The organism is Anaeromyxobacter soli (genome assembly GCF_022808855.1).
GTDB classification, from domain to species: Bacteria; Myxococcota; Myxococcia; order Myxococcales; family Anaeromyxobacteraceae; genus Anaeromyxobacter; species Anaeromyxobacter soli.
The window spans coordinates 113,251-168,869 of sequence record NZ_JAKZLF010000007.1 but is presented as its reverse complement, the minus strand read 5'-3'; the positions used below and the strand labels follow the sequence as shown (position 1 = coordinate 168,869).

Sequence of the window (55,619 nt, the reverse complement as noted above, 5' to 3'; positions counted from 1 at the left end):
CGCGATGCCCGGCATGCGCGGCGCGGAGGTCGTCACCGCGCTGCGTCGCTCGCCGGACCTCCGCCTCGCCTCCCTCCCGGTGGTGGGCATCTCCGGACGCCCGGCGGCGCGCGTCGAGCTGTTCGCGGCCGGCGCCGACGTCTTCGTGCCGAAGCCGATCGAGGAGGGTGCGCTGCTCGCCGGGATCCGGGCCGCGCTCCACGCGCCGCGCCCCGGCGGCGCCGCGCCACCCGGCCAGCCTTCGGCGTGACGGCGTGCTCCGCCCGCCGTCCTCGATGATGAGCCCGGCGCGCGGGCGGCGCCGTCACTCCTCCAGCAGCACCGGGTCGTCACGCAGCCGGCAGCCCTCGTCGTCGCCCTCCGCGCAGGCGCGCTCGAACAGCGCCCGGGCGCGCGCCTCGTCGTGGGGCACGCCCGCGCCGAAGCGGAGGAGCACGCCGAGGCGGCTGCACCCCGCGGCGAGCCCGAGCTCGCAGGCGCGGGCGTAGCGCTCCGCGGCGCGCGCGCCGTCCGCCGGCGCCGCCCGCCCCTCCTGCAGCACCTTCCCCGCCTCGAGGCACGACTCCCCGTCGCCGTCCGCGCAGCGCGCCTCGCCGGCGGGCAGCGCCATCGCCGCGCAGGCCGCGTCCGCGCCGAGGCGACAGGCCCGCCACAGGAGCTCTCCCCGTCGCTCGCCGTCGGCCTCGCGGGCGAGCGCGAGGCACCCCTCGGCGGCGCCGAGATCGCAGGCCCGCTCGGCGAGGCGGTCGGCGCGGCCGGGCGGGGCGTCCGCCGCGAGCCACGCGCACGCGCGGGCCGAGCCCATCGCGCACCCCTCCTCGCGGAAAGCGCGGGCCCCCTCCCGATCGCCCCGCGCCGCGCGCAGCTCGGCCGCGCCCGCGCACGCGTCGGCGACGCCGGCGGCGCAGGCGCGAGCGAAGAGCGCGAGCGCGCGCTCGGGATCAGGCCTGCCTGCCGTCCCCGCCTCGAGCACGCGCGCGAGCCCGTGGCACGCGAGGCGCCGGCCGGAGTCGCACGCCTCCTTCAGCGCGTCGGCGCAGCCGGGCTCGCCGCCGGGAGGCTGCGGCGCGCTCGGGAAGAGGGCGCGGTGCAGCGCGCAGGCGGAGGGCGGGAGGCCGGGGGCCTGAGCGAGCGCGAGCGCGACGAGGAGGGCGAGCACGGAGGTGGGGAGGATAGCGCGGAGCCCGGTGGAGCGGGTCGCGTCACGAGGCGCGCGATGGGGTCGCTACCGCTCGCAGGCGGCGAGCGCGCGCGCGAAGAGCCCGCTCCCGGCGGTCCCCTCGCGCCGGGCCTGCGCGCGGATGGCGGCGCAGGACGAGGCGGGGGAGCGGCGAGAGAGCACCTCGGCGGCGCCGGCGCGGACGCCGCGATCCGGATCGCGCTCGAGGAGCGGGCGCAGCGTGGCGTCGAGCTTCTCCCGGGGGACGAGCCGGCCGAGGCCGCGGATCGCGGCGCGGCGGACGGCGCGCGGCTCGTGGGTGTCGGCCGCGAGCGAGCGGTGCAGCTTCTCGGCGCGCGCGCCGCCTATGGCGGCGAGCCCCTCGAGCGCGAGGGCGCGGCGGGTGGGGAGCGCGTCGGAGGCCGCGACCTCGGCGAGCACCGGCTCGGCGTCCGGCCCGAGCGCGCGCCAGGTCTCCGGCCGGATCGGACGATCGATCGCGCCGAGGAGCTCGAGCGTCCTCGCGCGCACGGCGGGATCGCACGGGCGGGCCCCGGCCTCCGGCGCGCTCGCGCCGGGGGGCGTGCACGCGGGCGCGCGGGCGGCACCGGTGGAGGAGACGAGGGCGAGCGCGAGGGCGGCGAGGGCAGCGGTCATGGAGGCTCCGTCAGCGGACCGCAGGGTTGAGGCGCATGACCTCGGACTGCTGCGGCGTGACCGACCCGTTCGAGCGGGTGTCGTCGAGCAGCCAGAACATGAGGTTCGAGGCGCCGGCGCAGGTGGTGCCTGCGCCGGAGCAGTCGGCGCCGGTCACGTCGAAGGGCGTCTGCGAGGGGTCGGTGAGCTTGTCCTCGCAGGTCGCCCGATCGGCGACCGGCGCGCAGGTCGCGCAGGCGCAGGTGGGCGTGTCGGAGAGCGGGTCGAACATCGTGCCGGACCGCTCGGTCGTGTGGTACAGGCCGAGCCAGTGGGACGCCTCGTGCGCCACGATGAAGGCCATGCGGTCCGTGCCGCAATGCGCGATGTCGACCGTCCCGCCGCAGCTCCCCATGCCCAGGTCCGCGAGCGTCACCACCGCCCCCCCGTTCACGGTGCCGGGGACGCCGGACGGGCCGGGGATCGAGCCGTCGATGCCGACGATCGCGAACGGGTCGTTCGGGTCGTTCGCGGTGACGGTGAGCTCGTCCACGAGGAAGAGGTGGATCGACGGGCGCTGCGCCTCGGCGAGCGTGAAGAGCTGCGAGAGCGGATCGCACGGGCCGGTGGAGTCGATGTTCACGTTCGCGTACCTCGACTGCGCCCACGCCGGCAGGTCGTGGAGCACCACGCTGCCGAGGCAGAGGCCCGCGTGTCCGAGCACCGCCGCCACGCTCTGGAACAGGCGCGCGAGCTGCGGATCGTGCGCGAGCCCCGCCGCGGTCGCGCTCGCCGACGCGACGTAGACGTCGACGTCGAGCGTGCCGGTGGAGGTGATGGGGCCCGCGCGCGTGAGGACCTGCACGTCGTAACGGCTCGAGCTGCTCCCCCCGGTGCACCCCGACATCGCGGCGCACTCGTAGGCGTAGTCGTTGACCGTGAGCGTCCAGGTGCCGGGCGGCAGCCCGCCCGCGCTGCGCGCGGCGTCCAGGCCGGGGGAGGTGTTGGGGAGCGTGAGCGCGCCGGAGACGGGCGTGAACCCGCCGTAGTAGCCGAGGAGGCCGGTGTAGTCGGGATAGCCGTTCGCGTCCTGGGGGATCTTGGCGAGCTCGTCGTAGAAGACCCGGGAGTCGGGTGCGGTGACGCCGGTGGGGACCACCGAGTTCGGGATCCCGAACGCGCACTGTCCGCTCACGCACTGCACCCCGACCCCGCAGTCCGCCGTCACGCCGCACGCCTGCCCGGTCTCGAGGTAGACGAAGTCGGGCGCCGAGCCGGCGACCTCCTGGGAGACCACCGTCACGCTCCAGGTCCCCGGCGGCACCTGGAACTGCGCCTGGGCGCCGACCGGGAGCTCCCCGAGCGATTGGGCCCCCGGGTACACCGGCGCGCGGATGGGGGTCTGGCAGGCGGTGCCGGGATCGGGCGCCGTCATGGGATCGCCGAGGACGGCCGTGGGGTGGGAAGGCGGCGAGCAGGCCGCGGAGACGGGCGCCGCCGCCGCACACTTTCCGGCGATGCAGACGAGGACGCCGCCGCAGTCGATCGCGGCCTTGCACGTCTTTTCGGTCCCGCTGCTCTTCGACCCGCCGCCACAGGCAAGCGCGCAGGCGAAGGCGAGGACCGCGGCGGGGGCGAGTCGTCTGCGCACCGTCCGACATCCTAAGCTCCACCGCGGGGCCCGGCGACCCGCGAGGACGGGGCGCCTCAACGCGGGAGCTCCCCGTGGAACGCGCGGTCGAGCAGATCCGCGAGCACGCGGGCGGTGAGCCCCCACACGACGCGCGCCGGATCGGCGTGGAACGACCACACCCGCCACTGGCCGGTCGCTGCGTCCACCTCCTCGAACGGCACCCGCACCGAGAGGAGCGCCGCGGCGGCCTCGGCCGGAAGCCGCGCCGGATCCCACAGCGAGGCGCGCCGGTTCCCCGGGTCGAGCAGCCGGGCGAGCGGCAGCTCGAACGGCTCGGAGACCTCGGCCTCGGCGCGCACGAAGGCGGGGGGCGGGGCGGGCACCGCCGCGACCACGGGGGTGACGACGTAGCGCGCGATGCTCGGGACGTCGTCGAGCGCGCCGAGCAGCTCCACGCCGCCGGGCGCGAGCCCGACCTCCTCGTCGGCCTCGCGCAGCGCCGCGGCGAAGGCGCTCTCGCGCGGCGCGCAGCCGCCACCGGGGAACGAGATCTCGCCCTTGTGGTGCGGGAGCGTCTCGGTGCGGCGGGTGAAGAGCAGCGTGGGGCCCTCGGGCCGCGCCAGGATCGGGACGAGCACGCCCGCGCGCCGGAAGCCGGGCACCTCGAGCGCGCGCGCCGGCCGCTCGGCGAGCGCGGCGCGAACGCGGGCGATCGCCTCCTCGAAGCTCGGAGCGGGCGCGGCCATCGCCCGTGCTCATAACCGGACGGCGCCCTCGCCGCGAGCGGGCGGGCGGGCGGTCAAGCCGCGCGGGTTGACAACCCGGTGGCCGAATGGGGACAACCGGAACGTGCGCAGCGACATGATCAAGAAGGGGTTCGAGCGGGCCCCCCACCGCAGCCTGCTCCGCGCGACCGGCCTCACCGACGCCGACTTCGACAAGCCGTTCGTCGGGATCGCGAACAGCCACGTGGACATCATCCCGGGCCACTTCTTCCTCCAGGAGTACGGCCGGATCGCGAAGGACGAGATCCGCAAGGCGGGCGGCGTCCCCTTCGAGTTCAACACCATCGGCGTGGACGACGGGATCGCCATGGGGCACGCGGGCATGCTCTACAGCCTGCCTTCGCGCGAGCTCATCGCCGACTCGATCGAGACGATGATGAACGCGCACTGCCTCGACGCGCTCGTCTGCATCCCGAACTGCGACAAGATCGTCCCCGGCATGGTGATGGGCGCGCTCCGGGTGGACGTGCCGACGGTGTTCGTCTCCGGCGGGCCGATGAAGGCGGGCCACAAGGCGGACGGCACGCCCATCGACCTCACCACGATGTTCGAGGCGGTCGGCAAGCGCGCCCGCGGGGAGATGGGCGACGCCGAGCTGCACGACATCGAGTGCCGCGCCTGCCCCTCCGGCGGCTCGTGCTCCGGGATGTTCACCGCGAACTCGATGAACGTCCTTTGCGAGGCGATGGGCATCGCGCTCCCCGGCAACGGGACCATCCTGGCGCTCACCCCGGAGCGCGAGGCGCTCCTGCGCCGCGCGGCGCGCCGGGCGGTGGAGATCGCCGGCGACGAGCGCTTCCGGCTGCGGCGCATCGTCACGAAGGACGCCATCCACAACGCGATGGTGGTCGACATGGCGATGGGCGGCTCGTCGAACACCGTGCTGCACATGCTCGCCATCGCGCGCGAGGCGGGCGTCGCCCTCGACCTGAAGGACATCGAAGCGATCGCGGGGAAGGTCGCGCACATCGCGAAGATCGCGCCGTCGCTGTCCACCGTGCACATGGAAGACATCCACCGCGCGGGCGGCGTCCCGACGGTGCTGCACGAGGTGGCGCGGCGCGGGGGGCTCGTCCGCGAGGACGCGCTCACCGTGAGCGGCGAGACGGTCGGCGAGCGCATCCGCGAGGCGGAGATCAAGGATCGCACCGTGATCCATCCGCTCGAGGAGGCCTACTCGCCCGTGGGCGGCCTCGCGGTGCTGTTCGGCAACCTCGCGCCGGAGGGCGCGGTGGTGAAGACCGCCGGCATCGAGCCCTCGATGCGGAGGTTCACCGGCCGCGCGATCTGCTTCGACTCGCAGGACGAGGCGACCGCCGGGATCATGGCCGGCAAGGTGAAGCCCGGGCACTTCGTGGTCATCCGCTACGAGGGGCCGAGGGGCGGGCCGGGCATGCAGGAGATGCTCTCGCCCACGGCGCTCATCCAGGGCATGGGCCTCGGCGAGCAGGTCGCGCTCGTCACGGACGGCCGCTTCTCCGGCGCGACGCGCGGCGCCTGCGTCGGGCACGTGTCGCCGGAGGCCGCCGAGGGCGGGCCCCTCGGCCTCGTGCAGGACGGCGATCCCATCACCATCGACGTGGCGGCGCGCGCGCTCACCGTGGACGTCCCCGACACGGAGCTCGCCCGGCGGCGCGAGGGCTTCCGCCCGAAGCGCAAGGAGGTCCGCTCCTCCTGGCTCAGGCGCTACGCGCTGCTCGTGTCGAACGCGTCCGCGGGCGCGGTCATGAAGACGGAGCTGTAGGGCATGTTCGAACGGGGGCTGCGCCCCCGCCCCGCCGACGGCTGGCCGCCGTCGTCGGGGACCCACCCCTGCTCGCCGGGTCCCGTGCGCCGCCGCGAGCGGCTTCGCCGCTTCCGCGGCGTCGCCCCGGCGGGCTCGCTTCGCTCGCCTGTTTCGCGAATCATTGATCGGCCGCTCACCCCCTGCGCTCCCAGACGGCCGCGAAGAACCCGTCCGTCCCGTGCCGGTGCGGCCAGGTCCGCACGAACCGCTCTCCCGTGATCACCGCCGGGTCCGCGGCGGGCGCCACGCGCACGTACTCCGGGTGCCCCGCCTCGAAGGCGAGCGCCACCTCCTCGTCCTCCTGCCGCCGGAACGTGCAGGTCGCGTAGACGAGCCGGCCGCCGGGCCGGACGTGGCGCGCGGCGCGCGCGAGGATCCCGAGCTGCAGCGCGGGGAGCGCCGCGAAGCCCGCCGGATCGATCCGCCAGCGCTGGTCCGGCCCACGGCGCAGCGCGCCCAGCTCGGAGCAGGGCGCGTCCACCAGCACGCGATCCGCGCGGAGCGCCTCCGGCGCCGCGGCGCCCTGGATCACCACGGAGGGTCCAGCGCCCGCGCGCGCCGCCCGCACGCGCAGCCGCTCGAGCCGCGCGGCGTCGGGATCGACGGCGAACACGCGCCCCGCCGCGCCGACGTCCGACGCGAGCAGGAGCGTCTTCCCGCCCGCGCCCGCGCAGGCGTCGAGGATCGTCTCCCCCGGTCGCGCTCCGACGAGCGCGCCGAGGAGCTGGCTCCCCTCGTCCTGCACCTCGACGATCCCGGCGCGGTGGGCCTCGAGGCCGAAGACGTTGGGCCGCGCCGAGGTGACCACGAGGCAGGCGGGGGCGAGGCGCCCGGCCCGGCTCGCGACGCCTTCCGCGGCGAGCCGCGCGGCCGCCGCCTCGCGCGTGGCGCGGAGCAGGTTCACGCGCAGGCAGATCGGCCCGGGGAGGTCGAGCGCGTCGGCGAGCGCGTCCGCCTCGTCCCCGGCCGCCGCGACGAGCTCTGCCGCGAGCCAGTCGGGGAGCGAGGCGCGGTCGGCGAGGGCGGTGGGCGCCGGCCGCGGCGGGGGCAGCGCGCCCGGCGCGAGCGCCGCGAGCATCTCCGCGTCGGGGCGGAGGGCGAGGTCGCGCAGCAGCGCGCCGAGGAGCAGGCGCGGCGGCGCGTCCGGATCGCCGAGCTGGGCCCGCAGGCGGCGCCGCCACAGCGCCACGCCGAAGAGCGCCTCCGCGAACGCCCGTCGCGCCTCGCCCGGAAGCGCGCGCTCGCCGCGCAGGACGCGATCGACCACCCGCTCCGCTGCCGCGCCGCCGAGGATCTCCGCGAGCGGCGCGTCGAGCGCGGCTGCCCGTCCGGCGAGCGCGTGCCAGGGGATCTCGCGCAGCCGCTCCTCGGGTCTCGGTCGCACGGGCGCATCCTCCGCGCGAGCCGGGCCTCGGTGCAAGCCGCCCGCCGGGCGGGTGACGGCGCGCATCAGGTGAGCACGTAGAGGATGGGGACCTCGACCGACTGCTCCTCCGACGGGCGAGGAAACGGGGCCGAGGCGCGGACGTCCTCGAGGGCGCACTCGTCGAGGACCTGCCTTCCGCTCGACTTCACGACCCGAAGGTCGGCGACGCTCCCGTCCGTCCGGATCGTGAAGGCGACTCGCACGAGGCCCGTCCAGCCCATGGCCGCGGCGACGATGGGGTAGGGCCGCGTGGAGGCGCGCTCCTGGATGCGCCGAACGATCTCGCGCTGGTGCAGGACGAGCCACTCCGACGCCTCGACGCCCCCCGGCGCGATCCCGCCGCCGGCGCCTCCTCCGCCGCGCGGGAGCCGGCTGTACGGATCGCCGCCCTTGCCGGAGAAGGCGACCTCCCCGCCGGTGAGCGCCGGCAGCTCCCCCGGGTCCACCGCCTCGAGCGGCGGTGCGCTGGCGGAGACGGGCACGTTGGGAGGGACGAGGCGGCGGGGATCCGGGCGACGGGCGGGCCCGGGGGCGGGGCTCAGCGGCCCCGGAGCCCGGCGCTCGGGGGCGGGGGCCGGCGAGGGCAGCAGGAGCCGCTCGCGCAGCGCGCCCGGAGGGACGAGCAGGACGTCGAGCGGGACGGCCGGCCGCGGCGGCGGCGGCGGTGACCGGGTCGCGACCCAGACCACGAGCGCGTGCGCGACCACGGCCCCGCCGGTGAACCCGAGCCGCCGCGCCCCCACCGGCTCGCGCGAGATCACCCTGAACCCCCGATCCGCCGCCACCTTGCCTCTTCTCCACCGCGGGTCACTACGACGCGGCGTTCCGGGAGCCTAGATAGCATCGATCCGGGCGCTCGCCTCCGTCCCCCGCTACACTGTGATGGGGTAGCGGTGCCCTCCTCGAGCTGCCGGCCGGCGCGGGCTCGCGTGCCCGGCCCTTCGAGAGAGAGCGGTGCGCCGCGCGTGAAGGAAGGCATGCGATACGGATCGGGAACGGCGCGCCGGCTCGCGCTCGGCTTCGGGGCGCTGGTGCTCCTCTTCGCCGCGGCGTCTGCGGTCGCCATCGCGGGCTCGATGCGGATCCACCGCGGGCTCACCGAGATGAAGTCGCGCGAGGAGGGGGTCCGCCTCTCGCTCGAGCTCGCGAGCGCGGTGCGCGACCAGTACGCGCACCAGGCGCACACCATCATCATCGGCGACACCTCGCACCTCGGCTTCTACGCTACCTCGCGCGAGACCGTGCTCCGGCTCACGCGCGCGCTCCGTCAGGCGGCGGAGGAGCCGGAGGAGCGCGCGCTCGTGGACCGGATCGAGGCGGAGAGCGGCCGGCTCGATGGCATCTTCCGCGAGCGGATCGTGCCGGCCGTGCTCTCGGGCGAGCACGCGAGCGTGAAGCTCGAGCACGGCCGCGCCCAGCTCGTCGTGACGCGGATCCAGGACCTCACCCAGGCCCTCGTCGAGCGCTTCGAGACCAAGATCCGCGCCTTCCGCCAGGAGGCCGAGGCCGTCCAGCGCCGGACGCTCGGGTTCCTCGTCGGGCTCCTCGTCGCGGCGCCGGGGGTGGCGGTGATCGTCTCGGTGGTGATCGGCCGGTCGATCGCGACGCCGGTCGCGCAGCTCCAGGCGGGCGCGGCGCGCATCGCGGCAGGGGAGCTCGACGCGCGCATCGAGGTGCACGGGGCCCCCGAGCTCGAGGCGCTCGCGCGGCAGTGGAACGCCACCACCGCCGCCCTGCGCGAGCACCAGGACCGCCTGGTGGAGTCGGAGAAGCTGGCCGGGATCGGCCGCCTCGCCGCCGGGGTCGCCCACGAGATCAACAACCCGCTCGGCGTCATCCTCGGCTACGCGAAGCTCCTCCGGAAGAAGGCCGACCCTGCGGTGGCCGAGGACCTCGCGGTCATCGAGGAGGAGACCCTGCGCGCGAAGGAGATCGTGGACGGGCTGCTCGACCTCTCCCGGCCGCTGCCGGCCGCGGCGCAGCCGGTCGATCTGCGGGCCCTCACCGACGACGTCGTCTCCCGGCTGCGGGACGCGCGGCTGCTCGAGGGCGTGGTGGTGTCGGTCGCCGGCGGCGCCGTCGCGCCGGGCCACCCCGAGAAGCTCCGGCAGGTCCTCGTGAACCTCGTGCGGAACGCCGCCGAGGCGGCCGGTCCGGGCGGGAGGGTGGCGGTCCGCCTCGCGGCGCAGGACGGCACCGCGGAGGTGTCGGTGGAGGACTCCGGACCCGGCATCGACACCGCCGACCGCGGGAAGCTGTTCGAGCCCTTCTTCACCACGAAGCCCCGCGGGACCGGCCTCGGGCTCGCCGTGTCGCGCGCCATCGCGCGGGCGCACGGCGGAGATCTGGCGGCCGACGCGGGCGACGGCGGGGGCGCGCGCTTCGCGCTCAGGCTCCCGGCCCGCGCGGGCCGGGCGGAGGCGTAGATGGAGCCGGTGCGGATCCTCGTCGCGGACGACAAGGAGAACATGCGCAAGCTGCTCGCGAAGATCCTCGCGGACGGCTTCGAGGTCGAGACCGCGCAGGACGGCGCGAGCGCGCTCGCGCTCGTGGCGACCCGCGCCTACGACGTCGTGATGACCGACATCCGCATGCCCGGCGCGGACGGCTTCGAGCTCCTCGCGGCGGTGAAGGCGCGCGCGCCGACCACCGAGGTGGTCATGATGACGGGCTACGCGACCGTCGCCGACGCCGTGCGCGCGATGAAGCAGGGCGCGTTCGACTACCTCGAGAAGCCGTTCGACCCGGACGCCGCGCTCGCGGTCGTGGCGCGCGCCGCCGAGCACAAGCGGCTCGTGGACGCTGCCCGCCGCACCGCCGCACCCGGCGACGAGGACGCCTTCCACAACCTCATCGGCCGCAGCGCCCGGATGCGCGAGGTGTACGCGCTGCTCGAGAAGGCCGCGCAGGTGGACGCGACCGTGCTCGTGCTCGGCGAGACCGGCACCGGCAAGGAGCTCGCCGCGCGCGCCGTCCACTACCACTCCGCGCGGCGCGAGCGCCGCTTCGTCGCGGTGAACTGCGGCGCGCTGCCGGGCGAGCTCGTGGAGAGCGAGCTGTTCGGCCACGCGCGCGGCGCGTTCACCGGCGCCGCCGCCGCGAAGCGGGGCCTGTTCGAGGAGGCGGAGGGCGGCACGCTCTTCCTCGACGAGGTCGGCGAGCTGCCCCTGCCCGCGCAGGTGAAGCTCAACCGCGCCCTCCAGGAGAAGGAGATCCGGCGGGTGGGCGAGAGCACGCCGGTGAAGGTCGACGTCCGCATCATCGCCGCGACCCACCGGGACCTCCGCGACGAGGTTCGGGCCGGCCGGTTCAGGGAGGACCTCTTCTACCGGCTCAACGTGATCGCGGTGACGCTCCCGCCCCTGCGCGAGCGCGCCGAGGACACGCCGCTCCTCGCCGCGCACTTCCTCGAGAAGCACGCGCGCGCGCTGCGCCGGAACATCACCGCCATCGAGCCGGAGGCCCTCGTGCGGCTCGCGAGCCACGAATGGCCGGGCAACGTGCGCGAGCTCGAGAACACCATCGAGCGCGCCGTGGCGGTGGCGGGCGGGGACCGCATCACGCTCGCGGACCTCCCTCCCGAGATCGCCTCCACGCCCGCCGTGGCGACGCCCGCGGGGGCGCTCGCCGCCCTGCCCTACCGGGACGCGGTCGCGGGCGCGCGGGAGCGGGTCACGCGCGAGTACCTGGTCGCGCTCCTGAGGGAGTTCGAGGGGAACGTCACGCGCGCGGCGGAGCGGGCGGGGCTCGAGCGGGAGAGCCTCCACCGCCTGCTCCGCAAGCACGGGCTCCGCTCCGAGGACTTCAAGGCGCCGTGAGCCCCGGTCGAGCGCCCCTTCGCGCTCGGCGCTCTCCGGGGGAGCGAGCGGGCGCCATCCCGCGGCGCGACAGAAATCGGGGCGCCCGGAGAATTCGTGCCCGGGCCGCGCCGTTTGTATTCACGAGTGCGAGACCCAGCCACCGCAGCAGCGCTCCCCCGTGCGCGAGACCCCCGGCCCTTCCCGCGTCCCGACGGACTCGACGTCGTCCGGGCCGGGCGCTTCGGCGTGCAGTACGAGCCCATCGTCGAGGTCGCCACGGGCCGGCTCCACGCCTACGAGGCCCTCGCGCGCTTCCACCGGCGCGACGGCGTGGCGGTCCCGCCCGCGGTGGTCTTCGAGCGGCTGCGGGCCGCGCCGGAGCTGCTCGTCCGCACCGAGCTCGCCCTGAAGCGCCTGCAGGTGAAGGAGGCGCCGGGGCCGCGCGTGTTCCTGAACGTCAGCCCGGAGATCTGGTCCCTCGCCGCCGCGAGCTTCCAGGAGGTGTTCGCCTCCTCGCGCGTGGCGGTGGTGGTCGAGGCCGTGGAGTGCGTGCACGCGAACGCCGTCGGGCGCGGCGCGACGATGCTCCGCGATCTCGCGGAGGCGGGCATCCCGGCGGCGCTCGACGACCTCGGCGGCGCGAACGTGTTCGTGAGCGTGGAGGAGCTCCACCTCGCCCGCGTCCTCAAGCTCGACCGCTCCGTGCTCCGCAGCGTGGGCGACCCGTCGCGGCGCGCGATGCTCGACTCGCTCCTCGCGTTCGCCGGACGGACCGGGAAGCGCGTCGTCGCGGAGGGGGTCGAGACCGCGGCGGACTTCGCCCTCGTGCGCGGGCTCGGCATCGGCTTCGCGCAGGGGGACCTGTTCCGCGAAGGCTACCGGCGGGTGCTCCCGCGTCACCAGCACTGATGGGCGGCGTGGGCCGCCTCGGGGGCCTCGACAGCGCGGGCCGGGCGCGGCAGAACCCGCTCAGGTGACCGTCCTCCTCTACGTGCTCGGCGCGGCGGCGATCGTCGCGGGCATCGCCGGCCTGGTCCTCCCGATCCTGCCCGGCTCGCTGCTCCTCGTCGCGGGCGTCGTGCTCGTCGCGTGGGCGGAGGACTTCACCCGCGTCGGCTGGGGCACGGTCGCCTTCGCGGCCGTGGTCGGCGCGCTCATGTGGCTCGTGGACCTCGCCGCGGCCGCGCTCGGGGCGAGGGCGTTCGGCGCGTCGCGGCGATCGATCCTCGGCGCGAGCGTGGGGCTCCTCGTGGGCCTGTTCCTCGGTCCCGCCGGCGTCGTCCTCGGCCCCATCGTCGGTGCCGTGCTGTTCGAGCTCACCCGCAACCCCGACCTGCGCGCGGCGGGGCGCGCCGGGGCGGGCGCGTTCGTCGGCTTCGTGCTCGGCAATGCGGTGAAGGTCGCGCTCGCCTTCGTGCTGGTCGGCGTCCTCGTGCTCGCGCTCGTGGTTTGAGGGTGCGAGGGGAGCGCGCCGGGAAGGAGCCCGACGGCCGCGAGCGAATCGAGCCGAAGCGGGTCGTCCGCCCCCGCTGGATCACTCCACGTCGACGCGCGAGAGCGTGCCCCGCGCGGACTCCTCGCGCGGGGAGGCGCAGGCCTCGAACGAGTGAGGCGACTCGCGTCCCTCCGCGTCGATCGCGGAGACCCGGTAGCAGCGCCGCTCGGCGGACCGGGCCGTCGCGCTGAACACCGTCTTGCCCGTGGAGCCGATCCGGCCGCCCTTGTCCCAGTACACCGCGTAGACGACGCCGCTGTCGGACGAGGGCTCCCAGAACAGCGCGATCGAGCTGGCCGACTCCGGCTCGGCACGCAGCGCCGCGGGGGCCCCCGGGACGCCCGGCGCGGCGGTCGTCGCGCAGGCGGGCCCGCGCGGCGGGGAGCGGTTGCCGGCGGCGTCGAGCGCCACGACGGCGTAGCAGGCCTCGCTCGACGGCGAGAGGCCCGCGTCGACGTGGTGCCTGAGGCGCGCGTCCACCCGCGCGACGACGGTGCCGCCGCGCTGGATCTCGTAGCTCGTGACCGCCACGTCGTCCGCCGCGGCGCCCCAGACGAGCGCCATCCGCGTGGGCGAGTTCGGCAGCACGGCGATGCGGCTCGGAGCCGACGGGGGCGTGAGATCCGGGGTGGTCGCGCAGGCGCGCTTCGAGGGGGCGGAGACGTTGCCGGAGGCGTCGTGCGCGCGGACGACGTAGCAGTACTCGCGCGCCGGCCGGAGGCCCGCCTCGCTCGCGCTCGTGGCCTCCGTCGCGGCGACGACCTTGTCGTCGCGGAGGACCTCGTAGCCCTGCACGCCGAGCTCGTCCGTGGACGCGGTCCAGCGGAGCTCGACGCGCGTGTCCGACTTGGCGGTCGCGACGACGCCGGATGGCACGCTCGGGGCGGTGAGATCCGGGGGCGTCGCGCAGGCGGGCCCGCCCTCCGCGGAGCGGTTCCCGGCGGCGTCGAGCGCACGCACCGTGTAGCAGTAGCGCTGCGTCGGGCGCAGTCCCTTCTCGAGGGCGGCGAGGTCACTCGCCGTCGCGACCACGCTTCCGTCGCGCAGGAGCTCGTAGGCGGTGACGCCCACGTCGTCGGCCGATGGCGCCCAGTGCACGCGGACCGCGCGCTCTCCCTGCGCGTCGGCGACGACCGGGTCCGGCCGCGTGGGCGGCGTGAGGTCGGGGGTGGTCGCGCAGGCGGGCCCGGCGGCGGGCGAGACGTTCCCCGCGGCGTCGTGCGCACGCACCGTGTAGCAGTAGGTCTGGGCGGGCGCGAGGCCGGACTCGGTCACCGCCGTCCCCGGCACCCTCGCGACGATCGCCTCGGCGCGCAGCACCTCGTACCCCGCGACGCCGACGTCGTCGCTCGCGGCGTCCCAGCTCACGACGACCTGCCGCTCTCCGCGCGCCTCGGCCCTGAGCGCGGTCGGCGCGGTCGGGGGGCTCTGGTCCGGAGTCTCCGCGCAGGCGGGCCGGGTCGGGCCGGAGCGGTGCCCCGCGGCGTCCAGGGCCACGACCGTGTAGCAGTGGCGGATGCGCGGCCTGAGGCCGTCGTCGGTGAAGCCCGCGTGCGCGACGATGCCCGCGGCGCTTCCGTCGCGGAAGACCTGGTATCCCGTCACGTCCCCGGCCTGCTCCGCCGGCTCCCACGCGAGCACGATGCGCGAGGGCGAGAGCGCCGCCGCCGTGAGCAGGCGCGGCGGGGCAGGTCTCGGCGCGGCCGGAGCAGCCGGGGCGGCGGCGGGCGCGGGCGCGCTTCCACCGTCCGCCTGCGCCTCCGTGCTCGGCTCCACGGCAGCTGGGGCGGGCGAGGGCGCCGCTGCCTCGACGCGCTGCGGAGCGGCGGCCGGAGGCGGGGTCACGGTTGGTGAATGTGGAGCCTCGTGCGCTCGCTCGCAGGAGACCGAGGTCACGGCGAGCCAGAGGGCGGCGAGGGTGGCGGAGCGAGAGCGCGTCGGCATGCGGTTGTCCCCTCGCGTGAGCTCCAGGAGGAGAGGTGCGGACGTTGTCCGGAAACCAACGCCTCGGAGACCAGGCTAGCACACACAGGCCCGCATCTCTCCCCCCTTCAGGGCGCCGCGTGGCTTGACCCAGAGCAAGGGCTGGTGGGGAGCTTGTCCGCACCCAGGGGGCGGACTAACTCGGACCCAGTGCAGGACCTGCCGCTTACCAAGAAGCTCGGAGCGGGCGAGCGCGGGCGCGCGCGCCCCCTCGTGCTGCACGTCGAGGACGACGAGGCGACCCGTTACCTCGTCGCCCGGCTGCTGACCCGCGGCGGCTTCGACGTGGTCTCGGCGGCGACCGGGCGCGAGGCGATGCTGCGGCTGTCCGAGCGACCTGACGCCATCCTGCTCGACGTGAAGCTCCCCGACATCACCGGCTTCCAGCTCTGCCGGCACCTGCGCGGCGATCCTCGGGCGGCGACCGTCCCCATCGTCCACCTCTCGGCGAGCCACGCGCTGCCGGACGATCAGCGCTATGGCCTCTCCGTCGGGGCCGACGCGTACCTGGTTCACCCCGTCGACGGCGCGGTCCTCACCGAGACGCTCCGCCGGCTCATCGACCGCGCCACCGAGGGGCGCGGGCCGCCGAAAGGCTGACGGGCGCTCGGGGGCTCCCGGCGAGAGGCACGAGAGCCCAGGTTCTGCCCGGCGCCGGAGCGCGGCCCCTGGCGTGCGGCGTCGGGAAGTGGTGCGCCGAACGTGCCGCTTCCGGCCGACCCGGCGAGAACGAGGGTGAGGCACTCCTGCCGAGAGTGACGATGTCCGACAGGCCTGACCGCGCGGCCGCCGCGCCTCCGTGGTCCTACGCCGCGGCGCTCGCGCTCGCCGCCGCAGGACTCGCGATCACGTACGTCCTCCTCGGGGCGCTCGGCGGTGAGCGGTACGTCTTCGTCCTCGCCGCGGTCGCGCTCGCTGCGGTCCTCGGCGGCACCGCGCCGGGGCTCGTCGCCGCCGCGGCGAGCACGGCCGGCTTCGCCTGGCTGTTCCTCGAGCCCCGGGGGAGCCTGCGCGTCGCGAGCCGCTCCGACCTGCTCGCGCTCGCCGGGTACCTCGCGAGCGCGAGCGTCATCGCGGTGGCGGTCGGCGCCTTCCGGGCCGCGGATCGCCGCACGCGCCGCGCGCTCGCCGAGACGCGCGCCGCGCAGGAGCGCCTGCGCCTCATGACCGAGGGCGTCCACGCGCACGCCATCCTGCTCCTCGATCCGAACGGGCTCGTCACGGGCTGGAACGCCGCCGCGGAGCGGCTCACCGGCTGGCCCGAGGCCGAGATCCTCGGCAGGAGCTTCGCGCTGTTCCACACGCCCGAGGAGCGCGAGGCCGGCCGTCCCGAGCAGCTGCTCTGGCGGGCCACGCGGGACGCGCGCGCGGAGGAGGAGGGCCTCCGGGTGCGCAAGGACGGGACCCGCTTCTACGCGAGCGTCGTGCTGAGCGCGGTGCGGGACGAGCAGGGGCACCTCGGCGGGTTCGCCCACGTGCTGCGGGACGTCAGCGACCGGCGCCGCGCGGACGAGCTGGATCGGTTCATGATCGAGGCGGGCGCCGCGCTCGCCGAGTCGATGCACCCGGAGCGGATGCTCGAGCAGCTCGCGCGCCTCGCGGTCCCGGCCCTCGCCGACGCGTGCACGATCGAGACGCTCGACGAGGAGGGGCGCCTGCGGCTCGTCGCGCTCGCCCACGCGGACCCACGCCGCGAGCACGCGCTGCGAGACCTGCGGCTCCGCTTCCCGCCCGACCCGGCGACCTCGCCGGTGTGGCAGGTGCTCCGCAGCGGTCAGCCGGAGCGCGCCTCGGAGGGGGACTCCGCCGCGCTGGCCGCGCTCGCCCCGGACCCGGAGCACCGGGAGGCCCTGCGCTCGGAGGGCCTGCGCGCCTGGCTCGTCGTGCCGCTCGCGACCGGACGGCGGAACCTCGGGGTGCTCACGCTCGCCATCACGAGCCCCGACCGCGCGCTGGGCCCGCGCGAGCTCGGCGTCGCGCGCGACCTCGCACGCCGCGCGGCGCAGGCGATCCACAACGCGGGCCTGTACGTCGAGATGCAGCGCGCCGGGCGCGAGCGCGACGAGGTCCTCGCGATCCTCTCCCACGACCTGCGCGCGCCGCTCGGCGCCGTGTTCGCCTCCGCCCGGGCGCTCCGCTCCGACGCACCGGAGGGCCCGGGAGGCGAGCGGATCCGGCGCGGCGCCGCCGCGATCGAGCGCGCCGCGGAGGCCATGTCGCGCCTCGTCGCGGACCTGCTCGACCTCGCGAGCCTCGAGGCGGGCCGGCTCGTCGTCAACCGTCGACCCGAGCACACCGCCGCGCTCGTGCACGCCGCGGCGGACGCGCAGCGGGAGGCGGCCGGCCGCGCCGGGGTGACCCTCGTCGCGGAGGCCGCGGGGACCCTCCCCGACGTCGACGCGGACCGCGAGCGCGTCCTCCAGGTGCTCGGGAACCTGCTCGCCGACGCGCTCGACGGGACGGAGGGGGGCCTCGTCACGGTGCGGGCACGGGCCGTGGACGGCGGCCGCGCCGTCGCGTTCGAGATCGAGGACAGCGGGCGCATGATCCCGGAGGATCAGCTCGCGCACTTCTTCGACCGGTTCAGGCGCGGCCGCGGCGCCTCCGCGCGCGGCGCGGGCCTCGGGCTGGCGGTCGCGCGCGGCATCGTGGAGGCGCACGGCGGTCGCATCTGGGCGGAGAGCCGCTCCGGGCAGGGGAGCCGCTTCACCTTCACGCTCCCGGCGGCCGCGCCATGGCAGGCGCACTCGCCCGCCGAGGCGCTCGCGACGCGCGCCCCCGGGTGAGCGCTCGTCGTCAGCCGGCGACGGCGGTTTGCTCGAGCGCCGAGGTGCTCGCGGTGGGCAGCGCGAAGCGGACCATGGTGCCGACCCCCGGCGTGCTCTCGGCCCAGATCCGCCCCCCGTGCGCCTCGATCAGCGCGCGGGCGATCGCGAGGCCGAGGCCGGTGCCCGCGTAGGGCGCGGAGCGGCCCCGCCGGAACCGATCGAACACGTGCGGCAGCTCCTCCGCGGGGATCCCGGGCCCGGTGTCGCGCACCTCGAAGACGACGTGATCCCCCTCCACGCTCACGCTGATGGCCACGTGCCCGTGTGCGGTCGCCTTGACAGCGTTCGAGGTGAGGTTGCCGAGGACCTGCAGGACGCGATCGTGATCGCACGACACGAGCGGCAGCTCCTCCGGCGCGCGGCAGCGCACCTCGAGCCCCTTCGTCTCCGCCTGGGGGCGGATGACGTCCGCCGCCTCCCGCGCCAGCGTCTGCGGCGCGAGCGGCTCGCGATGCATCGACAGGCCGCCCCCCTCCAGGCTGGCGAGGTCGAGCAGGTCGCCGATGAGGCGGTTCATGCGGTCGCCCGCGCTCGCGATCCGCGCCGCGGTGGTGCGCACGCGCTCCGGATCCCCCGCCGCGGCGCCCCCGAGCAAGCGCGCGCCCATGACGATCGCGCTGAGCGGGGTGCGCAGGTCGTGGGAGACGATGGCGAGCACCTCGTCGCGGCGCCGCACGGCGTCCTCCGCCTCCTGCTGCGCGCGGCGCGTCTCGGTGACGTCCTGGAACGCCGCGACGGCGCCGGTGATGCGGCCGAAGGCGTCGCGGATCGGGGCGGCGTTGTTGAGGATCGTGGCGCGCGTCCCGTCGAAGCGCACGATGTCGATGAGCTCACCCGTCACGGTCTCGCCCCGGAGCACCGCGCGCTGGATGGCCCAGTCTCCGGGCGCGAGCGCGAGGCCGGTCTCCGCCCAGGCGCCCCGGTAGGCATCGAGCGCGGCGTCGCCGCCCCAGATGTGGCGGGCGTGATCGTTCGAGCTCGCCGCGCGGCCGTCGGGCCCGGCGATGACGACGCCGACGGGCAGCGTCCGCAGGATGGTCTCGAGCCGGAGCCGCTCGTCCTCGGCCACCTTGCGCGCCTCCACCTGCTCGGTGACCTCGGTCACGAGGAGGAGGACGTCGGCCCCGTTCTCGCCCGGGATGGGCCGCACCGACCAGCGCCACCAGGTCGCGCCGCGCGCGAGGCCGTCGTGCCGGTACTCGGGCGTGTCGGCGGGCTTGCCGGTCGCCGCGACCCTCCGGAGGACCTCGACGAGCCCGGACTCGCGCGCGTTCGGCACGAAGTCCTCGATCCGGAGCCCCTCGATCCCGAGCTGCGCGAACGGCGCGTCCAGGAACGAGAGGTAGGTCCGGTTGGACCACTTCGCGCGGAGGTCCCGCCCGTCGAAGATCACGATGCCGGCGGGCGCCTCGCGGAACACCGCCTCGAAGCGGCGGCGCTCCGCCTCGACGATCACGAGCGACTGCGCGGCCGCCGCCTCGGCGTGGCGGCGGTCGGTGACGTCGCGGAACCGCACGGCGACGTGCTCGAGCCGGCTGCCCTCGCGGACCGGCTGGTAGCTCGCCTCGACGCAGCGGCGCCCGGCGGGCAGGTCCGTCCAGAGCTCGTACTGCACCGACTCCCCGGAGAAGGCGCGCTCGATGCGCGGCGCCATCGCGTCGAACGCGTCGAGGCCGATGATCTCCACGAGCGGTCGCCCGAGCAGGTCCGCGGTGGGGAGCCCGCGCATCGCGGCGTAGGCGGGGTTCACCGCTCGCAGGCGCAGCCCGCGGTCGAGGAGGATCATCGAGTCCGGGGAGGTCTCGAAGATCCGCTCGTGCAGCACGAGCGAGGCGTTCGCGGCGACGAGCTTCTTCGCCATGTCGTCGAAGGCGCGCCCGAGGCGGACGATCTCTCCGGGACCGGTGACCTCGGCGAGGTCGGCGCTCCCGCGGCCGAGCTCCTGGACGTGCTGCTCGAGGCGGCGCAGCGAGCGGGCGATGCGCCGGGTGACGAGGATCGAGACCAGCACCGCCAGCGACGCCGCGGCGGCCCCGAGCCCCGCGGCGCGGGCGATGGCGGTGCGGAAGGGCGAGGCGACGTCGGCGAAGGAGCGGCTCGCGACGGCGGACCAGCCGACGAGGCTCACCGGCACCGTCGCCGTGATGGCGCCGCCGTCGGGGGTCCTCCGCGCGATCTCCCCCCCGCGGAGCGCCTGCGCGACCGCGGCCGTGTCGAGCACGCCGCCCGCCGGCCCGCCCGCGCCCGGCCGGCGGAAGACGATCTCGCCGCGGCGATCGGCGAGCGCGATGTCGGCGCGGCCGAGCCGCTCGAAGGGGAGGGAGAGCTCGCCGAGGCGCGTCGCGTCCACGGTGGCGAGGACGATCCCCTTGAGCTCGCCGCCTTCCCGGATCCCGCGCGCGATCGCGACGCTGCGCGCGCCGTCCGCGTCCGCCGCGCGGACGTCGCTCACGGTGAAGACCGCCCCGGCGAGGATCCGCCGCAGGTCGTCGCGCCCCGCCGTCGAGCGCCCGACGAGCCTGCGGTCGCTCGAGGCGACGAGACGCCCGTCGGGGGTCACCCAGGAGAGATCCCGGACGGAGACGTACTCCTGGTCGGCGCGAGAGAGGAGGAGATCGACCACGTCCGGCGCGAGCCGTCGCGTCGCGATCGCGTCGCCGACGAGCTCCTCCTGGCGGAGCACGTCGCGCACGAACCCGTCGAACGCGTGGGAGGCCGCGCGGGCGAGCTCGAGGTTCGCGTCGAGCTCGGCCTCGATGCGCTCGCGGTACACGACCGCCCCCGCGCACGCCGAGATGGCGACGAACGGAACGAGCCACGCGAGGACCACGAGGACCACGCGCCCGGTGATGGAGCGCCAAAGCGGAATGCCCCCCATTGCTGCCGATCAACAGCTCACGCACCTCTGCGCATTCCGTACGCAAGGGTGGGCGCCGGTGCGTGCGCCCGCTCGGTGGGACGGAGGGCGAGCCCCTTCGCCTCGCGAGGTGCGTCACGGCTCCGCCCCGAGGGGACGTCCCCTGGAGCGTCGGGTTGCGCGGTGCGGGGCCGCTGCCAGCTTGTCGAGCAGCACCATGATCGAGATCCGCGACCCCGGCCTCCTCGCGAGCCTCATCGAGCTCGAGCTCGTGCGGTTCCGCCACGCGGAGGGCGTGCTCCGCGTCCCCTCCTCGCTCGTGGACCTGGCCGACGCGCTCGAGCGGGTCGCCGCGATCCTGCGCGAGGCCGACGACCGCGGACAGGCGGTGGACCTCGGCGACGGCGTGATGCGGCTCCTCCAGCAGTTCCGGGGCATGCTCCGCACGGTGGGCGGGGCGCCCGCCGAGGCGTGATTGCGCTGTCCGCCAGGGCTTTCCCCTGCCGCGGCGAACGCCGGCTGCCTGCGCTGTGGCTCACCCGCGCGGCCTGAAGCGCGCGGCGTCGATGATCGACCAGAGGTGGACGATCCACCCGAGGAACACGAGCCAGAGCAGGCCGGCGAGCACGAACATCACGAGCGCGAGGAGCGGGCGTCCCTGGATGAGCTGACCGAGCCCCGGGATGAAGAAGCTCGCCAGCGCCGCGATCACGTTGCCCGTCGATCCCTGTCCCGCCATGCCGTTCCTCCCGCCCCCGGGCAGCATAGCGAGGAGGGCGGGATCGCGCAGCCGAGGGTGGCGCGGGGAGGCGCCGCGCCGCGGCGGCGCGCGCCCGGCGTCGTTCACCCCGAGTGAGCGACGCTGTAGGCGTGTGAGCGCAACGGGCGTGTAGACGGTGTGTGAAATGTGGACGCGTGGAGGTGTCCTGTTCACAGGCCCTTTGGGGACATGGAAAAGCGACGCGCGATCGTCGGACAGTACGCGTCACCGACCGTGATTCGGCCGGGGAGGGGCTCACCATGAAGACGATCGTAGCGCTCGTGCTCGCGCTGTCAGCGCAGGCGGCGCTTGCCCAGCAGGGCAAGGTCGAGATCACGCGCGCCGACGCGGATCTCGGCACCGGCATGCTGTTCGTGAAGGGGCAGGGCTTCGGCGCCCAGGCCGCGACGGTCCTCGTCGGCAGGACCGTCCTCGACGTGAAGAGCCACTCGCCCACCGACGTCGTGGCGGCGCTGCCGCAGGGAATGCCCCCGGGCACCTACCGGCTCACCGTGGTGCAGGCGCCGGGAAACGCGAGCGCGACGATGGACGTGACGATCGGCGCCGAGGGAGCGCAGGGGCCCGCCGGGCCCGCCGGGCCGGCCGGACCGGCCGGGCCGCAGGGCGCGACGGGGCCGCAGGGGCCGCAGGGGCCGCGCGGTGACATGGGACCCCAGGGGCTCACGGGGCCGCAGGGAGCGACCGGACCGGAGGGGCCGCGCGGCTTCGTCGGGCCGATGGGGCCGGCGGGGCCGCAGGGCGAGACCGGGCCGGCCGGCCAGATCGGGCCGATGGGACCGGCGGGTCCGCAGGGCGCGAACGGCGTCTCCGGCTACCAGATCCTCTCCCGCTCCGTGTTCGTGAACCCGAGCACGCTGACGACGCAGCAGATCACGACCACGTGCCCGAGCGGCAAGAAGGCGCTCTCCGGCGGCGCCCGCTCGGATCGTCTCGGCACGCTCGTCGGAACGTATCCGAGCGCGGACGGCCTGGCCTGGATCGGCGAGTTCGCCACGCAGCCCGAGGCGTACGCCGCCAAGGTGACCGTCATCTGCGGGTACGCCTTCTAGTCGGCTGGCGACCGCTCGACCGCGGTCGATGACGCGCGCCCCGGCCCGCCCGCGAGCGGGCCGGGCACGCGCGTCTCGTCATCAGCTCGCGGCGGCGCCCGCCTCCTGGCGCGCCGCGTCCCACGGCAGCGTCACGAGGAACGTCGCGCCGCCTCCCGGCGTGTCGCGGATCTCCACGCGCCCTCCGTGTGCCTCGACGATGCGCCGGACGACCCACAGCCCCACGCCCACGCCGCCGAGGCGGCGACCGCCCTCGAGCTGCGCGTAGCGGGCGAACACGCGGGTCCGCGCCTCCGGCGGCACGCCGGGGCCGTGATCGCGGACCGACACGACGGGGCCGGCGGCGCTCGCGGCGATGGAGAGCTCGACCGGACCTCCGCCCGCGTGCCGCGCGGCGTTCGCGAGCAGGTTCGTGAGCACCTGCTCGAGGCGGAGCCTGTCCCAGCGGCCCGGCGTCGCGGCGGGGACCGACAGCGTGAGCGCGCAGCCGACGCGGGCGAGCGGCTCCTGCATCCGCTCCGCGACCTCGCGGGCGATCGCCGACAGATCCGCGTCGGAAGGGACGACCTCCGCGCGCTGGCCGGGTCGGGACACGTGGAGGAGATCGTCGAGCAGCCGTGCGATCCGCTGGCACTGGGCCGCCGCGCGCTCGAGCCGGCGGTGCTCGTCCTCCGCGGAGCGATTCGTCCGCTCGCGCGCGCGGAGCAGCGAGTCGACGAGGAGCTGCAGCGACGCCATGGGGGTGCGGAGCTCGTGCGAGGCGACGACGATGAGCTCCTCTCGCGCGCGGAGCGCGGCCTCGAGCACGGCGGCGCGCCGCTCGAGCGGCTCCTCGCCGGCGCGCGCCCGCCCGGGAGCGATGACCTCGCAGGCTCCGCCGCGGAGCGAGAGGGTCCGATCGTGGTAGCGCACGACCTCGAGCGCCGTGCCGGCGTCGCAGCCGTCGAGCCCGTAGCTGCACAGCGCGAGCAGCCTGCGCCGCGCGAAGGCGGCGCTCACGCGCGCCTCATACTCCAGGAAGCCCGGGGCGCCGCACGCGCCCTCCGGGCCCGCGCTGCCGGCGACGCGGAGCCCGGTGAACCCCGCGCGGCGGGCCGCCTCCTCGCGCACGAGCCAGCTCTGCACGACCCGCGCGCCGTCGTCGCCGCCCGCCGCGCGGTACCAGCGCTCGTGCTCGAGGATCTCGAGCTGCCCGCGCGCCTCCCGCGCGCCGAGATCGGGCACCGCCGCGGCGAGGGCACGCCGCGCGGCGTCCGCCTCGAGCGGCGCCGCCGTCACCCAGACGCAGCGCTCCCCCTGCTCGAGCCCCCGGCGCAGGAAGGGGACGAGGACGTCCCCGAGCTCTCGCGCGGTCCGATGGAAGAGGCAGACGTGGCTGCCCCACCGCAGCCGGCCGAAGCCGTCGATCCCGCTGTCGGTGGAGGCGTGCATCCATCGGCTCCTACGGCTCGCGCCGAGGTGCCGCAACTCCTGAGGGGGCGGCGGGGTCTCACGTAGCTCGGCGGAGCGTCGCCCGAACGGGAGATGCGCGCGACGCCGGCGCGGCGGGGCCCGCGGCGCTCGCGGAGATCCAGCGCGTCAGCCGCGGGAGCCGCTGCCCGGGCGGACGAGGCGCGCGGGGAGGAACACGAGCGGAACGACGAGCACCGCCAGCACGAGCAGCTCGCCCCAGCCGAGCCGGCGGGCGAGGAGCGCGTACGCGCTGAGCAAGGCGATCGTGAGCGGGACGAATCGGCGCTGGCGCCAGCGCCCGCTCCGGGCGAACCAGGCGACCGAGATCGCCGCGAGCGCGGTGAGGAGGACGACGAGGAGCTCGACGCGGCCGATGCCCATGCGTCGCGGATGATCGACGGGCGTGCCTCTGCGCGCAAGGGCCCGCGCGCCGGTGCGTCCGCCGGTGTATGGGAGTGGAAACGCGCCCGAGGAGCCCGATGCCGCGCCACCCCCGCGTCGCCCCAGTCGTCGCCAGCCTGTCCCACGACGTCTACAGCGCGCTCGCCGCCCGGGCGCGCGAGCGGCCCGGGCCGGTCCATCCCCTCCACGTCGGCGACACGTGGCTCGATCCGCTCCCCGCCGCGCGCGCCGAGGCGCAGCGCGCCGACGCGCACCCGCGGCTCCACGGCTACGCTCCGGTCCAGGGAGAGCCCGCGCTGCTCGCCGCGATCCTCCGCCGGCTCGCGTCGCGCCACGGCGTCGAGGTGGATCCGGCCTGCCTGCAGGTGATGCCCGGCGCGACCACCGGGCTCGCCATCGTGGTCGGGGCGCTCCTCTCGCCCGGCGACGAGCTCGTCGTGCCGTCCCCGTTCTGGCCGCTCATCCGCGGGATCGCCATCTCCCACGGGTGCACCAGCGTGGAGGTCCCGTTCTTCACGCGCTTCGCGGAGCCGGGCTTCGATCCGGAGGCCGCGCTCGAGCGGGCGATCGGGCCGCGCACCGCGGCCATCTACGTGAACGCCCCCAACAACCCCACCGGGCGGCTGCTCCCCGACGCCGTCGCCGAGGCCATCGCGGCAGTGGCGCGCCGGCACGACCTGTGGGTGATCGCGGACGAGGCCTACGAGGACCTGGTGCACGCCGGGGAGCACCGGCCGCTGTGGCGCCGCCCCGACCTCGCGGGGCGCACCGTCGTCACCCACACGCTCTCGAAGAGCCACGCGCTCGCCGGGGCGCGCATCGGCTACACCCACGGCCCGCCAGAGGCGATGCGCGCCATACGGGCGCTCCAGTTCCACGAGAGCTACTGCGCCGCGCGTCCCATGCAGTTCGCCGCGGCCGCCGCGCTCGACGGGGGCGACGCCTGGCTCGCCGAGGCCCGCGCCGCGTACGCCGCCGCCGGTCGCGCCGCCGCGGCCGCCGTCGGCATCCCGCCCCCCGAGGCGGGGACGTTCCTCTTCTTCGATGCGGCGAAGGCGTTCGCGCCGGGTGAAGGGCTGCCCGGCTTCCTGGAGCGGTGCCTGGAGGCGGGCGTGCTCCTCACGCCCGGGCCGGCGTGCGGGCGGGACTACGAGAGCTGGGTGCGGCTCTGCTTCACGGCCGTGCCTCCGGACGCGCTCGCCGACGCGCTCGCCCGGCTGAGCGCGGTGCTCGGGCGCTGAGCGCCCCGCCCCGTGCGGAGCGGTCTTCCGCGCCGGCGCCCGCGCTCCGCTCAGGTTCCTCACCACGGCTCACTCCAGAAGGCGACCGTGCGGCGCGCCGAGCGATCGGAGAGCATGCCGGGGAGAGGAGCCAGAGCATGTTGCGCAGGTCGATGGGGATCGCCGCGCTCGCCGCCGGAGGGCTGGGGCTCGTGGTGGCTGTGCAGGGGAAGCGCTTCAACCGGCGCATCGCGCGCGAGGCGCACGCGCTCTGGACGCAGGAGAGCTCGGGGCCGGAGCGGCGCACCGCGCTCGAGGCGCTGCCGCCGCCGGTTCGGCGGTACGCGGAGGCGTCCGGCGCGGCGAGCCACGCGCCGGTCCGCGCCGCGCGTCTCCGCCACGGAGGCACCTTCCGGCCGCGCTTCGACCGTCCGTGGCTCGCGATCCGCGGAGTGCAGTACTTCGCGAGCGATCCGCCCGGCTTCGTCTGGTGGGGCCGCGTGCGCACGGGGGCCGGGCTCTGGATCGACGCGCGCGATCGCTCGCTCGCGGGCGAGGGGGGCATGCGGATCATGCTCGCGTCGTGCTGGAAGCTCGCCGACGTGCGGGGCCGCGAGGTGGGCGAGGCCTCGCTGCAGCGGCTCCTCGCGGAGATGGTCTGGTTCCCGACCGCCTTCCTGGACGCGCGCCACGTGCGGTGGGCGCCCATCGACGACACGCGGGCGCGGGCGATCCTGCGCGTCCGCGGCCTCGAGGTCGCCGTCGACTTCCACTTCGACGCGAACGGTGTCCCCTCCCGCATCACCGCAGAGCGCTACCGCGACGTGGACGGCGAGCCGGTGCTCACGCCCTGGACCGGCGAGTGCAGCGGCTATCGCGTGATCGACGGGATGCGGGTGCCGTTCCGGCTCGAGGCCTCCTGGCACGTGAGGGGGCGCACGGAGCCGTACGCCCGGTTCTCCGTCGACGAGCTCGAGCTCGATCGGCCCGAGGCGTTCCCGGGCTGAGGGCCGCGCGCCGCGAGTCCGGCGGCTCGCGCCGGGGTCACTCGGTCTGACGGCCGTCCGCCGCCGGCCCGCGCTCGCGGGCGCCGGCGATCCACCCCCGCCCCGCGTGGCGAGAGAGGGCGAGCTGCTGTCTCCGCGCCGCGAGGAGGCGGGCGTCCTCGCCGAACGTGGTCGGGTAGACGGGCGGCACGTCGCGCTGGCACATCTCGCGGTCCACGTTCACGAACGTGAACAGGCACGAGTTCGAGATCGCGCGCACGCTCCGGTCGCGGCTCCGCCGCTCGATGCTGGCCTCCACCGACACGAGGCTCCCCGCCGTGTGCACGACGCGGCTGGAGAAGTGCAGCGTGTCGCCGAGCCGCACGGGGTTCAGGAAGTTCACCCGGTTCACGGCCGCCAGCACCGGCCGATCCGGCGCCGCGAGCTCCGCGCAGATCGAGGAGAGCTCGTAGGCGCGGCGCATGAGGTAGCCGCCGAAGATCTTCCGGGGCACGTTCTCCTGCTCGGGGAACATGCGCTCCCAGGCGTCGGTGACGAGCCGCGCGGAGAGGAGCCCGGTGAACCCGGGCCGCTCCTGCTCCCGGTGGAGCCGGTCGAGCAGCTCGAACTCCTCGTGGCTCGGCGGCTCCTGCGAGGCCGCGACGTAGCGCCGGTACTCGTCCCGGCGCTCCTCCGCGCGGCGCGCCCGGCGCCGCGTGAGCTCGTCCTCGTAGTCGAGCGGCGGCAGCGGCACGCTCTTCGCCTCGTCGCCCTCGCCGATCCGGGCGACCATCGTGAAGTAGCAGGAGGCGACGTGGAGCGGCGCCTCGCCCGCGAGGCCCGGCTGCGTCACGCGGATGCCCACCTCCATGGAGGTCCGGCCGACGTGGTTCACCCGCGCGACGAGGTCGAGGTCGCGCTCCACGTCGGCCGGGTTCCGCACGAGGATGTTGTCCACCGCCGCCGTGACGACCCGCGCCTGCGGGTGGGCGCGCCGCGCGTACGCGAGCGCAGCCTCCTCGGCGAGCTTGTCGAGGACCTCAAGGAGCAGCCCGAAGCGCAGGTTGCCGTGGAGCGGCTCGTCCACGACCTTGTAGCGGCGCTTCAGGGACGGCTCCCGGGAGAGGGGCAGCGTCAGGGCGAGATCCGTGTCCTTGGGGGTCATGTCGCTCTCCATCATGGCTCGCCTCGCCCCGCAGCGCGCGCGGCCCGAACCTGATGGATGCGACCGGGCGGGCGCACGGGCCCATCGAGGGACACGCGAATTTGTCGGCTCGCCGCATGTTGCTTCGGGCGGGCGAGCGCCAGTTCGGACGCACCTTCGCTCACACACAGGCCAGGAGGCACACAGACGATGTCGTCTCGAAAGTTCTGGAAGCTCGGAGTCGTGGCTGCGCTCGTCAGCGCGCTCTCCGCCTGCGGCTCGAGCAGCGGCAGCGGCGCGGTCCGCGTGCGCCTGGTCGACGCGCCCGGCGATTATCAGGCGCTCGACCTCGAGGTCCGGCGGGTGGAGATCCACGCCGACGGCGGTGACTGGATCGTGCTCGGCACGCCCGACGCCCAGGTCGATCTCCTCTCCCTCACCGGCGGCGTGAGCGCCACGCTCGTCGACGGCGCGACCATCCCCGCCGGCAGGTACACGCAGCTGCGCCTCGTGCTCGGCCCCCGGAACACGGTCACGCTCGCGGACGGAAGCGTCCACGACCTCACCGTCCCGTCCGGCCAGCAGTCGGGCGTGAAGCTCACCGTGAACTTCGAGGTCGCGCCGAACACCACCCGCGACGTCGTCGTCGACCTCGACGCCCACCGGTCGGTCTTCGTCCACGAGACGGGGGCCTCGGAGAAGTTCATCCTGCGGCCCACCGTGCGCGCCGTGGACGTGCTCGCGACCGGAGCGGTCGAAGGCAAGCTCACCGACGCCGCGAGCGGCGCGGGCCTCCCCGGCGTGCTCGTCACCGCGCAGGCGCTGTCCGCGACGGGCCAGCCCTCGATCGTGCGCGCCGCGCTCACCGGCGCCGACGGAACGTACGTCCTCGATCTGCTGGACGCGGGCGGGACCTACTACGTCGTGAGCCAGCCGGTGGTCGGGGCGGCGGCGTACGCGCCGCGTGCGAGCGGCGCGATCGCGATCACGGGGCCGACGGCCGTCGTGGCCTGGGACGCGGCGTTCGAGCAGGCCTCGCAGGTGGGGACGCTCTCGGGCGGCATCTCGCCCGCCGCGAGCGTGTCGCAGGCCGACGAGGTGGAGGTGCGCCAGAGCCTCGACGCGGGCGGCTCGCCCAGGGAGCTCATCGTGCGCACGGCGCCCGGCGCGGTCGCCGGCGGGGTGGAGAGCTACTCCGTCTCGTCCCTGCCCGCGGCGGCTTACACGGTCCTCGCCAGCCGCCGGACCGTGGACGCCGACGGCAACGAGACGGTCACGGTGAGCGCGCCCGTGAGCGCCAGCGTCCCGGCGGCCGGGACGGCCACCGCCGATCTCGTCCTGCCATAGGGTGGAGCGGACGGGGGCTCGCGCCGGATCCGGCGCGGGCCCCTCCGTGCGTCACGGCGCCGGGTCGGCGGCGACGATGTCGTAGTTGTGCACGGTGGGCTCCGGGTCGATGAGGAACTCCGCGTCGCGCGGCAGCGCGCGCGTTCGCGAGATGTCCTCCCCCGCGTACGCGTGGATGGCCTCGCGCGACGCCCAGTAGCTCACGACCATGAAGTGCGACTCCGAAGGTCCGTCCTCCCGGTACATGGCGTAGCCGAGGTTTCCCGGGATCTGGCGGAACTTCCGGACCGCCTCGGAGGCGTACGCCGCGTACTCGTCGGCGCGGGCGGCAGGGGTGCGGCCGTGCCAGACGCGGGCGACGCGGGCGCCGGCCGGAGCGGCGGCGCCCAGCCCGGCCTTCGGAGCGGGCCGCGCAGCCGGGGCCGCGCAGGAGATCGCGAGGAGCAGCAGCGAGAGGGAGATGGCGCGCACGGCGGGCCTCCTTCGGTGGACGAGCGCGCGCGATCATGTCGCGGCCGAGGGCCGTGCACCCACGCCTCTCGGGTGCACGCACGGACCGCGCGCTGCCCCTCTTTCGTCACACCGGGTGACGACCCGTCTCGGAGGCCGGAGCGCCCCGCTCGTCGGGGCGGGCGATCTCGAGCGCCTTCATGCGGGACTTGAGCGTGGAGGGGCTCACGCCGAGGAGCGACGCGGCGCCGCCCCTGCCCCCGACGCGCCAGCCGGACCGCTCGAGCGCGGCGATCATGTTCCCGCGCTCGATCGCGCGCACGCGCTGGTCGGTCAGGACCTCGCCGTCGACCCGCTCCGGCGCCGCCGCGCCGCTCGACGGCGTCGCGACGTCCGGCTCGGGCAGCGCCCGGTCCAGGTGGAGCCGGCCGTCGGGGGAGGTGATGATCGCCCGCTCGATCACGTTCCGCAGCTCCCGCACGTTCCCGGGCCAGGGATACGACCTGAGGGCGGCGGCGTCCGCCGCGTCGGGCGGGGCGATGCTCCGCCCGAGGCCGCGGGCGAGCTGCTCCGCCATCGCTGCGGCGAGCAGCACGACGTCGTCACCGCGCTCGCGCAGCGGCGGGAGCGGGAGCGGGAAGACGCTCAGCCGGTAGAAGAGATCCTGCCGGAACCCGCCCTCGCGGGCGGACCGCTCCAGGTCCCGGTTCGTCGCGGCGATGACGCGCACGTCCACCTTGCGCGTGCGCGAGCTCCCCACCGGCTCGAGCTCTCCCTCCTGCAGGACCCGCAGGAGCTTGCCCTGCAGCTCCAGGGGGAGCTCGCCGATCTCGTCGAGGAAGATCGTCCCGCCGTCGGCGAGCACGAACCGGCCGTCCCGCCGCTGCGTCGCGCCGGTGAACGCGCCGCGCTCGTGCCCGAAGAACTCGCTCTCGATGAGGGTGGCGGGGATCGCCGCGCAGTTCACCTTCACGAGGGGACGGCCGCGCCGGGCGCTCCGCTCGTGGATGGCCCGGGCGAAGAGCTCCTTGCCGGTGCCCGTCTCGCCGAGGAGGAGCACCGTCGCGTCCGTCGCCGCGACCTGCGCGACGCCCTGGAGCGCCCGGCGCAGCGCCGGGCTCCTGCCCACGATCTCGTGGAACCCGTGCTCGGCCGCGAGCTCCTCGCGGAGGTAGGCCGCCTCCGCGCTCAGCGCGCGGATCCTCCGCTCCGCCTCGAGGCGCTCGTCCACGTTCCTCAGGATGAGCGTGTAGAACGGCCGCCCCCGCACCTCGAACCGCGAGAGCGTCGCCTCGGCCGGGAAGGGCTTCCGCCCCGGCGGCTCGGCCACGAGGTCGCCCGGGATCCACAGGGCGCGCTCGCCGCCCGTTCGCCGCTCGAGCTCGCCGGTCAGCGCGCGGAGCCTCGCCGTCGCGGGGCCGCCCAGGAGCTCGTCCGCCGGCCGCCCGTGCAGCCCGCCGGCGGCGCAGCCGAACACCTTCTCGGCGGCGGCGTTCATGAGCGTGATGCACAGGTCTCCGTCGAGCTCCACGATCCCGTCCATCGCGCTGCCGATGAGCCCGGCGAGCTTCTCCTGGCGCTCGCGCAGATCCTGCTCGACGCGGACGCGCCGCATCTCCGCGAGCGCGCGGTTCGCGAAGATCCGGAAGAGCGGGAGGAGCCGCTTCTCGGCGGGCATGGGCCGGGTGTCCACGACCGCCAGGTGGCCGAGCACGCGGTCGTCGGGGTCGAGGAGGGGAACGCCGAGGTAGCTCACGGCCCCGGGGAGGGGGGACTTCACCTCGGGGTACAGCTCGGTCACGCGATCGGGGACGTGGACGACGCGTCGCTCGCGCACCGCCGTCTCGCACGCCGTGCCGGCGATCACGTACTCGTGGCCCTCCACCCATCGCCCGTCGAACCAGAACGCGAGCGCGCGCAGCCACCTGCGGCGCTCGTCGTACTCGGTGAGCCATGCGCCGCAGGTGTCGAGGGCGCGCGCGAGGTTCCTGACGAGCGCCCGGTAGAACTCCTGCCCCGTCGCCGAGGCGGTCCCCTCGACGACGGCGCGCAGGGCGAGCTCCTCGTCGATCCGCCGCTCCCCGATCCCGTGCTCCATGTCCGGCTCCGCGGCGACGGTCCGCGGCGCCGCGCCGCGCCCGGAACATAGCGAGGCCGAGGCGGCGCGCCCGGATGAAAGCCCGTCGCGGTGCGCGGCGAGATCTCGTCCACGACGAGGTCTCGCCGCGACCCCGCCGGGCCGGCCACGCCCGGAACCCAGCGGATTCCCGTGGTGTCGGTCCGGAGTCCGGCGTGGCACGGCGCCTGCGATTCCCCTCCGTGCCCAGCGAGCGAGACCGATGGCCGGTCCACCGGGCGACGGAGAACGACGATGGAGACGCCCACGATGCAGACCCCCACGACGCAGACCGCCACGACGATGAAGCGGCCTTCCCGCACGCCCGTGCCGATGAACGGCGTGGACACGCCGACGCTCTTCGCGACCATCGGGGCGGTGAAGCAGCAGCCCGAGCTCGGGAGCTTCCAGTTCCGGGCGACGAACCACTGGCAGCAGGGCACCCACAGCCGGACCCGCATCGAAGGGTTCAGCGGCGCGGGCGGCGAGCACGCGCACGCGCGCGAGTTCAGCTACGACGCCGATCACCCGGCCGTCCTCACCGGGCGCGACCAGGGGCCGACCCCGGTCGAGTTCCTGCTCCACGCGATCGCGGCCTGCCTCACGGCAGGGATCGCCAACATCGCCGCGGCGCGCGGCGTGACCCTCTACGAGGTCGAGTCCACCGTCGAGGGCGACATCGACCTGCGTGGGATCCTCGGGCTCTCGGCGGAGGTCCGCAACGGCTACCGCCAGCTCCGCGTGAGCTTCCGGATCAAGGGCGACGCGCCGGCGGCGAAGCTCGAGGAGATCGTCGCGCAGTCGCGGGCCCGCTCGGCGGTCTACGACGTGCTGACGAACGGCGTCCCGGTCGCGGTCTCGGTGAACGCAGCGTGAAGTGCCGATGGGGACCGCCGGCCGACGCGCGACGCGCGCCCGCCGGCGGCCTCCCGCCACGCTCCTCGGGGAGATGCCATGAAGCGCACGGACGTGGTCGTCGTCGGAGGTGGGCAGGCAGGTCTCGCCGCGAGCCGCTGCCTCCAGGCGCGCGGCGTGGATCATACGGTCCTGGAGCGCGGGCGCGTCGGCGAGCGCTGGCGCTCGGAGCGCTGGGACTCGCTCCGGCTGCTCACCCCCCGCTGGCAGTCGCGGCTCCCGGGCTTCTCCTACCGCGGCCCCGATCCGGACGGGTTCATGTCCCGGCGCGAGGTGATCGGGTACCTCGAGGCGTACGCGCGCTCCTTCGCGGCGCCGGTCGAGGCGGGCGTCGCCGTCCACGCGGTCGAGCGCGACGGCGACGGCTACCGGGTGACGGCCGATCGCGGCGCGTGGCGCGCCCGGAGCGTCATCGTCGCCACCGGTCACTGCGACCGGGCCCACGTCCCACCGCTCGCGGCAGAGCTCCCCGCGGACGTCGTCCAGCTCGTCCCGGCGCGCTACCGGAACCCCCGGGCCCTGCCCGCCGGCGGAGTCCTCGTGGTGGGCGCGTCCGCGACCGGCCTCCAGCTCGCGGACGAGCTCCACCGCTCCGGCCGGCCGGTGACGCTCGCGGTGGGCAGGCACGTCCGGCTGCCCCGGCGCTACCGCGGCCGCGACGTGATGGAGTGGCTCGACGCGACGGGCATCCTCGACGAGGGCGCGGACGCCGTGGCGGACCTCGAGGCGGCCCGCCGCCAGCCGTCCCTCCAGCTCGTCGGCCGCCCCGACCATCGCACGCTCGATCTCGGCGTGCTCCTCGACGAGGGCGTCCGGCTCGTCGGACGGGTCCAGGGCGTCGAGGGCGGCCGCGTGCTCCTCGCCGAGGACCTGGACGAGACGATCGCGGCGGCGGAGCGGCGCCTCGCGCGGCTCCTCGGGCGGATCGAGGCCCACGTCGCGCAGAGCGGCGCGGCGGCGGTTCCGCCGCCGGAGCCCATCCGCGCCATCTCACCGCCCCCTGCCCCGCGCGCGATCGACCTGCGCGCGGACGGGATCCGGACGGTGATCTGGGCCACCGGCTACCGCCGCAGCTACCCCTGGCTGCGCGTGCCGGTGCTCGACGAGCGCGGCGAGATCCGCCACGCGGGCGGCGTCACCCCGGCGCCCGGGCTGTACGTGCTCGGGCTCCAGTTCCTGCGCCGCCGCAACTCGAGCTTCCTCGACGGCGTGGGCAAGGACGCCGCCGTCCTCGTGGATCACCTGGCCACGCGCCTCGCGCGCCGGTCCGCCGCCTGAAGGAGAGGAGAACACCATGACGACCACGACCGCCTCCCTCATCCGCCCCGAGTACGACGCGCTGGTCGTCGGGGCCCGCTGCGCCGGCGCCGCGACCGCGATGCTGCTCGCCCGCGCGGGGCTGCGCGTCCTGGTGGTGGACCGGGATCGCGAGGGGAGCGACACGATCTCGACCCACGCCCTCATGCGCGGCGGCGTGCTCCAGCTCGCGCGGTGGGGGCTCCTCGACCGGCTGCGCGCGACGGGCACCCCCGCCGTTCGCAGCGCGACGTTCCACTACGGGCACGAGGCGCTGCCGTTCGCGGTGAAGCCTCGCGACGGCGTGGATGCGCTCTACGCGCCGCGGCGGACGGTGCTCGACCCGCTCCTCGTCGACGCCGCCCGCGCCGCCGGCGCGCAGGTGGTCCACGGCGCCGCGCTCGCGGAGGTGGTCCGTGGCCCGTCGGGGCGGGTCGAGGGAGCGGTGATCGAAGGGCTCGACGGGAGCCGCGCGCGCGTGGCGGCGTCGATCGTGATCGGCGCCGACGGCGCGCGGTCGAGAGCTGCCCGCCTCGTGAGCGCCCCCACCGAGCGCGCGGGCCGCCACGCGTGCGGAGTGGTCTACGGGCACTGGTCGGGTCTCGAGGTGGAGGGCTATCACTGGTACTACCGCCCCGGCGTGAGCGCCGGCGCCATCCCCACCGGCGACGGGCGCACCTGCGTATTCGCCGCGCTGCCGCGGCCGCGGCTCCTGGACGCGCTGCCCGGAGGCGCGGACGCCGTCTACCGGGAGGTCCTCACCGAGGCTGCGCCCGAGCTCGCCGCCGCGCTCCGAAGCGCCCGCCTCGACGCGAGGCTCCAGCCCTTCCCCGGGATCCCTGGCTTCATGCGCCGTGCGTGGGGACCGGGCTGGGCGCTCGTCGGCGACGCCGGGTACTTCAAGGACCCGATCACCGCCCACGGGATCACGGACGCGCTGCGTGACGCGGAGCTGCTCGCGCGCGCGGTGGTGAGCGGCACCGAGGCCGCGCTGGCCGGCTACCAGACGGCGCGAGACGCGGCGTCGGTGGAGCTGTTCGAGGTCACCGATCGCATCGCCTCGTTCGAGTGGGACCTCGAGGAGGCGAAGGGGTTGCACAAGCTGCTCGCGCGCCACATGGCGAGCGAGGTGGAGCTGCTCGGCACGCTCGACGAGACCTCCGGCGGCGCGACGGGCCCGTCTGCCGCTCTCGGCGTCGCCGGCGGGATCGCAGGTCGCTGAGAGGTCCGAGAGGAGGCGGAGATGACGACGAGCGAAGCGTGGCCGAAGGGTGCTCCTCGCGTCGGTCAGCGGGCGGAGCGTCGGCGGAGAGTCGAAGCCGAGGACATCCGGCGTTTCACGGCGATCAGCGGGGACCGGAACCCGCTCCACTACGACGAGGCGGCCGCGCGCGCCTCGCGCTTCGGCGAGATCATCGTGCAAGGCGGGGTGACGAGCGCGATCCTGAACGCGGTGGTCGCCGAGGATCTGCCCGGGCCGGGGACCGTCTTCCTGCACGTGGACTGGAGCTTCAAGGCCCCGGCGCGCCCGGGGGACACGCTCACCGGCGCGGTCGAGGTGCTGAAGGTGCGAGAAGACAAGCCCATCACCGAGCTCAGGACCACCGTGACGCGCGGTGACGGCGTGGTGGCGCTGGAGGGGACGGCGCTCTGCTACACGGTGCCGCTGTAGAGAAGACCTCGCGTCTCGGGGCTCTCGCGCGCGCACCGCGCGGAACCGAAGCTCCCCGACGCCGAGGGTGAGGTGGTACCGTGGCCGCCAGCGCAGGCGTCGCCGCGGGCCGGGCGCCGGAGATCGCATCGTGCTCGAGCCGGACGTCACGCTCACCGACCTCGGCCTCGCCCTCGAGTGCGCCGCGTTCGCGGTGCTGCTCTCGAGGGAGGGCGGCGCGCGCGCACGGCGGTGGTTCGCCGGGTTCTTCGCGGTGCTCGGCGCTGCGGCGGCGCTGGGCGCGATCGAGCACGGGTTCGTGGCGGACAAGACCTCTTCGGTCGGCGCGGTCGTGTGGAGCGCGACGCTGCTCGCCGTCGGGCTCGGGGCGGTGGCCGGCTGGGGCGCGGGGGCGCGGCTCGTGCTCGGCCGCCGCGCCGCGCGTGCGCTGACGGGCGGGGTCGCGCTGGCGTTCGGCCTCTACGCGGCCGTGGTCCTCGGGGGCGAGCGGCGCTTCGCCGTGGCGATCGCCTTCTACCTGCCGGCGGCGCTCTTCCTCCTCGTGGCCTTCCTGCTCGCCGGCCGGCGCGCCGAGGCGCGCGTGAGCGCCGGCGCCTGGGGCCTCGGGCTGACCTTCGTGGCGGCGGCCATCCAGCAGGGACGCATCGCGCTCCACCCGCGGTACTTCGACCACAACGCCCTCTACCACCTCGTCCAGGCGGTGGGCCTGTACCTCGTCTTCCGCGGCGCCCGGCTCGCGACGCGCCCGGCGGCGACGCCCTGATCGGCGCCGCCGCCCGGGAGCCGGGTCGATCCGCCAGGACGAGGCCGGCGCGCCGTCCGGCCAGCCGCCGGCGGTGGCCTCCGCCACCCGCTCGCGGCTGAGGGGGCGGGTGCTCACATTCGATCCAGTGCGCGACGTCCGTCTGCTGAGCGAATCCCGTGTCGCCGAGCGGTCGCTCGCCGTGCTGGCGACCGGCGCGGCGCTCGCGTTCTGCTACCTCGCGCGCGAGCTCCTCGTCCCGAGCGTGGTCGGGATCATCCTAGCGTTCACCGTGCACCCGGTCGTCGCGGCGCTGGAGCGGCGCAAGGTGCCGCGGTCCGTCGCGGCTCTCCTGGGGACGCTCCTCGCCCTCGCGGTGGTGGCCGCCCTCGTCGCGCTGCTCTGGAACCGCGTCGCGGCCTTCCTCGACGAGCTCCCCAGCTACGAGGGGCGGCTGCGGGAGGCCTCCGCGGCGGTGGCGCGGCGGTTCGTGCACTTCCGCGCGCAGACCGAGCAGATCGCGAAGCCACCGTCGCGGCCGGGCGCGGTGCGCGTGGAAGAGGGGATCCCCTGGGGACAGGTCCTCGTCGGCACCGCGCAGGGCGCGATCGCGGTGGCCGCGGCGTGCACCGTCGCGATCTTCGTCCTCTACTTCGCGCTCGCGGAGGGACCGCGCTACCACGCCAAGTTCCTCGCGCACGCCGGCCGCGATCCCTCCGCGCGCGCCCGCGCGCTCGCGGCGTTCGAGGAGCTCCACCGCGACGTCGAGCAGTACATGCTGAACCGGGTCGGGCTGAACGCGCTCCTCGGGCTCGTCACCTGGGGGATCTACGCCCTGTACGGCCTGGAGCACGCGGCGGTGTGGGGGATGGCCACCGCGCTCCTGCACTTCATCCCGTACGTGGGCCCGGCGATCGGGCTCGCGCTCCCGACGCTCATGGCGCTCCTCCAGTACGGTTCGCTGAAGCACGTCCTCGCCGTCGGCGGGATCTACCTCGCGCTCGTGTCGATCCAGGGGAACGTCGTCGACCCGATCTTCCTCGGCAAGCAGCTCAGGCTGAACTCGCTCGCGGTGTTCCTCGGCTCGCTGTTCTGGTTCTGGGTCTGGGGTCCCATCGGCCTGTTCGTGGCGGTGCCGGTGCTCTCGACCATCCGGATCGCGTGCAAGTACATCCCGCGGGTGGGGTTCATCTCGGACTTCCTCGCGGAGTAGAGCGCGGCGGCCCGTCCGGCTCGCCTGTCTGTAGCATCAGGCACGAAGGGCGCTCCGCCCCCGTTGCCGGCGCATGCGAGAATCGAGAAGGACTGAACATGCGCAAGGCTTCCCTGTTCCGGCTGCTCGACCCCGTATCCGCGGCCATCGCGCGCCAGCTGGCCGGGCCGCGAGGCTGGTTCGGTCGCACCGTCATGACCCGGGTCCTGAACCGCGGGAACCGCGCCCTCATCGAGGCGACGCTGGAGGGCGTCGCGCTCACGCCGGGGCACCGGCTCCTCGACGTCGGCTTCGGCGGGGGCGCCCTGCTCGAGCTCGCGCACGCCCGCGGCGTCCGGAGCCTCGCGGGCGTCGATCCGTCCGACGCGGCGGTGGCGTGGCTGCGCGCGCGGCGCGCGCGGTTCGGCGGGTCCGAGCTCCGCCTGGAGCGCTGCGCCGTCGAGGCGCTCCCCTTCGAGGAGGCGAGCTTCGACGTCGTGGCCTCCACGAACACCGTCTACTTCTGGCCGGACCTCGCCCAGGCCTTCTCCGAGCTGCACCGCGTGCTCCGGCCGGGCGGGCTCCTCACCGTGGGCTTCTCGAGCGCGGCGAAGCTCCGCGAGTTCGGCGGCATCACCCGGCACGGGTTCCGGTTCCACGAGAACGCCGCGCTCGTCGCGGCGGCCGAGGCGGCTGGGTTCAAGGACGTGCGGCTCGTCGAGCTTCACGGTCGAGTCACGCAGGGCGACCTCGTGCTGCGGGCGTGCCGCTGACGCGGTCGTCGCGCGAGCGGACGAGTCCACCTGCGCCACGCCCGGCGTTGCGCCCCGCGCCGGCCGGCGGCGTGCCGGGGCTCGCAGCGGCGCCGCGCGTTGTGTCGATGGGCGGCTCATGCCACTCTCGCGACATCTGTCGCGTTCGAGAGACGACGAGCCGATGAGCCGACTTGAGACCGGAGCTGCCGCGGAGCCGCTCGACGCTCCGTGGCCAGCCGAGCACCTCGAGGTCCTGGGCCGGTGCCCCGCCTGCGCCTCCCCTTCCCGGACGCTCCTCTTCGAAGGGCTGAGCGACCGGATCTTCCGCGCCGCGCCGGGTCGCTGGACGCTCTGGCGCTGCTCGGGCTGCGGCGCGGCCTACCTCGACCCGCGCCCGGACCTCGCCGGGATCGGGCTCGCCTACCGCACCTACTACACGCACGGGGGGACCGCGCCGCGGGACGTCTTCGCCGCTGGCGGTGGGCTCCGGCGGGCCGTGAAGCGGCTCCGCCACCACGCCCACTACAACGCCGCGTTCGGTTACGCGTTGCGACCGGCCGCGCCTCTGGCCCGGTGGGTCGCTCCGCTGAGCGCGGCCGCGCGAGCGCAGGCCGGCCAGCTCATCCGTCACCTGCCCGCGCCGGCGGGTCCCGGGAGCCGGCTGCTCGACGTGGGCTGCGGCAACGGGGACTTCCTGCGCATCGCCCGCCGCCTCGGCTTCGACGTCATGGGGCTTGACCTCGACGCCGCGGCCGTCGCGCGCGCAAGGGGATCGGGGTTCACGGTTCTCGCGGGAACGATCGAGGAGGCCGCGCTCGACCCGGAGAGCTTCGAGCACGTGACCCTCAACCACGTCGTCGAGCACCTGCACGATCCGGTCGGGACTCTCCGCAGGGTGCTCGCGCTGCTTCGGCCGGGCGGACGGGTCTGGGTCCAGACCCCGAACCTGGACGCCGAGGGGCTGAAACGCTTCGGCGCCGACTGGCGCGGCCTCGAGCCGCCGCGCCACCTCACCCTCTTCGACGCGAGCAGCCTGGAGCGCGCGCTCTGCGCCGCCGGCTTCTCCCGGATCGCGCTGCTGCCGCCGAAGCCAGACGGCGCGTACTTCTTCGCGGAGAGCCTCGCCATCCAGCGGGGCGCCCCCGTCGACCGGAGCGAGCGCGCCCTCCGTCGCCGGATCCGCTCCGAGGCGCGCCGCGCCGACCGCGTCGCGCGGCGGCAGCCCGAGCGAGGCGAGTGCATCACCTTCGTCGCGCATCGCCCGGCGTGAGCGCTGCCGAGCAGGGGGCCGCCGGCAGCGGCTTCGTGCGAGAGCCGCCGAAGCGGTCGCAGCGAGCAGACGTCGAGGGGCCGCGAGTACCCCGCCCGCCGTTGCGCCTCGCGCCGGCCGACGGCATGCTGCCGCCGTGCCCACGCTCCGGGACTGGCTCGCCTCGGGACCCTTCACCCTCGCGCTGTCGTCCGGGTTCTTCGGGTTCTACGCGCACGCGGGCGTGGTGCGGGTCCTCGAGGACGAGGGGCTGCTCCCCGCGCGCGTCCTCGGCTCGAGCGCGGGGGCGCTCGTGGGAGGGCTCTGGGCCGCCGGGGTCCCTGCGGGGCGGCTGTGCGAGGAGCTCGTGGCGCTGCGCCGCGAGCACTTCTGGGATCTCCGCCCCGGGCTCGGGCTCCTGCGCGGAGCGCGATTCCGGGCGCGGCTCGAGGCGCTCGCTCCTGCCGGGAGCTTCGAAGAGTGCCGCGTTCCGCTCGCCGTGTCCGTGTTCGACGTCCTCGCGAGGCGCACCGCCGTGCTCGACGATGGCGAGCTCGCTCCGGCGATTCACGCTTCGTGCGCGCTCCCGTTCCTGTTCCAGCCGGTTCGGATCGGGAGACGCCTGTACCTGGACGGCGGCGTCCTGGACCGCCCCGGCCTCGCCGGCGCGCTCGCCGGAGAGCGCGTCCTCTACCATCACCTCACGTCCCGCTCGCCCTGGCGCCGGCGGGGCAGCCCCGCGCTCCGCATCCCGGAGCGCCCGCGCATGCAGGCCGTCGCGCTCCACGGGATCCCGCGCGTGAGCCCGTTCCACCTGGAGCGCGGCCCCGAGGCGATGGAGCGCGCGGCGGAGGGCATGCGGAGCGCGCTCGCGCGCGAGCTGTCGCGGGGGTGATCGCCCCGTCGGGCGACGCGCCTTCGCCGCTCAGTCCCAGGGGCAGGAACGCTGGCACTTCATCCCGGCCGGCGTGACGGGCTCGATCCGGCCGCGGCTGCGGTCGAGCCGCCATGCCTTGCGGGGGCGCGAGAACACGCACCGCGCTCCCGGCGGCACCGGCGGATCGTCGACCAGCGCGACGAAGTCCCGGTCCGGGTTCGCCGCGCCGGCGGGGGTGCAGGCGAAGCCGATCGCGTGGCCGCGGGGGACCTCGACCCGCAGGGCGTCCACCACCCGGTCCTCGCTCCTCAGGAACACGATCGCCTGGCCACGGCGGTTCCAGATCACCCACCCGTACCGCGGGGTCGCTCCGGGCTCGTCGACCAGCCACGTGTCCTGGAGCTTCCACGAGGCGAACTGGCCGCGCCCGGGTTCGGGGAGCGGCTGCCCCACGAGCGCGCGGGGATCGGCGTCCCTGGCCCGCGAGGGGACCGCGACGAGCAAGGCGGCAGCGAGGAGGGTCGCGAGCATCCCCCCATGCTCGCCTGGATCCAGCTCGATGTCTCCGGGTACGGGTGGTGCGCCCTGCGTCAGACAGCGCTAAGGCCCGATTGCGATCGATCCGCGTCAGTGGACGAGAGGTGCGGATTTCACGCCGTCCGGCGTCGCCGCCTTCGCCGCGCACCGCTGGAACTCCGCGAGGTGGTCGATGTAGTCCTGCCGGTCGCGCGGCTTCATCCGATCCGGCAGGAGATCGATCGCACGCTGCTGCATGCGCACCGCCTCCCCGCAGTCCCCGAGGCCCGCGAGCACGCCCGCGACGGTGTCGACGATGGCCGGATCCCAGGGCGCCGCGACGAACGCCTTTTTCGCGAGCGGCAGCGCCTCTCCGGGGCGGCCGCTCCGGAGCAGGTTCCAGGCGAGCGCGTTCAGGGGCTCCGGGTTCTCCGGCGCAGCCGCGACGGCCCGCCGGAGCGCCGCCTCGCGGCCGGACACGTCGGACTCCGGCAGCACGTCACCGAGGAAGAGCCACGCCCGGGCGTCGTCGGCGTGCGCCTCCGTCGCCTTGCGAGCGAGGGCGGCGGGCTCCGCGCCGCGGGAGCGTGCGGCGACGGTGAGCGCCACCACGTTGCCGGGGTCCTCCGCGAGCGCCTCCGTCACCTCGGCGTCGAGCTTCTCCGGGGGCCACCGCATGGCCGACGCGAGCGAGAGGCGGACGTCGTGGACCTCGGCCGGGAGCATCGGCCGCTCGCGGACGGGGTGATCCTTCACGAGGTGGAGGTCGCGGTACCTGAACCTGCCGCGCGCGACATGGCTCCCGAGCTCCGCGTCCAGCGCGTCGGTCGCGCCGGGAACGGCGGGATCCCACTGCGGGAACACGTCTCGCCAGGCGACGTCGGGATCGTCGCCGCGCACGAAGCGCGCCTGGAGCGCGTTGAACTCCACCGGGTGGACGTTGATGAGGTAGTGCACGAGCGCCCACGACACCGCGTACTGAGGCAGCTCCAGCGCGCCGCGAGCGGTGAGCACCTCGCGCACCTTCCCGAAGTACGGGTACACGAGCGCGTGGTAGTGGCGCGGCACGCCTCCGACCGTGGGCGTGTTGCCGAGGCCGCTCGAGCCCACCGTCTCCATGTACGCGGCCATCCCCTCGGCGAACCAGCGCGGCTGGCGCGCGAACGCGCGCGCCGCCATGTAGTGCGTGAGCTCGTGCGCGAGCGTGGTGCGCACGCCGTACGGGAGCGCGCCGTCGAGCACGACGAGCGGCTCGCCGTGGAGCGTGCCGAAGAAGGCGGCCAGGGACGCGGGCGCGAAGCCCAGGAACTCGTCACGCGTCCGGAACACCACCACGCGGATCGTGCCCGGCATCGCCGGCGGAGTGCCGAACAGCGCCGAGCGGAGCGCGAGGTGGAGCATCTCGAGCTCGCGCGTCAGCTCCTGCGCGCCGCGGGAGCCGAGGTCCGTCGTGACGACGAAGTGCTCGGAGCGGACCTCGCGCCAGGGCACGCCGCCTTTCGCCGGGCAGGTGAAGCTCGTCGAGAGGTGGGCGCAGCCGGTCGCGAGGGCGATCACGGCAGCCATTGCGGCACGGGGGACGTTGCGGCGGAGCATGCGGGACAGCCTACCGAGAGTGCACCTTCCGGTTCAACTCTCCGCGAAAATCTGCGAAACGAGCTGGAGGCCGGGTCCGGGACTTCACGGCACTGTTCGTGAGACGACTCCGGGTGATAATGCGTTCGGAGTGCGGCGCGTGCGGCCGAAAACGAGAGGCAGCGTACGTACCCTGCGTGACTGCGCCGCTGATCTATGATCTCCTCGGAGCCCCATGTCGCGCGCACTCGTTGCCTCCGTGGGCTACGTCCTCATCTATGGTGGTTGTTTGGCGGTGCTCCTCACCGCTCCTGGATTCGACGCGAGCGAGGTGGCCGCCGTTCTGCTTCTCCTCGGTGTGGCACCAGCGCTCGCAGCCTGGCTCGCGACGATCGGCGCGACCCCACGGGCGCAGCCGGTGCACGAGCCAGCGCGCGAGCTCTCGTGGATCGCGCTCCTTCTCGTTGCCATCGGCGTGGGGTTTCTCGGCTACGGACTTTCCGCGGTGAGGGCAGCGGTCACCAATGAGCCCGCGCGATCGGTCGCCATTCTCACCGCCAAGTTGGCTGTCATGGTGTGGGTGCCTGCGCTCGTGTTCCGCCGCCTTGGCTACTCGTGGCGGCAGCTGTTCGAGTTCCCAGGACTCGACTGGATCGAGCTGCGGACCCTTCTCGTCATGATGGGGTTGTTCTCGATCATACAGCTTCGATTCGGGCGCGGTCCTCAGGCCATCGGCACGCTCATGGCCGAGTATGAGCTCTCGGCCTGGCAGGTGATCGCGATGGCGTTACCGGTTTGGGCCTGGCTGGCGGTCGAAGCAGGGCTCGTGGAGGAGTTCCTGTTTCGTGCGCTGCTCCAGTCGCGCATGGCGGCGTGGCTGCGATCGCCTGTCGCTGGTGTGCTGGGAATGTCAGTCCTCTTCGCGCTCGCGCACGCGCCGGGGTACGTGCTGCGAGGCGCACACACCGTGGAAGGCATGGCCAGGCCGCCGGAGGTGCTCAGCGCCGCTGCCTACGCGATGGTCATGTTGTCCCCCATCGGTGTCGCGTTCGGCATACTCTGGGCGCGCACCCGGAACCTCACGCTCGTGGTCGTGCTGCACGGCTGGGGGGATCTCATCCCCAACCTCGCCCCTCTGATCCGCGCTTTCGCGAGCTGATCCGGGCGCGCGCCCGGCCGTCGTCGTCAGAGGTCCAGCCTCGCGGGAGCGCACCGCCGGTTGCGGAGTGCGTCAGCGTCGCGAGAGCCAAGCACGCGTAACTCCGCGATTGACGCGCGTGATGCGCGTCGGCCGTGTACCGCGATTACTCTGGGTCGGGGCGCTCTACCGCGATTACTCTGGGTCGGGGCGCTCTGGGGTCGGGGCGCTCTGACTTCCGTCTGGCGCTCCACGGGATCCGCGCGCGGGCTCCGGCAGGGCGCCGGGGCAGGCCCGGCGCGGGCCTGGTCCTGCGGCCTCAAGACCAGGCGTGGATGCGGCGGGCCGCGACCGCCACGCCGCCGAGCGCGGCGGCCGCATCCACGCCGACGACGCAGAACTCCGGGGCGGGCCCGAGCACCAGCTGCCGCTGCCAGCTCTCGCCGGGAGGGAGCCTCGCGTGGAACTCCGTGTAGGGGACTCCGTCGGGCTTCGAGCACCACGTCGTGCGGTCGAGGGCCCCTTCACCGCCCGGAGCGACGAGGCGGTAGAGGCCGCCATGGCCTCCGCCCGCGAGCCGCGCGGCCGCGTCGTGTGGGTCGCGGCGGGCGCCGGAGACGGCGGCCTCGTTGAGCGCCCCGAGCGCGGCGAAGTCGTCCACGAGGTACCAGTCCTCGAACGCGCGCGGGACCGCCAGCCACGGCGCGGCCTCCACCTCGTACACGCGCGAGGCGCGCAGGCCGGGAGGAGCGTTGGACGCGAGGGCGCGGTGAAAGGCGACGAGAGACTCGACGTAGCGCCCGGCGTCCACCGTCGGCGCCGGCCAGTGCCAGAAGAGGTACGCGAGCATGTCCTCGTCTGTACTGGACCGAACGCTCCGGTCGCAACCTCCTGAGCGTCGTACGGTCTCGCGCCGGGAGCGTGGAGGGCGACGAGGAAGAAGCGACGCCAGCGGAGGAGAAGACGCTAGGGCCCCGGCGGCACCGGCGAGCAGCTCCCGGCACGGCAGCTGCCACCCGGGCACTGTGAGTCCATCGAGCACTCCGGAACCCCCGGCGGCAAGGACGAGCACGCTCCCATTCGGCAGGAGCCGCCGGGACATTCGGAGTCGAGGGCGCAAGGCATGTGCTCGCGCGAGGCGTACGAGCACACGCCGAGCTGGCAGCGCCCACCGGGGCAGTCGGAGTCGATCGAGCACTCCTCGTGCGTGTCCGGCGCGGCGGCCGTCTTGCCGTGTCCCGCCGCGACGCATGCCACGGACGCCGCGATGGGGAACATCAGGGCGCAGGCGATCAACCGAAAGTTCATGGCCTTCTCCGCTTCGAGCCAACCCGCCTCCGCTCGAAAGGTTACCGCAGTCTTCGGGGTACGAGAGACGACCTCGAACGCTCATCCCTTCGTCGCGCTCCATGCGAGATGATTGACGAGCCCGAAGTCGGTCGGGCGTGCGTCGCGTGAACGACGGAACGGTTCTCGTGCTTCACCGTCTGTGGTCTTCTTCGGGATCGGCGCGACCGGGCGTCGGTGGGGGACGAATGACACGCGATCGGGTGCAGGATCCTGCGGCGCCTCGCGACATCGTGCCCTGGTCGAGCGTCCGGGACTGGGCGCCCATCGCGGCGCTCCTCGGTCGGAACGTCGCCGCGCTGCGGGGCGAGGTCGCGGCGCTGCCGGACGGGATCGAGGGCGTCGCGCTCCTCGAAGACGGCACGCCGGCCGCCGTGGGGCTGTGGGTCGCGAAGGGCCTCACGGAGACGGGCCGGTGCGCGCTCACGTGGCTCGCGGGACCGGCGCCGGCGGCGCTCGCGATCGTGGACGAGATGGAGGCGCGCGCGCGGAGCGCGCAGGCGCGGACGCTTCGCGTCGTCGAGCGCGACGCCCCCGGCGTCGGTGCGAAGCTCGAGGCGCGGGGCTACCAGCCGGCGGACGCCGTCGTCGGCATGCGCCGCACGCGCCCGCGGCCGCCGCTCGCGCTGCCCGCCGGTCTCGCGGAGGTCGGCCTCGAGCAGGTCGGGCTCGACGCCTGGGCGGCGCTCGAGAACGACGCGTTTGCCGGGGTCGGATTCACGGTCCCCGTCACCGCGGAGGACGGTGCGCGCATCGTGGCGGCGCCAGGGTTCGACCCGAAGCTCCTGCGGTTCGTCGTCGACGCCGACGGCGCCGTCGGCCTGCTGCGCGGCGTCGTGGCGCCCGAGCGCGAGGGGGAGGACGAGGTGGAGACGATCGCGGTCGCGTCGCGCGCGCGGCGTCGCGGACTCGGGCGATGGCTGCTGCGCCGGTGCGAGGCGCTGCTCGACGCGGCCGGCGCACGCGAGGTCGTGCTGCGCGTCGCGGCATCGAACGCGCCGGCGCTCGCGCTCTACCGCGCGGAAGCGTGGGTCGAGCGGTGGCGGCGGGGCGCGTGGGAGCGGGCGCTCTGACGCGTTCGCATGCGGCGCCAGTTCGAACCCGGCTTCCCGCTCCAACTCTCGAGGCCGGAACCTGGTGGCTTGGTCGCCCCTACGTTCCGGCCTCTCTCTTGCTGTCCGAGGCTCCTTGAGCCGGTCGGCAACGTTGTGACGTTCGTTCGCCACGAGTGGCTTCTTGAGGCTGGCGCGGCCGTTGCCGCCAGGATCGAGCGAGCTAGCGACGCCCAGAGGCAGTCACTACGTTCCTTCAGCGCGACGTTTCACCCATGGGGGAGACGATGGCTCAGGCGATAGTTCACAAGTCGGGTGAGGGTAGGGCCTTCTGGATGCTCGGAGGCCTCTACGAAGTCCTGCTGTCGAGCGACGAGTCGAATGGCGAGGCGACGGTCATGCAGATGACCATGCCCGCAGGTATGGGGCCGCCTGCACACGTTCACCGTCGCGTTGTGGAAACCGTGTACGTCGTCGAGGGAACGCTCACGTTGCACGTCGACGGGAAGAAGCTCGAGTGCGGGCCCGGATCGCTGATCCGCATCCCCGCCGACAAGCTCGAGCACTTCGAGCCTACGAGCAAGCTCCGCGTGGTCGTGACCTACGAGCCGGGTGGGATCGACAAGTTCTTCGCCGAAGCGGGCGAGCCGGCGCAGCGGCGCGAGATTCCTCCGGCGCCGACTTCGCCGCCAGACGTGGATAGGTTGACCAAGCTCGGCGCTCGCTACGGTCTCGAAATCCAGACGTCCGCGTGACTCTCGATCAGTACTCCGCCAGTTCACGCTGGCGTCGCCCGCGCGCGCGTCCCAGTCGCTGCCGTTGACGCTCCAGCGCTGACCGACGCAGGGAGGCGCCTCGTCGAGGGCGCCGGCCCGGCGCTGGGACAGGTACGACTTCGAGCCGATGGTGGAGGAGCAGCTCCGCACCGGCCAGCTGCAGCGGGTCCTCGAGCCCTAGACTTCGGAACGAACGCCGAGCCGGAACCCTCAGCCCACAAAGCAGAGGGGTCCCGCCTCTCGACGGAACCCCTCGGAAGAACTGGAGCGGGAAACCGGGTTCGAACCGGCGACCCTCAGCTTGGGAAGCTGATGCTCTACCAACTGAGCTATTCCCGCGTCGCGGACCAGTTTTTGCCGTGAAGGGGCCCGGGAGTCAAGGAGTTCGGCCGGGTGGAGCCGCCCGGGGCATGCGGGGTGCGTGGGCGCCGCCGACCGGCTAGAACGGCAGCCGTGAGCGACGAAATCCGGCGGCGGATCGAGGACGGGGTGGCGGCGCTGCGGGCGCGCTTCGGCGAGAAGCTGCGGGCGACGCCCTCGCTCTCCGACGCCGCGCCGCAGGGGGACGGGCCGCGGAACCGGCACGGCATGCCGAAGGAGCCGCCGGGCCAGAACGTCTTCGAGAAGTCGGAGTGGCCGGTGCTCGATCTCGGCGAGACGCCGGAGATCGCGCCCGAGCGCTGGCGGCTCGTGGTGGACGGGGCCTGCGAGGCGCCGCTCACGCTCTCCTTCGCCGAGCTGATGGCGCTCCCGCAGGAGGACGTGGAGGCCGACTTCCACTGCGTGACCGGCTGGTCGGTCCTGGACCTCGCCTTCCGCGGCGTCCGGCTCGAGACCGTCCTCGCGCTCGCGCGGCCGCTCGCGGAGGCGACCCACCTCATGGCGCACGCGTCCGACGGCTACTCCACCAACCTGCCGCTCGAGGAGGCGCTCAAGCCCGACGTCCTCCTCGTCCACGCGGTCGAGGGCGCGCCGCTCCCGCGGGCGCACGGCGGGCCGGTGCGCGTGGTGACGCCCCAGCTCTACGCCTGGAAGGGCGCGAAGTGGGTCTCGCGCCTCGAGCTCATGACCCACGATCGGCGCGGCTACTGGGAGATCCGCGGGTACTCGAACACCGCGTACCCGTGGCGCGACGACCGGATGTGGTGAGCTCGGCTACTTCTTCTTCGCGAAGCGGCGGAAGAAGGCCACGATCTGCTTCTCGGCGTCCTTCCAGCCGATCTCCGGGGCGGGCTCGTCCTCCTCGCCCTCGATCCAGATCCCGCCGCAGGACTCACAGGTGTCGTAGGTGACGGCGCGCTTCTCGCCGCCCTCGACCACCACGAGATCGACGTTACAGGCCGGGCACATCCCCGCGATCTCGTCCGCGTTCACGTAGCCGCCGAGCGCCGACAGCGCCGGCAGGTTCGCGTGCAGCAGCATCTTGTTCAGGTCCGCGACATCCACCACCCAGACTCCGCCGCACTCGCCGCAGCGGTGCACCACGCTGTCCTCGTGGGAAATCTCGGCCATCTCGACGCTGCACCGCGGGCAATCCATGACGGAAACGGGTCCTCCTTGGGACCGTGAAGCACGAGGATCAGGAAAGGGATCCGAGCGAAGCGCCGGAGCTATCCAGGAAACCCCCGGATACTAGGCAGAAGGCCCGGGACCTTTCAACGGACTTTCGGCGCTGCCGCCTCGCCGCATACCCGGCGAAGGGCGGCGATCAGCCGGCGCAGGCGCTCCGCGTGGAGCTTCAGGGCCACCCGGTTCACCACCAGGCGCGCGGAGACGTCGAGGACCGTCTCCTCGATGACGAGCCCGTTCGCGCGGAGGGTCTCCCCGGTCTCGGTGATATCGACGATGGCGTCGGCGAGGCCGAGCGAAGGGGCGACCTCGATGGAGCCGTGGAGCGGGATGATCTCCGCCGGGATGCCCTTCTTCGCGAAGTGGTGGGCGGCGAGCGAGAGGTACTTGGTGGCGACGCGGGGCGCGACCCCGCGGGGGAGGGGCTTCGCGTCCCGGTGCCGGGCCACGATCACCGTGCAGCGGCCGATCCCGAGGTCGAGCGGCTCGTACAGGTCGCGCGGCTCCTCCCGCAGGATGTCGAGCCCCACGATGCCGACCGCCGCCGCTCCGTGCTCCACGTAGCTCGCCACGTCCGCGGCCCGGATGGAGATGAAGCGCAGCCCCGCCTCGGGCGCGTCGGCGGCGAGCTTGCGCGTCCCGTCGAGGAGCTTCTTCGGGGAGACGCCGAGGGCGCGCTCGAAGAGCGCCGACGACTCCTCCAGCAGCCGGCCCTTCGGGACCGCGACCGTGATGATCTCGCCGTTCACGCCTTCTCCCGCCGGATGCGCGCGCCGAGGGGCGCGAGCTTCTCCTCGATCCGTTCGTAGCCGCGATCCAGATGGTACACGCGATGGACCTCGGTCGTGCCCTGCGCGGCGAGGCCGGCGAGCACGAGCGCCGCCGAGGCGCGCAGGTCGGAGGCCATCACCGGCGCCCCGGAGAGCCCCGGCACGCCCTTCACCACCGCGGTCTTCCCGTCGACGGCGATGTCGGCGCCGAGCCGCTGCAGCTCGTGCACGTGCATGAAGCGGTTCTCGAAGACGGTCTCGGTGATCTTCGACGACCCGTCGGCGAGGCAGAGCAGCACCATCATCTGCGCCTGCATGTCGGTGGGGAAGCCGGGGTGCGGGGCGGTGCGGACGTCCACCGGGCGCGGGCGGCCGTCGCCGACCACGCGCAGCCCGCCCTCCACCGGCAGGACCTGGGCGCCGACCGCCCGGAGCTTCTCGACGAGCGCCTCCACGTGCGCCGGGACGCAGCCCTTCACCGTCACGTCGCCGCCGGGCAGCGCGCCCGCGACGAGGAACGTGCCCGCCTCGATGCGATCGGCGATCACGACGTGGTCGATCGGCCGGAGCGACTCGACGCCCTCGATCCAGATGTCGTCGGTGCCGTCGCCCTCGATGCGGGCGCCCATCCCGCGGAGCGCGTTCGCGAGGTCCACGATCTCCGGCTCGCGCGCGCAGTTCCGGAGCAGCGTCTCGCCCTCGGCGAGCACCGCCGCCATCATGACGTTCTCGGTGCCGGTGACGGTCTGGCCGTCGAAGGTGAAGGTCGCGCCGCGGAGCCGGCCGCGCGGCGCGGTCGCCTCGACGTAGCCGTGCTCGAGGTGGATCTCGGCGCCGAGCGCGGCGAGGCCCTTGAGGTGCTGGTCGATCGGCCGCGCGCCGATGGCGCACCCGCCCGGCATGGACACGCGCGCCTTGCCCCAGCGCGCGACGAGCGGGCCGAGCACGACGACCGAGGCGCGCATCGTCTTCACGAGCTCGTACGGCGCCTCCGGCTGCACGGCGGCCGGGACGCGGATCCACAGGGCGCCCTTCTCGCCCGCGTTCCGCTCGGCCTGGCAGCCCATGTGGCCGAGCAGCCGCCCGAGCGTGCGGACGTCCGCGAGATCGGGGACGTTGCGGATGCGGTGCTCGCCCTCGGCGAGGAGGGAGGCAGCGATGATGGGGAGGGCCGCGTTCTTCGCGCCGGAGGCCTCGACGCTGCCACGCAGCGGGACGCCGCCTTCGATGAGGATCTTGTCCAATTCCACTCCGTGCCCGCGGCGCGCGCCGCGGGTGTTGCACCGCGCGTGACAGCGCGGGCCCGTCGGGCCCAGACCGGGCGTCGAGGCGGGCGGATTCTACGCCGGGTGGGGTCCGCCCGCCATGTGGGCCACCACCAGCCTGGGCAGCCCGGCGTGGTCCCGGCGGGCCTCCGCACGCTCGAAGCCGGCCTGCAGGCACAGGCTCGGCAGCTCGGCGAGGTGGCCCTCGTGCATCTCCAGCACGAGCGTTCCCCCGGGGACGAGCCGCGCCGGTGCGCCGGCGACGATGCGGCGGAGGAGCGCGAGTCCGTCGGCCCCCCCGTCGAGCGCGATGCACGGCTCGCGCCGCACCTCGCGGGAGAGCCCGGCGACCTCGCCCGTCGGAACGTAGGGCGGATTGGAGACGATCACCTCGAACCGCGCGTCCCCGTGGACCGCCGCCCACAGGTCGCCGTGGGAGAACTCGACCACGGCGCCGAGCCGGGCCGCGTTCTCCCGCGCCACGGCGAGGGCGCCCTCCGAGGCGTCGGTCGCGAGGACGCGCGCGTCCGGCCGCTCGAGGGCGACGCTGACGGCGATCGCGCCGGAGCCGGTGCAGAGGTCGAGGAGCCGCCCGCCCGGCGGCAGCGCCGCGAGCGCCGCCTCGACGAGGAGCTCGGTCTCGGGGCGCGGGACGAGCACCCGCGCGTCCACCGCGAACGCCCGGCCGTAGAACTCTCTCTTGCCGACGAGGTAGGCGGTGGGCTCGCCCTCGCCGCGGCGGCGGACGAGCTCGCGGTAGGCGGCGAGCTCGGGCTCGCCGAGCGGCTTGTCGAAGTCGAGGTAGAGCCGGACCCGATCGCAGGAGAGCGCGTGCGCGAGGAGCACCTCCGCGGTGAGGCGCGGCGAGTCGACGCCCTTCTTCGCGAAGAACTCCTGGGTCCAGGCCAGGAGCTTCAGAGGGGTCCAGGACGTGGTGATCATGCGGGGGCCGCGCCCCCGTCCCCGCGCGCCGGGAGCGCCTGTTCACGCATCGTCATCGGTGGCGGGGGGTGGGGCTCACGCGCGCCGCTCCGCGGCGCCCTCGGCGGCGTTCCCGCGCGACGCCTCGCGCAGCGCCGCCGCGGCGTAGAACGTGCGGCACGCGTCGATGACGTCCTGGACGTCGCCATCCATCACGGCGGGCAGGTTGTGCCGGGTGTAGTTGACGCGGTGGTCGGTGAGCCGGTCCTGCGGGAAGTTGTAGGTCCGGATCTTCTCGGAGCGGTCGCCCGTGCCGACCTGGCTCTTCCGCGCCGCGTCGCGCGCGCTGCGCTGCTTCTCGAGCTCGATCTCGTAGAGCTTCGCGCGGAGCATGCGCATCGCCATGTTGCGGTTCTTGAGCTGGCTCTTCTCCTGCTGGCACTTCACGATGATGCCGGTCGGCTTGTGCGTGAGGCGCACGGCCGAGTCCGTCGTGTTGACGCTCTGGCCGCCCGAGCCGGTGGAGCGGAACACGTCCATCTCGATGTCGGCGGGGCTCACCTGGATGTCGATGTCCTCGGCCTCGGGCATCACCGCGACGGTCACCGTCGAGGTGTGGATGCGCCCCTGCGCCTCGGTGGCGGGCACGCGCTGCACGCGGTGCACGCCCGACTCGTACTTGAGCCAGGAGTAGACCTGGTCGCCGGCGATGTTGACGGTGACGTCCTTCACGCCGCCCAGGTTTCCGCCCGAGCTGTCCGCGACCTCGGCGCGCCAGCCTCGCCGCTCGGCGTAGCGGAGGTACATGCGCAGCAGCTCCGCCGCGAACAGCCCGGCCTCGTCGCCGCCCGCGCCGGCGCGGATCTCGAGGATGACGTCCTTCTCGTCGGCCGGGTCCCTCGGCACGAGGTAGATCTTGAGCTGCTCCTCGGCGGGATCGACCTGCGGGCGGAGCAGGGCGAGCTCCTCCTTCGCCATCTCGCGCAGCTCGGGGTCCTTCTCCGCCAGCAGCGCCTCGTTGTCCTCGATGTCCTTCACGAGCCGCCGGTAGGCGCGGAGCGCCTCCACGGTGGGCTCGAGCGACGCGCGCTCCTTGGAGACCTTGCGGAAGCGGTCGCCGCTGGACGCGACGCCGGGATCCGACAGGAGCGCGGTGAGCTCCTCGAAGCGCTGCTCGATCGCCTCGAGCTTCTTCAGGACTTCCTGGGACAGCATGGGGGCACGTTCTTAACCGCTCCGGGCCTCGCCCGGCAAGGCGCACGGGGGCGTAGGGCGCGGCGGAGCGCCGCCTTTGCGCGGCGTCGGCGCGGGAGGGATGATGCGCGCCCGTGGACGGACGGATCGTCATCCGGAACGGGATCGTGCCCCCGGCGGGCGCGGGCGCGACCGTCGTGGTGGAGGGGCGGCGCATCGTCCTCGTCGCGCCGCCGGGCCGGCGGGTCGAGGGGCGGCCGGGCGACTGGGACGTGGACGCGGACGGGCGGCTGGTGGTGCCCGGGATGATCGACGCGCACACCCACCTCGCCCTCGGGTCGCTGCAGCGGCTGGCGGGGCTCCCCGGGCGCCCCCCGCCCACGATCTCCGATCTGCGCGCCGGCCTCCGCGGCCGGGCCGAGCGCCGCGCCACCCCGGAGCGCCTCGGGGCGCTGGCGCGGGCGGGCGCGCTCGCCGCCCTGCGCGCGGGCGTGACCTGCGCGTTCGATCTCGTCCGCGCCGCGCCCGGGGCCGCGGCGGAGGCGCTCGAGGCGGTCGCGGGCGCCTGCGCGCTGGGCCTGCGGGCGGTGCTCGCCCACGGCGCGCGCGGCGCCGGCGGCGAGGAGGAGGTGCGCGCGTCGGCGGCGTTCGCCGCGCGGCACGCGACCGACGCGCGGCTCCGCGGCGCGGTCGGGATCGCCGGGCTCTTCGAAACCACCGAGGAGACGCTCGCGCTCGCCGGCGCGCACGCGGGCGCGGGCGTGCACGCCTGCCTGGGCGAGGACGAGGCCGACCTCGCGCACGCGTTCGCCCGGTTCGGCCGGCGGCCGCTGGAGGTCCTCGCCGCGCACGGGCTGCTCGGGCCGCGCACCCTCGTGGCGCACGGGGGGACCACCGTCCACGCCGAGGCGGTGATGGTCGCCGACGCGCGCGCCGTGCTCGCCGTGACGCCGCGCGCGGCGATGTTCTTCGGCGCCCCCGTGCCGGCGCTCCTCGACTTCGCGGGCCTCGGCGTGAGCATCGCGTTCGGCACCGACGGGCTCTTCCCGGACGTCGCCGGCGAGGCGTTCCACGCCGCGACGCTGCTCAGGCACGCCGGCCGGAGCGCGGGCGCGGCGGGCAGCCTCGTCGGCAAGGTCGCCTGGCCGACCGCGGCACGGCTCGCCTCGGAGGCGTTCGGCGAGACCCTCGGGTGCCTCGAGGCCGGCGCGCTCGCCGACGTGGTCGTGCTCGACTGGCGACCGCCGGTGCCGCTGCCGGAGCTCCCTGGCGGCGATCTCGCCCTCCTGTGGGCGGGAGCGCCTGCGGCATGGGTCGTCGTGGACGGTGAGGTACGGCTCCGGGAGGGCCGGCTGCTCGGCGCCGACGAGGCGGCCATCGCGGCGGAGGCGCGCGAGGCGGCACGCGGCCTGCTCGACCCCGCCTGAGCGGGCGGCGCCGTGAGGAGGCCGGCCGCCCGGACGCACGCACCCCGAGGGCTACCTCCGAGGAGGATGCGCACGGCGCCGCGCGAAGCGCTAGGCTGCGCCGGTGCGCGTGCGCTTCCCGCCGCCCGAGCTCAGGCGCGCCGTGGCCTTGTCGCTCGGCGTCGCGTTCCCGCTCCTCTCCACGGCGCTCTCGCTGGCGATGCGCCCGCTCGTCTCCAGCGCTCCGCTCGCGCTGTACGTGCCGGCCGTCGTCTTCGCGACCTACCTGGGCGGGCTCGGGCCGGGGCTCCTCTCGCTCGGGCTCTCGGCGGGCCTGTGCGGCTGGTTCTTCATCGCGCCCTACGACGCGTTCGGGCCGTCGCAGGCGGAGGTGGTCGTCGTCTCGCTGTTCCTCGTCATCGGCGGCGTGCTCTGCTGGATCGCGGCGGCGCTGCGGGACGGGTACCTGGAGCGCGACGCGCACGCGCACCGCTTCGAATCGCTCGTGGCGACGAGCTCGGACGTCATCTGGACGACGACTCCCGAGGGGCTCGCGCACGCGGACTCGCCGTCGTGACGCGCCTTCACCGGCCAGAGCCTGGCCGAGTACCGCGGCTCGGGCTGGCTCGACGCGGTCCACCCCGACGACCGGGACCGAGTGGCGCGGGGCTGGCGCGAGGCGGTCGCGCGGCGCGACCGGTTCGAGCTCGAGTACCGGCTGCGTCGGAGCGGGGGGGGCTTCGCGCCGGTGGTGGCGCGCGCCGCCCCGGTCGCCGACACTCGCGGGCGGGTGATCGAGTGGGTGGGCGCGTGCTCGGACCTCACGGCGCGCGAGACGGCGGAGGCGGCGCAGCGCGAGTCCGAGGAGTGGTTCCGCACGCTCCTCGGCGCCATCCCGCAGATGGTCTGGACCGCGGACGCCACGGGGCGCACCCAGTTCCAGAACCCGCAGATCCGCGAGTACACCGGCAAGACGGACGAGGAGCTCGCGAACGGCCGCTGGCGCACGCTCGTGCACCGCGAGGACCGCGCCCCGGTGGTCGCGTTCTGGAAGCGCATGCGCGACGAGGAGATCGGGGGTGACGGCACGCTCCGGCTCCTCGGCCGCGACGGCGAATACCGCTGGTTCCTCGTGCGCGCCGCCCCCCTGCGCGGCGCGGACGGGCGGCTGCGCCGGTGGGTGGGCACGCTCACCGACATCCACCTCCAGAAGGCCTCCGAGGACGCGAAGAACGAGGCGATCCGCGCCCGGGACGTGTTCCTCTCCGTGGCGAGCCACGAGCTCAAGACGCCCGTGACCGCGGCGCTCCTCCAGATCCAGCAGGCGCACCGGCTCCTCCGCAGGGAGCGAGTGTCGCCCGAGCTCGCGGGCGTCATGCAGCGCGTCGCGGCCAGCGCCGCGAGCGTCGAGCGGCTCGGCTCGCTCGTCGGCACGCTCCTCGACGTCTCGCACATCGCGACCGGGAAGCTCGACCTGGAGCGGAAGCGCTTCGATCTGACGGAGAGCGTCACGCAGGTCGCCGCGCGGCTCGCCGAGGCCGCCGACCGCGCACGCTGCCCGCTCGAGGTGGCCGTCGCGCCCGGGATCGCCGCCCTCGGCGACAGGCTCCGGGTGGAGCAGGTGATCACGAACCTGCTCGCCAACGCGATGAAGTACGGCGCGGGGAGCCCCATCGCGCTCGCGCTCGAGCGCCGCGACGGCGTCGCGGTGCTCACCGTGGCCGATCGCGGCATCGGGATCGCCCCGGAGGACCAGGTTCGAATCTTCGAGCCCTTCGAGCGCGCGGTGAGCGCGCGGCACTACGGAGGGCTCGGGCTCGGCCTGTGGGTCGCCCGGGAGATCATCGAGGCCGGCGGCGGCGCCATCCGCGTGGAGAGCCGGCCGCGGCAGGGGTCCACCTTCCACGTCGAGCTGCCGCTGGCGGATCTGGCGGGGACTGCGCCCTCGAGATCCTGAGAGTCGCCGCGCTCAGCGCCGCCCGAGCGCGTCGCTGATGGCCTTGAGGGGACCCGCGTCGACGCGGGCGCTGTCCACGAGGAGCTTCAGCACGTTCAGC

52 protein-coding genes, 1 tRNA gene and 1 pseudogene (2 of these 54 only partly in view) are annotated in these 55,619 nt (G+C 74.9%); 30 read left to right on the top strand and 24 right to left on the bottom strand.

Going from position 1 to position 55,619, the window contains the following annotated elements; translation table 11 throughout:
- Positions 1–250, top strand: partial view of a response regulator gene (locus MLV88_RS07780; protein ID WP_242337280.1) — the 3' portion only. It extends 164 nt beyond the left edge of the window; only the last 250 of its 414 coding nucleotides appear in the window; the start codon falls outside the window, past its left edge; it ends in the stop codon at positions 248–250.
- 54 nt (positions 251–304) lie between these two features.
- On the opposite strand, the gene MLV88_RS07775 is transcribed toward MLV88_RS07780, so the two are convergent.
- The 4 genes from MLV88_RS07775 to MLV88_RS07760 form a co-directional block, all read right to left on the bottom strand.
- Positions 305–1,159 carry an SEL1-like repeat protein gene (locus MLV88_RS07775; protein ID WP_243337225.1) on the bottom strand — a complete coding sequence of 285 codons (855 nt, stop codon included), beginning with the start codon at positions 1,157–1,159 and terminating at the stop codon, positions 305–307.
- Positions 1,160–1,225: 66 nt separating this feature from the next.
- A complete protein-coding gene (locus tag MLV88_RS07770; RefSeq protein ID WP_242337276.1) occupies positions 1,226–1,816 on the bottom strand; it encodes a HEAT repeat domain-containing protein in 591 nt (196 codons plus the stop codon).
- Between the two features lie 10 nt (positions 1,817–1,826).
- Positions 1,827–3,446 carry a zinc metalloprotease gene (locus MLV88_RS07765; RefSeq protein ID WP_243337224.1) on the bottom strand — a complete coding sequence of 540 codons (1,620 nt, stop codon included), beginning with the start codon at positions 3,444–3,446 and terminating at the stop codon, positions 1,827–1,829.
- A gap of 56 nt (positions 3,447–3,502) precedes the next feature.
- A complete protein-coding gene (locus tag MLV88_RS07760; RefSeq protein WP_242337272.1) occupies positions 3,503–4,174 on the bottom strand; it encodes an NUDIX hydrolase in 672 nt (223 codons plus the stop codon).
- 103 nt (positions 4,175–4,277) lie between these two features.
- On the opposite strand from MLV88_RS07760, the gene ilvD reads away from it, so the two are divergent.
- On the top strand, positions 4,278–5,957 hold the full coding sequence (ilvD, locus tag MLV88_RS07755) for a dihydroxy-acid dehydratase (RefSeq protein WP_308197188.1): 1,680 nt from the start codon (positions 4,278–4,280) through the stop codon (positions 5,955–5,957).
- A gap of 175 nt (positions 5,958–6,132) precedes the next feature.
- On the opposite strand, the gene MLV88_RS07750 is transcribed toward ilvD, so the two are convergent.
- Together MLV88_RS07750 and MLV88_RS24525 are read right to left on the bottom strand one after the other, a co-directional pair.
- Positions 6,133–7,383, bottom strand: a complete 1,251-nt coding sequence (locus tag MLV88_RS07750; RefSeq protein ID WP_243337222.1) for an RsmB/NOP family class I SAM-dependent RNA methyltransferase — start codon at positions 7,381–7,383, stop codon at positions 6,133–6,135.
- A 65-nt stretch (positions 7,384–7,448) separates the two neighbouring features.
- A complete protein-coding gene (locus MLV88_RS24525; RefSeq protein ID WP_242337266.1) occupies positions 7,449–8,210 on the bottom strand; it encodes an energy transducer TonB in 762 nt (253 codons plus the stop codon).
- Positions 8,211–8,402: 192 nt separating this feature from the next.
- Between MLV88_RS24525 and MLV88_RS07740 the strand changes: the two genes are divergently transcribed.
- The 4 genes from MLV88_RS07740 to MLV88_RS07725 all read left to right on the top strand — a co-directional run bounded on the left by MLV88_RS07740 (position 8,403) and on the right by MLV88_RS07725 (position 12,678).
- The gene (locus MLV88_RS07740) at positions 8,403–9,851 is read left to right on the top strand and encodes a sensor histidine kinase (protein WP_242337264.1); all 1,449 of its coding nucleotides are present in this window, start codon (positions 8,403–8,405) and stop codon (positions 9,849–9,851) included.
- Positions 9,852–11,243, top strand: coding sequence for a sigma-54-dependent transcriptional regulator (locus MLV88_RS07735; protein WP_242337262.1), 1,392 nt, complete (start codon positions 9,852–9,854; stop codon positions 11,241–11,243).
- 96 nt (positions 11,244–11,339) lie between these two features.
- Positions 11,340–12,134, top strand: coding sequence for an EAL domain-containing protein (locus tag MLV88_RS07730; protein WP_308197127.1), 795 nt, complete (start codon positions 11,340–11,342; stop codon positions 12,132–12,134).
- A gap of 64 nt (positions 12,135–12,198) precedes the next feature.
- Entirely contained in the window at positions 12,199–12,678 is a 480-nt protein-coding gene (locus MLV88_RS07725; RefSeq protein ID WP_242337258.1) for a DUF456 domain-containing protein, read from the top strand.
- A gap of 81 nt (positions 12,679–12,759) precedes the next feature.
- Here the strand turns inward: MLV88_RS07725 and MLV88_RS07720 are convergent, their stop codons facing one another.
- Positions 12,760–14,496, bottom strand: coding sequence for a fibronectin type III domain-containing protein (locus MLV88_RS07720; RefSeq protein ID WP_242355037.1), 1,737 nt, complete (start codon positions 14,494–14,496; stop codon positions 12,760–12,762).
- A gap of 357 nt (positions 14,497–14,853) precedes the next feature.
- Between MLV88_RS07720 and MLV88_RS07715 the strand changes: the two genes are divergently transcribed.
- Complete coding sequence (locus MLV88_RS07715; protein ID WP_242337255.1) at positions 14,854–15,303, top strand: response regulator transcription factor; 450 nt, start codon at positions 14,854–14,856, stop codon at positions 15,301–15,303.
- 161 nt (positions 15,304–15,464) lie between these two features.
- Positions 15,465–17,489, top strand: coding sequence for a sensor histidine kinase (locus MLV88_RS07710; protein WP_243337219.1), 2,025 nt, complete (start codon positions 15,465–15,467; stop codon positions 17,487–17,489).
- 10 nt (positions 17,490–17,499) lie between these two features.
- Here the strand turns inward: MLV88_RS07710 and MLV88_RS07705 are convergent, their stop codons facing one another.
- Positions 17,500–20,370 (bottom strand): PAS domain-containing protein, encoded by a 2,871-nt coding sequence (locus tag MLV88_RS07705; RefSeq protein WP_243337217.1) that lies wholly within the window; start codon positions 20,368–20,370, stop codon positions 17,500–17,502.
- A 235-nt stretch (positions 20,371–20,605) separates the two neighbouring features.
- On the opposite strand from MLV88_RS07705, the gene MLV88_RS07700 reads away from it, so the two are divergent.
- Positions 20,606–20,863, top strand: coding sequence for a hypothetical protein (locus MLV88_RS07700; protein WP_242337248.1), 258 nt, complete (start codon positions 20,606–20,608; stop codon positions 20,861–20,863).
- A 60-nt stretch (positions 20,864–20,923) separates the two neighbouring features.
- On the opposite strand, the gene MLV88_RS07695 is transcribed toward MLV88_RS07700, so the two are convergent.
- Positions 20,924–21,127, bottom strand: coding sequence for a hypothetical protein (locus tag MLV88_RS07695; protein WP_242337246.1), 204 nt, complete (start codon positions 21,125–21,127; stop codon positions 20,924–20,926).
- Between the two features lie 281 nt (positions 21,128–21,408).
- Here MLV88_RS07695 and MLV88_RS24045 point away from each other — a divergent pair, with 281 nt between their 5' ends.
- On the top strand, positions 21,409–22,218 hold the full coding sequence (locus MLV88_RS24045) for an IPT/TIG domain-containing protein (protein ID WP_277956972.1): 810 nt from the start codon (positions 21,409–21,411) through the stop codon (positions 22,216–22,218).
- Between the two features lie 81 nt (positions 22,219–22,299).
- On the opposite strand, the gene MLV88_RS07685 is transcribed toward MLV88_RS24045, so the two are convergent.
- Entirely contained in the window at positions 22,300–23,649 is a 1,350-nt protein-coding gene (locus tag MLV88_RS07685; protein WP_242337244.1) for an MEDS domain-containing protein, read from the bottom strand.
- A gap of 147 nt (positions 23,650–23,796) precedes the next feature.
- Positions 23,797–24,051 carry a hypothetical protein gene (locus MLV88_RS07680; RefSeq protein WP_242337242.1) on the bottom strand — a complete coding sequence of 85 codons (255 nt, stop codon included), beginning with the start codon at positions 24,049–24,051 and terminating at the stop codon, positions 23,797–23,799.
- A gap of 98 nt (positions 24,052–24,149) precedes the next feature.
- Between MLV88_RS07680 and MLV88_RS07675 the strand changes: the two genes are divergently transcribed.
- Both MLV88_RS07675 and MLV88_RS07670 read left to right on the top strand, forming a co-directional pair.
- The gene (locus MLV88_RS07675) at positions 24,150–25,313 is read left to right on the top strand and encodes a pyridoxal phosphate-dependent aminotransferase (protein WP_242337240.1); all 1,164 of its coding nucleotides are present in this window, start codon (positions 24,150–24,152) and stop codon (positions 25,311–25,313) included.
- 137 nt (positions 25,314–25,450) lie between these two features.
- Entirely contained in the window at positions 25,451–26,299 is an 849-nt protein-coding gene (locus MLV88_RS07670) for a DUF6544 family protein (protein WP_242337238.1), read from the top strand.
- 37 nt (positions 26,300–26,336) lie between these two features.
- On the opposite strand, the gene MLV88_RS07665 is transcribed toward MLV88_RS07670, so the two are convergent.
- A complete protein-coding gene (locus MLV88_RS07665) occupies positions 26,337–27,443 on the bottom strand; it encodes a hotdog domain-containing protein (RefSeq protein WP_242337236.1) in 1,107 nt (368 codons plus the stop codon).
- Positions 27,444–27,632: 189 nt separating this feature from the next.
- Here MLV88_RS07665 and MLV88_RS07660 point away from each other — a divergent pair, with 189 nt between their 5' ends.
- Positions 27,633–28,769, top strand: a complete 1,137-nt coding sequence (locus MLV88_RS07660) for a DUF4382 domain-containing protein (RefSeq protein WP_242337234.1) — start codon at positions 27,633–27,635, stop codon at positions 28,767–28,769.
- 51 nt (positions 28,770–28,820) lie between these two features.
- Here MLV88_RS07660 and MLV88_RS07655 read toward each other — a convergent pair whose 3' ends face one another.
- On the bottom strand, positions 28,821–29,240 hold the full coding sequence (locus MLV88_RS07655) for an antibiotic biosynthesis monooxygenase family protein (RefSeq protein WP_242337232.1): 420 nt from the start codon (positions 29,238–29,240) through the stop codon (positions 28,821–28,823).
- A gap of 106 nt (positions 29,241–29,346) precedes the next feature.
- Positions 29,347–31,317, bottom strand: a complete 1,971-nt coding sequence (locus tag MLV88_RS24040) for a sigma-54-dependent Fis family transcriptional regulator (protein WP_279324217.1) — start codon at positions 31,315–31,317, stop codon at positions 29,347–29,349.
- Positions 31,318–31,590: 273 nt separating this feature from the next.
- On the opposite strand from MLV88_RS24040, the gene MLV88_RS07635 reads away from it, so the two are divergent.
- The 9 genes from MLV88_RS07635 (at position 31,591) to MLV88_RS07595 (ending at position 40,051) form a co-directional block, all read left to right on the top strand.
- Entirely contained in the window at positions 31,591–32,211 is a 621-nt protein-coding gene (locus MLV88_RS07635) for an OsmC family protein (protein WP_242337230.1), read from the top strand.
- Between the two features lie 78 nt (positions 32,212–32,289).
- Positions 32,290–33,528, top strand: coding sequence for a flavin-containing monooxygenase (locus MLV88_RS07630; protein ID WP_242337228.1), 1,239 nt, complete (start codon positions 32,290–32,292; stop codon positions 33,526–33,528).
- Between the two features lie 16 nt (positions 33,529–33,544).
- Positions 33,545–34,768, top strand: coding sequence for an NAD(P)/FAD-dependent oxidoreductase (locus MLV88_RS07625; protein ID WP_242337226.1), 1,224 nt, complete (start codon positions 33,545–33,547; stop codon positions 34,766–34,768).
- A 21-nt stretch (positions 34,769–34,789) separates the two neighbouring features.
- Positions 34,790–35,218 carry a MaoC family dehydratase gene (locus tag MLV88_RS07620; protein WP_242337224.1) on the top strand — a complete coding sequence of 143 codons (429 nt, stop codon included), beginning with the start codon at positions 34,790–34,792 and terminating at the stop codon, positions 35,216–35,218.
- A 130-nt stretch (positions 35,219–35,348) separates the two neighbouring features.
- Positions 35,349–35,981, top strand: coding sequence for a DUF6962 family protein (locus MLV88_RS07615; RefSeq protein WP_242337222.1), 633 nt, complete (start codon positions 35,349–35,351; stop codon positions 35,979–35,981).
- Between the two features lie 181 nt (positions 35,982–36,162).
- Positions 36,163–37,173, top strand: a complete 1,011-nt coding sequence (locus MLV88_RS07610) for an AI-2E family transporter (protein WP_242337220.1) — start codon at positions 36,163–36,165, stop codon at positions 37,171–37,173.
- Between the two features lie 98 nt (positions 37,174–37,271).
- Complete coding sequence (locus MLV88_RS07605) at positions 37,272–37,925, top strand: class I SAM-dependent methyltransferase (RefSeq protein WP_242337294.1); 654 nt, start codon at positions 37,272–37,274, stop codon at positions 37,923–37,925.
- Between the two features lie 163 nt (positions 37,926–38,088).
- Positions 38,089–39,177, top strand: a complete 1,089-nt coding sequence (locus MLV88_RS07600) for a class I SAM-dependent methyltransferase (RefSeq protein WP_242337218.1) — start codon at positions 38,089–38,091, stop codon at positions 39,175–39,177.
- A gap of 136 nt (positions 39,178–39,313) precedes the next feature.
- Positions 39,314–40,051: a patatin-like phospholipase family protein gene (locus tag MLV88_RS07595; protein WP_242337216.1), complete on the top strand. Its 738-nt coding sequence runs from the start codon at positions 39,314–39,316 to the stop codon at positions 40,049–40,051.
- A gap of 30 nt (positions 40,052–40,081) precedes the next feature.
- On the opposite strand, the gene MLV88_RS07590 is transcribed toward MLV88_RS07595, so the two are convergent.
- Together MLV88_RS07590 and MLV88_RS07585 are read right to left on the bottom strand one after the other, a co-directional pair.
- Positions 40,082–40,564 (bottom strand): hypothetical protein, encoded by a 483-nt coding sequence (locus MLV88_RS07590; protein WP_242337213.1) that lies wholly within the window; start codon positions 40,562–40,564, stop codon positions 40,082–40,084.
- 96 nt (positions 40,565–40,660) lie between these two features.
- On the bottom strand, positions 40,661–42,145 hold the full coding sequence (locus MLV88_RS07585) for a hypothetical protein (RefSeq protein WP_242355039.1): 1,485 nt from the start codon (positions 42,143–42,145) through the stop codon (positions 40,661–40,663).
- A gap of 214 nt (positions 42,146–42,359) precedes the next feature.
- On the opposite strand from MLV88_RS07585, the gene MLV88_RS07580 reads away from it, so the two are divergent.
- A complete protein-coding gene (locus MLV88_RS07580) occupies positions 42,360–43,283 on the top strand; it encodes a CPBP family intramembrane glutamic endopeptidase (RefSeq protein ID WP_243337214.1) in 924 nt (307 codons plus the stop codon).
- Positions 43,284–43,581: 298 nt separating this feature from the next.
- Here MLV88_RS07580 and MLV88_RS07575 read toward each other — a convergent pair whose 3' ends face one another.
- A complete protein-coding gene (locus MLV88_RS07575) occupies positions 43,582–44,112 on the bottom strand; it encodes a hypothetical protein (protein WP_243337212.1) in 531 nt (176 codons plus the stop codon).
- Between the two features lie 685 nt (positions 44,113–44,797).
- On the opposite strand from MLV88_RS07575, the gene MLV88_RS07570 reads away from it, so the two are divergent.
- On the top strand, positions 44,798–45,682 hold the full coding sequence (locus MLV88_RS07570) for a GNAT family N-acetyltransferase (protein ID WP_243337210.1): 885 nt from the start codon (positions 44,798–44,800) through the stop codon (positions 45,680–45,682).
- Between the two features lie 254 nt (positions 45,683–45,936).
- Positions 45,937–46,416: a cupin domain-containing protein gene (locus MLV88_RS07565; RefSeq protein WP_242337202.1), complete on the top strand. Its 480-nt coding sequence runs from the start codon at positions 45,937–45,939 to the stop codon at positions 46,414–46,416.
- Positions 46,417–46,700: 284 nt separating this feature from the next.
- On the opposite strand, the gene MLV88_RS07560 is transcribed toward MLV88_RS07565, so the two are convergent.
- Positions 46,701–46,776: transfer RNA gene (locus MLV88_RS07560), tRNA-Gly, on the bottom strand.
- Positions 46,777–46,890: 114 nt separating this feature from the next.
- On the opposite strand from MLV88_RS07560, the gene MLV88_RS07555 reads away from it, so the two are divergent.
- Positions 46,891–47,586 carry a sulfite oxidase-like oxidoreductase gene (locus MLV88_RS07555; RefSeq protein WP_242337200.1) on the top strand — a complete coding sequence of 232 codons (696 nt, stop codon included), beginning with the start codon at positions 46,891–46,893 and terminating at the stop codon, positions 47,584–47,586.
- Between the two features lie 6 nt (positions 47,587–47,592).
- Here the strand turns inward: MLV88_RS07555 and MLV88_RS07550 are convergent, their stop codons facing one another.
- The 5 genes from MLV88_RS07550 to prfA all read right to left on the bottom strand — a co-directional run bounded on the left by MLV88_RS07550 (position 47,593) and on the right by prfA (position 52,177).
- Positions 47,593–47,976 (bottom strand): zf-TFIIB domain-containing protein, encoded by a 384-nt coding sequence (locus MLV88_RS07550; RefSeq protein WP_242337198.1) that lies wholly within the window; start codon positions 47,974–47,976, stop codon positions 47,593–47,595.
- A gap of 116 nt (positions 47,977–48,092) precedes the next feature.
- Positions 48,093–48,755 (bottom strand): ATP phosphoribosyltransferase, encoded by a 663-nt coding sequence (hisG, locus tag MLV88_RS07545; RefSeq protein ID WP_242337196.1) that lies wholly within the window; start codon positions 48,753–48,755, stop codon positions 48,093–48,095.
- Positions 48,752–50,020, bottom strand: a complete 1,269-nt coding sequence (murA, locus tag MLV88_RS07540) for a UDP-N-acetylglucosamine 1-carboxyvinyltransferase (RefSeq protein ID WP_242337195.1) — start codon at positions 50,018–50,020, stop codon at positions 48,752–48,754. Before murA ends, hisG begins: the two co-directional genes overlap by 4 nt.
- A 96-nt stretch (positions 50,021–50,116) precedes the next feature.
- On the bottom strand, positions 50,117–50,983 hold the full coding sequence (gene prmC, locus MLV88_RS07535) for a peptide chain release factor N(5)-glutamine methyltransferase (RefSeq protein WP_243337209.1): 867 nt from the start codon (positions 50,981–50,983) through the stop codon (positions 50,117–50,119).
- Between the two features lie 75 nt (positions 50,984–51,058).
- Entirely contained in the window at positions 51,059–52,177 is a 1,119-nt protein-coding gene (prfA, locus tag MLV88_RS07530) for a peptide chain release factor 1 (protein ID WP_242337190.1), read from the bottom strand.
- A gap of 113 nt (positions 52,178–52,290) precedes the next feature.
- Between prfA and MLV88_RS07525 the strand changes: the two genes are divergently transcribed.
- From MLV88_RS07525 to MLV88_RS24030, 4 genes and pseudogenes are all read left to right on the top strand, one after another.
- Positions 52,291–53,583 carry an amidohydrolase family protein gene (locus tag MLV88_RS07525; RefSeq protein ID WP_243337207.1) on the top strand — a complete coding sequence of 431 codons (1,293 nt, stop codon included), beginning with the start codon at positions 52,291–52,293 and terminating at the stop codon, positions 53,581–53,583.
- A 103-nt stretch (positions 53,584–53,686) separates the two neighbouring features.
- Positions 53,687–54,139 (top strand): DUF4118 domain-containing protein, encoded by a 453-nt coding sequence (locus MLV88_RS07520; protein ID WP_243337206.1) that lies wholly within the window; start codon positions 53,687–53,689, stop codon positions 54,137–54,139.
- Positions 54,140–54,157: 18 nt separating this feature from the next.
- Positions 54,158–54,772: pseudogene (locus MLV88_RS24035) on the top strand (PAS domain-containing protein); the annotation flags it as partial.
- Between the two features lie 45 nt (positions 54,773–54,817).
- A complete protein-coding gene (locus tag MLV88_RS24030; RefSeq protein ID WP_308197548.1) occupies positions 54,818–55,519 on the top strand; it encodes a sensor histidine kinase in 702 nt (233 codons plus the stop codon).
- A gap of 12 nt (positions 55,520–55,531) precedes the next feature.
- On the opposite strand, the gene MLV88_RS07510 is transcribed toward MLV88_RS24030, so the two are convergent.
- A protein-coding gene (locus tag MLV88_RS07510; RefSeq protein ID WP_242353247.1) for a GbsR/MarR family transcriptional regulator crosses the window boundary here: on the bottom strand, positions 55,532–55,619 show its 3' end. It continues 488 nt past the right edge of the window; 88 of the gene's 576 nt are visible here — the last part of the coding sequence; its start codon lies off the right edge, out of view; it ends in the stop codon at positions 55,532–55,534.

Bases quoted from the DNA above. Each gene is read 5' to 3' on its own strand.
- MLV88_RS07685 (WP_242337244.1), bottom strand. From the start codon at position 23,649: ATGCACGCCTCCACCGACAGCGGGATCGACGGCTTCGGCCGGCTGCGG.
- MLV88_RS07770 (WP_242337276.1), bottom strand. From the start codon at position 1,816: ATGACCGCTGCCCTCGCCGCCCTCGCGCTCGCCCTCGTCTCCTCCACC.
- MLV88_RS24040 (WP_279324217.1), bottom strand. From the start codon at position 31,317: ATGGAGCACGGGATCGGGGAGCGGCGGATCGACGAGGAGCTCGCCCTG.
- MLV88_RS07550 (WP_242337198.1), bottom strand. From the start codon at position 47,976: ATGGATTGCCCGCGGTGCAGCGTCGAGATGGCCGAGATTTCCCACGAG.
- prmC (WP_243337209.1), bottom strand. From the start codon at position 50,983: ATGATCACCACGTCCTGGACCCCTCTGAAGCTCCTGGCCTGGACCCAG.
- MLV88_RS07740 (WP_242337264.1), top strand. From the start codon at position 8,403: ATGCGATACGGATCGGGAACGGCGCGCCGGCTCGCGCTCGGCTTCGGG.
- MLV88_RS07605 (WP_242337294.1), top strand. From the start codon at position 37,272: ATGCGCAAGGCTTCCCTGTTCCGGCTGCTCGACCCCGTATCCGCGGCC.
- MLV88_RS07695 (WP_242337246.1), bottom strand. From the start codon at position 21,127: ATGGCGGGACAGGGATCGACGGGCAACGTGATCGCGGCGCTGGCGAGC.
- MLV88_RS07635 (WP_242337230.1), top strand. From the start codon at position 31,591: ATGGAGACGCCCACGATGCAGACCCCCACGACGCAGACCGCCACGACG.
- MLV88_RS07710 (WP_243337219.1), top strand. From the start codon at position 15,465: ATGTCCGACAGGCCTGACCGCGCGGCCGCCGCGCCTCCGTGGTCCTAC.
- MLV88_RS07620 (WP_242337224.1), top strand. From the start codon at position 34,790: ATGACGACGAGCGAAGCGTGGCCGAAGGGTGCTCCTCGCGTCGGTCAG.
- MLV88_RS07700 (WP_242337248.1), top strand. From the start codon at position 20,606: ATGATCGAGATCCGCGACCCCGGCCTCCTCGCGAGCCTCATCGAGCTC.
- MLV88_RS07630 (WP_242337228.1), top strand. From the start codon at position 32,290: ATGAAGCGCACGGACGTGGTCGTCGTCGGAGGTGGGCAGGCAGGTCTC.
- MLV88_RS07565 (WP_242337202.1), top strand. From the start codon at position 45,937: ATGGGGGAGACGATGGCTCAGGCGATAGTTCACAAGTCGGGTGAGGGT.
- MLV88_RS07575 (WP_243337212.1), bottom strand. From the start codon at position 44,112: ATGCTCGCGTACCTCTTCTGGCACTGGCCGGCGCCGACGGTGGACGCC.
- MLV88_RS07625 (WP_242337226.1), top strand. From the start codon at position 33,545: ATGACGACCACGACCGCCTCCCTCATCCGCCCCGAGTACGACGCGCTG.
- MLV88_RS07760 (WP_242337272.1), bottom strand. From the start codon at position 4,174: ATGGCCGCGCCCGCTCCGAGCTTCGAGGAGGCGATCGCCCGCGTTCGC.
- MLV88_RS07590 (WP_242337213.1), bottom strand. From the start codon at position 40,564: ATGCTCGCGACCCTCCTCGCTGCCGCCTTGCTCGTCGCGGTCCCCTCG.
- MLV88_RS24045 (WP_277956972.1), top strand. From the start codon at position 21,409: ATGAAGACGATCGTAGCGCTCGTGCTCGCGCTGTCAGCGCAGGCGGCG.
- MLV88_RS07665 (WP_242337236.1), bottom strand. From the start codon at position 27,443: ATGACCCCCAAGGACACGGATCTCGCCCTGACGCTGCCCCTCTCCCGG.
- prfA (WP_242337190.1), bottom strand. From the start codon at position 52,177: ATGCTGTCCCAGGAAGTCCTGAAGAAGCTCGAGGCGATCGAGCAGCGC.
- MLV88_RS07580 (WP_243337214.1), top strand. From the start codon at position 42,360: ATGTCGCGCGCACTCGTTGCCTCCGTGGGCTACGTCCTCATCTATGGT.
- MLV88_RS07660 (WP_242337234.1), top strand. From the start codon at position 27,633: ATGTCGTCTCGAAAGTTCTGGAAGCTCGGAGTCGTGGCTGCGCTCGTC.
- MLV88_RS07680 (WP_242337242.1), bottom strand. From the start codon at position 24,051: ATGGGCATCGGCCGCGTCGAGCTCCTCGTCGTCCTCCTCACCGCGCTC.
- MLV88_RS07570 (WP_243337210.1), top strand. From the start codon at position 44,798: ATGACACGCGATCGGGTGCAGGATCCTGCGGCGCCTCGCGACATCGTG.
- MLV88_RS07735 (WP_242337262.1), top strand. From the start codon at position 9,852: ATGGAGCCGGTGCGGATCCTCGTCGCGGACGACAAGGAGAACATGCGC.
- MLV88_RS07585 (WP_242355039.1), bottom strand. From the start codon at position 42,145: ATGCTCCGCCGCAACGTCCCCCGTGCCGCAATGGCTGCCGTGATCGCC.
- MLV88_RS07670 (WP_242337238.1), top strand. From the start codon at position 25,451: ATGTTGCGCAGGTCGATGGGGATCGCCGCGCTCGCCGCCGGAGGGCTG.
- MLV88_RS07600 (WP_242337218.1), top strand. From the start codon at position 38,089: ATGAGCCGACTTGAGACCGGAGCTGCCGCGGAGCCGCTCGACGCTCCG.
- MLV88_RS07675 (WP_242337240.1), top strand. From the start codon at position 24,150: ATGCCGCGCCACCCCCGCGTCGCCCCAGTCGTCGCCAGCCTGTCCCAC.